Here is a 57671-nt window from a genome sequence, read left to right as displayed (position 1 = left end):
GCGGAAGCGAAAAAACTACAAGACGAAAACCAGGAAATCAAACGAGGACTAATCGCCTTGTTCGGCCCCTCTATCTATTTCGGAAACGGAAAACTTAATCGAAAAAAACTAGCCGGCTTTATCTTTTCTGAAAAATCATCGCTAAACAAAGTGAACCAACTGGTTCATCCCGTGGTCCATGCCCATTATAAGCACTGGCTCACCGTAAACAGTCACGTTCCGTACATTATTTACGAAGCAGCCATTTTGTTTGAAAGTGGCTTTTACAAAGATATGGATGAAGTTATTTTGGTAACTGCACCCGAGGAGATGCGCATTGCCCGGGTGGTTAACCGCGATAAACTAACGCCCGAAGAAGTAAAAAGCAGGGTGCGTAATCAATGGCCGGAAGATGAAAAGAGGAAGCTGGCCGACTATATTATTGAAAATGATAACTCCAGCCTGGTGATACCTCAGGTTATTGAATTAGATAAAATTTTTAGAAACAATGGGAAAATTCGCTAAATGGATTGGCGGTGGCCTGGGATGGAGTGTCCTCGGCCCTATCGGGGGATTAATCGGTTTTATTATTGGTTCGGTAATCGACAGTGCCGAGGTGAATGTTAATCAGTACCAACACCCGTACAACGGGACACAAAGCCAAAGACCCACAACCCAGGGCGACTACATAGTTAGCCTGCTCATTTTGGTGGCCGCTGTTTTGAAAGCCGACGGGAAAGTACTTCGCTCAGAACTGGATTACGTGAAAAGCTTCTTTAAGCAAAACTTTGGCGTTGATACAGCTGCCGAAGCAGTAAAATCACTGAAAGGCTTACTTGAACAAGATATACCTGTAGCCGAAGTTTGTCACCAAATCAAACGCTACATGGACTATCCCTCCCGCCTGCAACTGATTCATTTTCTGTTTGGTATAGCAGCTGTCGACCGGGATATTGATCCACGGGAAAAAGTACTGGTCAAAAACATCGCGTACTTTTTAGGCATATCCGATGCCGACTACGGTTCCATCGAATCGATGTTTGTTCCCAGTACCGATTGGGCTTACCAGGTCCTGGAGATACCTTCAACAGCCACCGAGCAGGAAATAAAGAAAGCCTACCGCAAAATGGCCGTAAAGTATCACCCCGATAAAGTTAGCTACCTCGGAGAAGATGTACAGAAAGCCGCAAAAGAGAAATTTCAAAAAGTTAATGAAGCCTATGAGGCTATCCGGCAGGAAAGAAAAATAATTTAGGATTAGTTAGGCTACCGGTCATTACCTTATGGAAATAAAATATTGCAAGAATAGAAAACAGCCGCTGAAATTCAGCGGCTGTTTTCTATTCTTGCAACCGCCTGCTAGCTTGACGCCAAATCTTCGAACTCTACGTCAGAATACTCTTTGAGCACATCCTTTTCCTCTTCTTTCCGAGGTTCGTAAGGCTGACGTTCGTGAATGTAATCGATAATTTCAGCAAGTCCGTCCGAAAATTTATCAAAATCCTCTTTATACAGGAAGATTTTGTGTTTCTCGAAATGGTACTTGCCATCTTGATCAAATTTCTTCTTGCTCTCGGTAATAGTAAGATAATACTCATCCTTCCGAGTCATTTTAACATCAAAGAAATACGTTCTTTTTCCAGCTCTTACAGCTTTCGAATAAACCTCTTCACGGAACCGCTTCTCGCCATTATTTTGATTATCAGCTCCATCCTTTTTATCAATACCTACCATATTCGAAAATTTTAATTTTCTGTGTATTGTTCGAATCTTTTCAAAATTATAAAAAAGAATTAAAAAAGATTAAAATACAACCTCTTATGTGTCGGACATAATAGGTTGTAAAACAGAAAATCGAATATTTATAACGAATATGGATAACAAAGGCTAATTATTCTTTGCCTGCTGGTAATATTTTAATGCTTCAGGCAGGTCTTGTTTAATCTGTGCAATTCGATGCGAATCGACCGGGTGTGTACTCAGAAATTCGGGCATTCCACTTCCTCCACCATTAGCCGCCATTCGTTGCCAGAAATCGACAGCTCCATGCGGATCATAACCCGCCATTGCCATAAACATTAGTCCCATTTTATCCGCTTCCAGTTCATGGCTTCTCGAATAAGGAAGGATAGCTCCCACCTGAGCGCCTAAGCCGTATGCCGTCATATAAATTTGTTTGGTTTGCTCCGGCTTCTGGTCAACGGCTGCCGATAATCCCACTCCCCCCAATTGGACTAACATTTCCTGACTCATCCGCTCGTTACCATGACGGGCAATGGCGTGGGCAATTTCATGTCCCATGACAACAGCCAGTCCATTTTCGTTTTTGGTAATAGGTAAAATCCCGGTGTAGACTACGACTTTTCCACCAGGCATACACCAGGCATTCGCAACTGAATCTTTCACCAGGTTAAATTCCCAGTTAAAATCTTTTACCCGGTCACTCAAACCATTATCATTCAGATACTGGTCAACGGCAGCAGCTATTCGCTTTCCAACGCGCTTCACCATATCAGTTTGTGCTTGATTACCTGACAATTGATTACTTTTCAGGAAGTCGCCGTATTGAGTTAAACTCATGGATAACATTTCCGATTCAGGAATCAGGTTCAATTGTTGCCTTCCGGTTAACGGGACAGTTGCGCAGGCTGTAAACAACAGAAGGGAGAAAATCCAGGATAACTTAACGTGACGCCGGCTAATCTTCATTGGTATCATTTTCATACTTTGGTTTATATTAAGCAGTGAATACTTTTCAAAAAAGAAACATTTTCAATTCCATTTCGGTTCAAGTATAACGTTCTGAAACTCCGAAAAGAATAAAAAAAAAGCTGCCTCAAGAAACCGTTCATCAATTGTTTATTTCGATGTCAGAAACATCTTACGAATAAATTTCTTTTTTCGCCGCCAACAAAGTATTTTTCAATAGTGAGACACGGGTCATCGGACCAACACCACCGGGAACAGGTGTGATGTAAGAAGATTTTTCAGCTGCTTCGTCAAACGCAACATCACCTTTGAGTTTAAAACCTGATTTGGTCTTATCAGATTTTACCCGGGTGGTACCAACGTCAATAACCACAGCACCCTCTTTCACCATGTCGCCTTTAATAAATTCGGGAACCCCCAGCGCCGCAATTAGGATATCAGCGCTGGCGCACAATTCCTTCAGATTTTTCGTCCGGCTATGCGCAACAGTAACTGTGGCATTTAGCGCTTTTTGCGACATCAGTATACTCAACGGGCGACCGACAATATTGCTTCTTCCAACGACCACACAATTCTTTCCTGACGTTTCAATATTGTACCGCTTCAGCAAATCAACAATACCATCAGGCGTAGCCGAAACAAAGCAAGGCAGGCCAATCACCATGCGTCCAACGTTAATCGGATGGAATCCATCAACATCCTTTTTCGGATTGATGGCTTCAATAATTTTTTGTTCGGAAATGTGTTTGGGTAACGGCAACTGAACGATAAATCCGTCCACGTCATCATCGTTATTTAACTCATCCACTTTTGCCAACAGCTCCTCCTCTGTCACGTCGTCTTCAAAACGAACCAGGCTCGATTTAAATCCAACCTCGGCACAATCTTTCATTTTAAAGGCTACGTACGATTCGCTTCCACCGTCGTGACCAACCAACACTGCCGCCAGGTGAGGGGCTTTTTTCCCACTGCTTGTCAGCGCCTTTACTTCTTCAGCAATTTCGGCTTTCAGTTCAGCCGATGTCTTTTTTCCGTCCAGTAAAATCATTGAAGATATTTTATTGATTGATTGAGCTTATCTTCTTCCGCGTTGTGCCTTCGAAGCCATTTTGCGCGCATTTCCTCCCTGCGAAACCATCTTCATCATTTTCCGGGTTTCCCCGAATTGTTTAATCAAGCGGTTTACTTCCTGAATATCGGTTCCTGAACCACTGGCAATACGCTTACGACGTGAACCGTCAATCAGGGCCGGAGTATCGCGTTCGTCTGGTGTCATGGAGTAAATAATCGCTTCGATGTGCTTGAATGCGTCATCCTCTAAATCAATATTATTCAAAGCTTTCCGCATTCCGGGAATCATTGCGGCCAGATCTTTCAGGTTACCCATCTTCTTGATTTGCTGAATCTGTGTCAGAAAATCGTTGAAGTTAAACTGGTTCTTCGCCAGTTTCTTCTGTAAACTACGGGCTTCCTCTTCGTCGAATTGCTCCTGGGCGCGCTCCACCAGCGAAACAATGTCTCCCATACCCAGGATCCTGTCGGACATACGGCTTGGGTGAAAAACGTCGATGGCATCCATTTTTTCACCGGTACCCACAAACTTAATGGGCTTGTTCACTACCGCCCGAATAGAAAGCGCTGCACCACCGCGGGTATCACCGTCGAGTTTCGTCAGAATAACGCCATCGAAATTAAGCCGGTCGTTAAACTCTTTGGCCGTATTTACAGCGTCCTGTCCGGTCATTGAATCAACCACGAAAAGTGTTTCGTCTGGCTCAACAGCCTTTTTAATAGCTTCGATTTCCTGCATCATTTGCTCATCGATAGCCAGACGACCGGCGGTATCGATAATCACCACGTCATTGCCTTCAGCTTTCGCTTTCTTAATTGCATTCCGGGCAATCTTAACCGGGTCTTTATTGTCTTCTTCGGTGTAAACCGAAACGCCAATCGATTCGCCGACAACCTTCAGTTGTTCAATTGCAGCAGGACGATAAACGTCACAGGCAACCAACAGCGGATTTTTATTTTGCTTTGATTTTAAACGGTTGGCCAGTTTTCCTGAAAAAGTAGTTTTACCAGAACCCTGCAAACCAGACATCAGGATAACCGAGGTAGATTTCTTCAATGAGATATCAACCGTTTCGCCTCCCATCAGTTCAGCCAGTTCATCGTGAACAATCTTCACCATCATCTGCCCCGGCTTCACCGATTCAAGCACTTTTTGCCCGATGGCCTTATCTTTCACTCGATTAGTGAAGTCCTTGGCAATTTTAAAGTTCACATCGGCGTCGAGTAATGCGCGACGAACATCTTTTAATGTTTCGGCAACATTTATTTCGGTAATCTGCCCCTGACCTTTGAGCAGTTTAAACGATTTCTCTAACCTGTCGGTAAGATTTTCAAACATTTGTATTCCCGTTATTTTTGAGTGTGTACAAAGATAATGAATTGGCAGAATTAGGAAAATATAAAATCAGTCAAATGAATACATCGATAGTCCGAAAAACACCTCTATCATCGGTACAGCCAAACTAACCGGAAAAACCGAACCAGGCTGATCCATCAGAGTAATTGAAATACTGTAATGATAAAAAAAAGATCAAAACAACTTGTCTATGGTTTCGATTACATCTTCAGCTTTAAAAGGCTTACTTAAGTAACCATCCATGCCGATACTCAAACATAAATCGACATCCTCCTGCAAAGCATTGGCTGTCATGGCCACAATTTTTATCGGCTTACCTTTTTCCTCTTCTTCCTTTTTGCGAATCATTTTTGTTACCTCATAGCCGTTAAGCAGAGGCATTTGTATATCCATCATAATGAGATCGTACTTGTTATCGCGGTACATCTGCCATGCCTCTTCGCCATCTTTTGCCAAATCGATGGAACCGGAAACACATTTAAGCGTTAACATGGCAACTTTCTGATTAATCACATTATCTTCCGCGACCAGCACTCTCAGATTTCTTTTCTTTCGGTTAACCCCTGCATTTTTTTTATGTCCGGAGTGTAAATATGATTCAGGTAACTCTTTTCCGGTCACCTTAGCCATAATATTCAACAGCTGCCCGAGTTTAACCGGCTTATTTAAATAGTACTCAAAACCAGCGCTACGCACCTGCCCTCGGGAAAGGATATCAGAAATGGAAGATAACAGTATCATTTTGGTGGAAGCAATCGCCGGATCCTTTTTCACGCGACTGGCAAAATCGAGTCCATCCATTTCGGCCATCTGGAAATCAACCAGGGCTATATCATAAGGTTTCCCTTCAGAAGCAGCTTTTCTCAATTTCTTCAACGCCTGCATCCCACTGGAAGCTTCATCCGATGAACAATCCCAGGTTTCAAGATATTTTGAAAAGATTAACCGGTTGGTACGATTATCATCAACTATCAAAACCTTCACATTTTCCAGCTCAATAACTTTTTTCGGCCGATCAGGTTCTCGTTCAGCAGATGCCTTTTCGAAACGGGCAGTAAACCAGAACAAAGACCCCTGGTTGGCTTTGCTTTCCAGGCCAATCTCTCCGCCCATCTGCTCAGACAATCGCTTCGAAATAGCTAATCCCAGGCCAGTTCCGCCATACTTACGGGTTGTTGATGAATCGACCTGCGTAAAGGATTCAAACACCTTTTCCTGTGCCTCTTTAGAAATTCCTATTCCGGTATCTTTTACCTTAAAAAGCACTTCAACCTTTGAGTCAATCCCTTTCAGTTCAGCTGAAATGAATACTTCACCGCTATTGGTAAATTTGATTGCGTTATTGGCGAGATTAATAAGTACCTGCCTTAACCGAACAGGATCGCCCATTACCGTACCGGGAATGGCTGCGTCAATATAGGTTACCAGGCCAAGGCCTTTAACATTGGATTTAACAATCAATATATCAGCTACATCCTCCACTATTTCACGAATATTGATGGGAGTCGATTCCATCTCCATCCGTCCGGACTCAATCTTGGAGAAATCAAGAATGTCGTTAATAATAGACAACAGGTTATTTCCCGATTTGGTGATCACATCAAGATACTCCTTTTGCTCTTCATTCAGTTTTGTCTTCCCCAAAATATCAGCCATCCCAATAACGCCATTCATCGGTGTCCTGATTTCGTGCGACATATTTGCCAGGAACAGGCTTTTTGCCCGGTTGGCCTCCTCTGCTTTCTCTTTAGCCATTTCCAGATGTTTCCGGGCCTCAACCTCCATCGTATTATCCCTCGAAATTCCTACCAAACCGATGATTTTCCCATCGTTGTCCTGAATAGGCATTTTGGTAGCCGACATCCAACGGAAGGTTCCATCTCTGTTACTTAGTTTTTCCATTTTATTAACAACCGGTTTGCCCGATTTAAACAACTCGGCCTCATCATTATATGCACCGGTGGCTTCTTCTTTCGAAAAGAAATCAAAATCGGTTTTTCCGATAGCCTCTTCAGAAGACTTCAACCCTAACTTTTCGTATTGGGCACGATTAATCCTGATAAAACGCGACTGAGCATCTTTAAAATAAATCGAATCGGGGAAGCTGTCCATTAAAATTTGCAGGAACTGCATTTCTTGTTCCAACCGTTCCTCGATTTTCTTCCTCTGAGAATAATCGCGCGAAATGCCAACCAAACCAATAATCTGCCCATTCTTCCCCCGAATGGGGATTTTAGTTGTAGTAAAATGCCTCAGTTCACCACATGCATCTACAAATTCCTGAAGTTTATCAACGATTGTTTCGCCCGTATGCATCACATTCATATCGTCCTGATAAGATTGTTGTGCAAATTCCCGATCATGAAAATCAAAATCGGTTTTTCCAATAGCATCTTCCGGTTTTTCCAGCCTCATCAACCGCGCATGCGCTTCGTTAATTCGGGTATACCTGGCTTTTCTATCTTTATAATAAATAATATCCGGACTGTTTTTCAGAAAAGTATCAACCAAATCCTTCTCTTTTTCCAATTCTGCTTCAGCCAACTTCTGGTCAGTAATTTTTTCATACATTCCCAAAATGCCAATGTTTTCCCCTTTCTCATTTCGCATGGGAATTTTACTTTTCCGCAACCATTCGGTTTTCCCGTTTCGGTTTGGGACGGCTTCCACGTAGTTTATTTTGGATTGACCAGTGGCAAGCACTTCCCTGTCTATGGCAATATTACCGGCTGCTTCGTCAGACGAAAACAGGTCAAAATCGGTCAGGCCTGTCACTTGCTCAAGGTTATTTAACCCGCGATCGGCAGCAAACATTTGGTTACAGCCCAAATATTTTAAACGGGTATCTTTCCAAAAAATGGCCGTAGGGATATGCTGAATGACCCAATCAAGATGTTCGCCTGTATGAAGCTCCCTCTTGCAATCACCCATCATCTCTTTGAGAAGAATTCTCAGACTGTTCGGATTAACTTCATCAGAAACGATGGTGACAAACTCGGGAATTTCTGAAAGATCACTGTCCCCGGAATTTTCGATCAATACAACCTTAAACTTGCCCGAAAACACCATATCATGCATGGAGGGCCCTTCCAGCAATTCCGGAAAATCGGCTGTGCCGGTGATGAGAAGATCCGGCTTAATCCGCTGAATATCCTGAAAAAAAGTTGTCACATCATTCAAGAAAACAGCACTGAATCCGGAGCAATCAGAAACAGCATCCAGAATTTTCCCGGAAACGGCAGTATCGATATGATAAATAACAATTCTATCCATAAGCGCAACATGCAAAGTTTGGCAAACAACAACTATAGAATATTCGACATCCCCTTCGTCCAATCTAAAAAGTGAACATTCGCAAATTGTTGCTTAAGTAACGAAAAGATACTGCAATTATTTCACGACAACTCCCCACTTTAAAAACTAATCAGATACGACCGTTTTTCCATATTTATATTTAGCATAAACTAAGTAGGACGTTGCTAGTATGTTAACCAGATAATTAAGCCAAAGCGGCCACTGAAAAGAACCACGTGCCATGTCGCCCTGGGCGATATAGATGAACGTAAACAATACGCCAAAAGCCCACATTAGGAGAAATGGCCAGTTGAAACTGGAAACATCATGTGTGCGCCATGTTTGGATGACCTGGGGAATGACCCCAATACTAAGAATAATGTTTCCAAACCAACCGATAAATTCAAATGGATTCATATGCAAAAATTTTTGGTGCTTAAAGGTAAAAAATTTTCCATCCTCCAGTAATTCCGAAGTTTAAAGCTGCCATTCATCAGCAAAAAGAAACCCCGAATATCCGAAGATAATCGGGGGTTGATGCTATGATTTGCCAATGCCTACATTCGTTCCGGCACCTCAATTCCCAACAGGGAAAAACCATTTTTAATGGTCTGCCCAACAGTTTTGGCCAACACTAACCGGAAGGATCGCACCGTTTCGCCCGGTTCATTCACAATGCTGTAATCATGGTAAAACTGGTTGAACTCCTTCACCAGATCATACACATAGTTTGCAATAAGCGCAGGACTATGGTTATTTCCGGCTTCTTTCACCACAAATGGAAAACGGTTAATCGTCTTAATCAGCTCAATTTCTTTCTCATTGCATGCAATGGATGGTGCCTTTTCAGGGACAGATAGCCGTGAATCAGCCGCTTTTCGAAGCACACTCTGAATACGCGCATAAGTGTATTGAATAAAAGGGCCCGTATTTCCATTGAAGTCGATGGATTCTTCCGGATTGAACAGCATATTTTTGTGTGGATCGACTTTCAGGATAAAATACTTCAGGGCACCAAGGGCCACAATGCGGTAAATATTCTCCTTCTCTTCTTCACAATAACCATCCAGTTTGCCCAACTCTTCGGATACCTTCCGGGCCACGTCAATCATCCCTTCCACCAGGTCATCAGCATCAACAACGGTACCTTCCCGTGATTTCATCTTACCATGGGGAAGTTCGACCATTCCGTAAGAAAAGTGATACAAATCCTTGCCCCATTCATACCCCAGTTTATCGAGTAAAATAGCCAGCACCTGGAAATGGTAATTCTGCTCATTTCCCACCACATAAATCATGTGATTGATATCGTAATCCTCATAACGCATTTTAGCGGTACCAATATCCTGGGTCATGTAAACCGAAGTACCGTCGGAGCGAAGCAGAATTTTTTCGTCAAGTCCTTCACCGGATAAATCGGCCCATACCGAACCGTCTTCGCGGCGATAGAAATATCCCTCGTCCAATCCGCGTATTACTTCGTCACGCCCAATGAGGTAGGTATCCGACTCATAATATATCTTATCAAAGTCAACTCCCAGCATTTTATAGGTTTCATCAAAGCCCTGGTAAACCCAGCCATTCATCCTTTCCCACAATTGCCGTACTTCCGTATCATTGGCTTCCCATTTACGCAACATGTCGCGGGCAGCCAGAATGGACGGCGCATTGTCTTTAGCTTCGTCCTCCGGCATGCCACCGGCAACCAGTTCGGAAATTTCCTTTTTATACAACTGGTCAAACTTTACATAGTACTCACCGACCAGGTGATCACCTTTTTTGCCAGACGAAGCCGGGGTCTCTCCATTACCAAGCGTCTTCCAGGCATACATCGACTTACAGATATGAATTCCCCGATCGTTGACAATGTTGGTCTTCACCACCTTGTTTCCGTTGGCTTTCATAATTTCACTGATAGAAAAGCCAAGTAAATTATTACGGATGTGCCCCAGGTGCAAAGGTTTATTGGTGTTCGGCGAAGAATACTCGATCATCACCAGTTCCGATTCGGCGGTAACCGGGGAAAAACCATACTGCTTGTCTCCTGCCGCTTCGTTTAGCTGATTCATCCAGTAGCTGCCATCGATAACCAGGTTTAAAAAGCCTTTTACGACATTGAATCCGGCAATTTCGCTTACTTGCCCGGTCAGAAAAATTCCCAATTCCTCACCGGTCTGTTCGGGTGATTTTTTCGAGAATCGCAAAAAAGGAAAAACAACAACAGTTTTGTCTCCTTCAAAATCTTTTCGCGTATTCTGAACCTGGACCTGGTCCGGGCCGGCTTTATGATTGTAAAGCTTTTCAATCGCGTCAATAACCTTATCTCTGATGATGATTTCAATATCCATATCCGGGTAATTTGTCAATTCCGTTTTTCGAACCGCAAAGATAGAAAACCACCATGAGATTTCCTTCCGGGAAATGTAACTGATTGCTGCGACCGTCCATAATATGGCCCAAAGTTAAAGTTGGAGGAAAACTACCATCATGAAATTTGTTGTCGCATCAACTGACCGGGGCATCTGTAACCTGTTTTTCATTAATGAAGAGGAAGACGCCACAGCAATAATAAAGGAAGAATGGCCTTCCGCCAGGCTAGTTGAAAAGGAACACCAGCTGCACCGGAATGTGAATTCTTCCTTCAACCAAGGAAAACCGAATAGTCCCATTGCTCTCCGACTAAAAGGAACCCCGTTTCAATTGAAAGTATGGCAGGCTTTGCTCCAAATTCCCGAAGGCACTTTGACCAGTTATGGTGCAACCGCCACACATCTCGATGCTCCGTCAGCTCAAAGAGCAGTTGGAACGGCCATTGGAAAAAATCCGGTGGGATACCTCATTCCCTGCCACCGGGTAATCAAGAGGTTGGGTAAAACAGGAGGTTATCGCTGGGATCCGGTTCGCAAACAAGCGATAATTGGACGGGAAGCAGCACAAACCAATCAGGATTCCGAAACTCAAACAACACTTTTCTGAGATAACGATCGTTTTTTTATTCTTATTTAGATTAAAACCACATAAAATTAAATTCTTTATAATAATAATAATATTTACAACGAACAGCTATAAACACACAAATACAACCAATCACACTGCTTTTTTCTTCTTTTCTGAATTATCATTGTTAATTATGATACTCCGGATGCTGAGACTATGTGACCTTAATACTTGATTCTTATTCTTATTCAATATAAATTGAGGCATTTTTCGAAATCCAAACATTATTAAAATAAAATTACATGGTACCAAAAATTCATTCCTTAGGAGGTTACATTCACGAATGTCAAAAAGGAATAGCCAATCCCGAAGCATTTTGGAATCAGGTTGCCGAGTCGTTTTTCTGGAGAAAACGCTGGGATAAAACCGTTGAATGGGATTTCAAGAAACCTGAAATCAAATGGTTCATCAATGGAAAGCTCAACATTACCGAGAACATCTTTGAGAAAAACCTGTACACGCACGCCAACTTGCCTGCTATTATCTGGGAACCTAACAATCCGGACGAAGACAACCGCGTACTGACCTACAAGGAATTATTGGCAGAAGTAAACATGTTTGCGAACGCCCTGAAACGGCTTGGCATACGTAAAGGCGATCGCGTAGCGTTGTATATGCCAATGGTTCCGGAACTGGCAGTCGGAATGCTGGCATGTGCCCGTATTGGCGCCATACATTCGATAGTCTTTGCCGGCTTCTCGGCTCAATCGCTGGCCAACCGGATAAATGACGCCAAAGCCACCGTATTGTTGACAGCTGATGGCGGATACCGGGGTTCCAAAATCACACCGTTGAAGGATATTGCAGATGATGCATTGAAGAGCTGTCCTACGATAAAAAATTCAGTAGTATTAAAACGAACCGGTTCATCCGTTAACATGAAAGAAGGCCGTGATATCTGGTGGCATGATGCCATTCATGGTGAGCCTGCACACTGCGAGCCCGAAGAAATGGATTCCGAAGATGAACTATTCATATTATACACTTCCGGTTCTACCGGTAAACCAAAAGGAATTGTTCACACCACCGGTGGATACATGACCTATACAGCCTATACCTTTAAAAATGTATTCCAATACGATGTCGGCGACGTCTATTTCTGTACCGCTGACATCGGCTGGATTACCGGGCATTCCTACATTGTTTACGGGCCATTATTAAATGGTGCACAAACACTCATGTTCGAAGGAGTTCCCTCCTGGCCCGATGCCGGTCGTTTCTGGGACATTGTAGCTAAATATAAGGTGAATCAATTCTATACTGCACCAACGGCTATTCGTGCTTTATTGGCCAAAGGCTCTGAGTTCATTGATGGTAAAAAGATTGACTCGCTGAAGGTTTTGGGAACAGTTGGTGAGCCCATCAACGAAGAAGCCTGGCACTGGTACCACGATCATATTGGGAAAAACCGTTGTCCCATTGTCGATACCTGGTGGCAAACTGAAACCGGTGGTATCATGATTAGTCCAATTGCCGGCGTTACTCCAACGAAACCTTCTTTTGCCACCATGCCACTGCCGGGAGTGCAACCGGTTGTTGTCGATAATAGTGGAAAAGAACTGGTAGGAAACAGCGTGGAAGGGAATCTCTGTATCAAATATCCCTGGCCAGGAATGCTTCGTACCATTTGGGGCGATCACAAACGTATGAAAGATACCTATTTCTCGCGTTTCGAAAATATGTACTTCACCGGCGACGGTGTGAAACGTGACGAGGATGGATACTATCGTATCCTTGGTCGTGTAGACGATGTAATCAACGTTTCGGGACACCGGCTGGGAACAGCAGAGATTGAAAATGCCATCAACGAGCACCCGCTGGTCAACGAATCAGCAGTGGTAGGTTATCCCCATGCCATCAAAGGACAAGGAGTCTATGCTTTTGTCGTTTGTGGTGAATTATCGACAGGAGGCGAAGATGGTATCCGTAATTCGATTATGAAAGGTGTCAATAAGATCATCGGTCCAATCGCCAAACCCGACATTATCCAGTTAGTTCCGGGCTTACCCAAAACCCGGTCCGGCAAAATTATGCGAAGAATATTACGGAAAATTGCGGAAGGTGATGCTACCAACCTTGGTGATATCACCACGCTACTCGACGAGGAAGTGGTTGATCAAATTATCGACGGCGCATTAGTTGATGTAAAACGATAATCTGGTACAAATAATAAAAAAAAAGCCGGAGTTGAAAACAGATCCGGCTTTTTTTTAGTCTTATGCATCCTGATACAAATCATTCCCGCTGCAGCGGAACAAATTGAACTGTCGCCAGATTTTTTCGTTTAACCCGGCCATTTCGTTTGGTCAGCAATACCAATTGTTGAAAGCTTCCGGGCTGCCCAACCGGCATGATCAACCGGCCATTTTCGGCCAACTGATCAATTAACGGGCGGGGAATATGATCGCCGGCAGCCGTGACCAGAATGATATCGAAAGGCGCATGTTCGGGCCAACCACGGTAACCATCACCTCGTTTCGTTACCACATTATCGTAATGAAGACCGGAAAGTACTTTAGCGGCATGCAGGGCTAAGCCGGGGATCAATTCGATGGTGTAAACCGAATCGACAATTTCGGCGAGAACAGCAGCCTGATAACCGGATCCTGTTCCAATTTCCAACGCCTTTTCCCCCTTCGAAGGTTTTGTTTTTTCGGTCATTAAGGCCACAATATAAGGTTGCGAAATGGTCTGTCCATAGCCTATCGAAAGCCGGGAATCTCTATACGCCTGATCACGGTACGCGTCCGGAACAAAATCCTGACGGGGAACTTTGCGCATAGCCTTAATCGTTGGGCCATCATCGATGCCCCGGGCAATGATTTGCTTTTTTACCATTTCCATGCGCTTGGCCTCAAAATCTTCCTGTGCACACGCCAACAACGGGAATAAAAATATAAGTAGTAGTACGGTTATTAGCTTCATTAGATTTCATTTTGCGTTAATGTACGGAATTCATCTCAAAAAAATACAGACAAACAGTTGGGAATTGTCATTCTTCATTAACTTAACAAACCATAATTTTAAATCGACAAACGTGAAAACAATTGGACTATTCGGTGGAACCGGCTGGGTTTCCACCCTGGAATATTATCGTTACCTGAATCAAGGGACAAATGAGCGACTCGGTGGACTGAGTTCTGCACGCATTTTTCTGCACTCAGTCAATTTTGCCGAATTAAATGAACTAAAAAAACAAGGCCCACGGGAAGTGTATGCATACATCAAAACAAACCTGCTGAGACTTATTGATGCAGGAGCTGACTTTGTGATACTCGGCGCCAACACGCTGCACCTGCATGCTGATAAACTCATGACTGAGCTTCCGGTTCCCCTGCTCCACATCGCGGATGCTACAGCGGAAGCCATTAACGCAAAAGGTTTCCAGAAAGTCGGACTTTTAGGCACCATGCTAACGATGGAAAAGGATTTTTACAAAAAGCGCCTGTCCAAACATGGTATTGAAGTGCTGGTCCCGGAGAAAGAAGATCGTGAATTTATCGACCATGTCATCTGGCACGAACTCGAAAAAGAGATATTCAGCGCCACATCGAAAAGTCGTTTCCTGGAAATCATGAACCAACTGGCCGACAAAGGCGCTGAAGGAATGATTCTCGGATGCACCGAAATTCCATTACTCATCCATCCGGAAGATACCCGCCTGGAGCTATTTGACACACTGAAAATACATGCAGAAGCCACCGTGGAATTTGCCTTGAAAGATTAGCTTGTCCATCCAATTTTTCGGTGAATTCTTCGTGGTATTTACCTGAAAATAGAAAAGCGGAATGCACATTGACATTGAACCGAAATACACGGAGCAAATCAAACCCGCAGCTGTCCCACAGCAAACAGCTTTCTGGGCCAGGGTGAAAGAAAACCTGGGATACGAAACGCGCGCCTTCGACATCAAAGTCCCAAAATCAGACATAAAAATTAATGAACCCGCCGCAAACCACACAAACCCGGTAACCGACGATCTGCTGGTGGTTATGCAGCAGGTGGGAGCCGATTATCAGGTTGCCTACATTCCATATGGTCCGCTTCTCAATCCGGATGAGGATTTTCGCGGATTATACCTCGAAGAACTATCCGAAAGCATTCGTCCGTTTCTTCCGTCGAATACCATCCTAATCCGTTACGACTTGATTTGGGAATCGCCGTGGGCGAAAGACGAAAACCGGTTCAATGACCGGGATGACTGGTTGGGGCCTCCGGAACCACACTACCAGGAAATGCGCATCAACTTCAATACCCAAAACTGGAACCTGCGCAAGGCTCCTTCCGATTTGCTCCCCTCCCATACCATCTTTTTGGATTTGAGCCACAATCACGATATGTTGCTTCAGCGAATGAAACCCAAAACACGGTACAACATCCGCTTGTCGAAACGCAAAGGGGTCGAAGTAAAGGAGGTCAGCTTCGGTGATTTACCTGTATGGTACGAACTTTATAAACAAACCGCCATCCGTAACGGCATCGTACTCGACGATATCAATTATTTCCGCACCGTGCTGGAAACAGAGGCTTCCAATACCGCTTCGCCTGCCGATGTGCACATGCTTCTGGCCGAATCAGGGGGAATACCGTTAGCCGGAATGTTTCTGGTGGTAACCGGTAAACGAGCGACTTATCTGTACGGAGCATCCTCGTCACAGAACCGGGACAAGATGGCTACCTACGCGTTACAATGGGAAGCCATTAAAATTGCCCGTCAAAAAGGTTGCACCGAATACGACATGTTTGGTGTATCGCCCACTCCCGGACCATCGCATCCCATGTACGGACTTTACCGCTTTAAAACCGGATTTGGCGGGGAATTGTATCACCGGATGGGATGTTGGGATTACCCGTTAAACGAAGGGCAATACAAGTTATTTATGATGGCCGAGCGGAATAGCCAGGGATATCATCTTCGTTAATTTACAGATGGATATAACATCCCACACCAACTTTTAACATATTAAATAAAAAATATGGGGTTTGCGTTGGCTAGACCGGAAAACAAACCCACAATTTTTTCCTATTTTTAGCCCGAAACGTAAATTAACGGCTTGCCTTTACCGGCAAAAAACAGGTGATTATAAACTGAATAACGAACGAATAAGTAACAAGTCGCAAAAATGAGAAAATGGCGTGTTGAAGATTCTGCCGAACTGTACAACATTAATGGCTGGGGAATAAATTTTTTTTCGATTAACGAGAAGGGACATGTTGTCGTAACGCCCAAAAAAAACAGCGTTCAGGTTGACTTGAAGGAGTTAGTTGATGAACTTCAGCTTCGCGATGTTTCCGCTCCCATGCTGATACGTTTTCCTGATATATTAGATAGCCGGATTGAAAAAATGGAAAGTTGCTTTAAAATAGCAGCTGAGGAATACGGATATAAAGCACAGAATTTTACCGTCTACCCCATCAAGGTAAATCAAATGCGGCCTGTTGTTCAGGAGATTGTCAGTCATGGTAAGAAATTCAATATCGGTCTGGAAGCCGGCTCCAAACCAGAATTACACGCCGTTATTGGTGTGAACACCGATAATGATTCTCTTATTATTTGCAACGGATACAAAGACGAAGATTACATCGAGCTGGCGTTGTTGGCGCAGAAAATGGGGCGCCGGATTTTCCTGGTGGTAGAAAAACTGAACGAACTGAAACTGATTACGCGCATTGCCAGGCGTTTGAAGATTCGGCCCAACATTGGAATCCGTATCAAACTGGCCAGCTCCGGCAGTGGAAAATGGGAAGATTCAGGCGGGGATGTCAGCAAATTTGGTCTTACTTCCAGCGAATTGCTCGTTGCCATGGATTTCCTGGAGGAGAACAAGATGCAGGATTGCCTGAAGCTGGTACACTTCCATATTGGCAGTCAGGTTAATAAAATTCGCCGCATTAAAATTGCCTTGCGCGAAGCCGCACAGTTTTACGTACACCTCCACCTCAATGGCTTCCCGGTTCAATTTGTCGACATTGGCGGCGGTCTGGGTATCGATTACGACGGGACCCGCTCGGCTAACAGCGAAAGCAGCGTGAACTACAGCATCCAGGAGTATGTAAACGATGCTACTTCTTCGATGGTGGATGCCAGCAACCAACACGATATCCCACATCCCAATATCATCACCGAATCGGGACGGTCACTGGCTGCTCATCACTCGGTACTCATTTTCGAGGTACTCGAATCGGCAACTTTGCCCAGTTGGGACGAAGAAGAAGAATTGACTGAAGATGCACATGATCTGGTAAAGGAATTGTATGAAGCCTGGGATTTGCTGAACCAGCCACGAATGCTGGAAACGTGGCACGATGCGCAACAAATCCGGGAAGAAGCGCTCGACCGTTTTAGCCTCGGATTAGTTGATCTGAAAACCCGTGCCCAAATCGAGCGCTTATTCTGGTCCATTGCCCGCGAAGTACATCAAATGGCCGGTAAACTGAAACATGTTCCGGAGGAGTTGCTAAACCTGCCGAAGCTATTGTCAGATAAATATTTCTGCAACTTCTCGTTGTTCCAATCACTGCCCGATTCCTGGGCCATCGACCAGATTTTCCCAATCATTCCGATTCATCGACTGGATGAAAAACCCGCCCGATCGGCAACGTTGCAGGACATTACCTGTGATTCGGACGGGAAAATCGACAATTTCATTTCGACCCGGAACTTTTCTTACTATCTGCCTGTTCATTCACTCAAAGCGAAAGAGTCATACTATATCGGGGTTTTCCTCGTTGGCGCTTACCAGGAAATACTGGGCGATTTACATAACCTTTTCGGTGATACCAATGCGGTCCACGTTTCAGTTGACGAAAAGGGATACAGTATCGACCAGATTATCGACGGAGAAACGGTAGCCGAGGTTCTCGACTATGTGCAGTACAATCCGAAGAAACTGGTCCGTACCGTTGAAACCTGGGTGACGTCATCGGTTAAAGCCGGGAAAATTTCGGCCGAGGAAGGAAAAGAATTCCTGTCAAACTACCGCTCAGGATTGTACGGATACACTTACCTCGAGTAATGTTTTCCGGCGAAAGCCTAAATAAAAGCGGCTCTTCGAAAAAACGGACAAAGTGAAACGAACATGAATTCTGAAATGTCTGATGCACAAACAGGCATGCTAAAAATTCATCGTGAGTTCCATCCGGCCATTAAGAATAAACTTTTCGCGGATGAAAATTTATATCAAAAATATGGTTTGCGATCGTTGTAAGCTGGCCATTAAAAACCAGCTCAACGATCTGAAACTGGATCCCATTTCAGTAGAATTAGGCGAAGTCGATTTTGGTCAGAAGGAACTCTCTACCGAGCAAATGAAGCAGATAAAAACCCACATTGAACCACTGGGTTTCGAACTGCTGGACGACAAGAACAGCAAATTAGTAGAGAAAATCAAAACACTCATCATTGAATTGGTCCACCAAAACAATGAACCGATTCAGATCCGGTTATCCGAATATATCCGTGCACATCTCAATTACGATTACCATTACCTCAGTAATCTCTTTTCTTCCATCGAAGGAACAACCATTGAGCATTACTACATTGAACAAAAAATCGAAAAAGTGAAAGAGCTACTGGTATACAATGAACTCACACTAAGTGAGATAGCCTACAGAATGGGATATAGCAGCGTGGCACATCTAAGCGGACAATTCAAAAAAATCACCGACTTAACGCCCACCCATTTCAAAAAACTGAAAGACGTAAGGCAGCGCACCCCACTCGATAAACTGTAAATTGTATAACTCTTTTCGAAAATCCTGTAACATCTGAAGCCCCTGTGACCATTAGCTTTGTAGCATAATAAAACTTTATGCTATGTCAGCTTCAAATTACATAACGCAAACCTTTCCCGTTACCGGGATGAGCTGTGCGTCCTGTTCACTGAGCGTCGAGACCATTTTGAATGCAACGGATGGTGTGATAGATGCCAAGGTAAATTTTGCGAATGCCAGTGTCCTGGTAAAATGGGATCAGCAGGTCATACAACCTACCGGGATGAAGACAGCGATTCAGGCTGTGGGTTACGACCTAATCGTGGAAGACAGCGACACTGCGGGAGAGACTGTCGAAAAAATCCAGCGAAAAGAATATGAACAACTAAAGAAACACACATTGGGAGCGGTGTTATTCTCCATCCCGATTGTGGTGATCGCCATGTTTCTAACCAATTTGCCTTATGCAAAATGGATTGAATTAGCGCTTACTCTTCCGGTTGTATTCATCTTCGGAAAACGATTTTACGTAAACGCCTGGAAACAGATGAAACACCGGGTGGCCAACATGGACACACTGGTCGCTGTAAGTACGGGCATCGCTTTTCTGTTCAGCCTGTTCAATACGTTGTATCCGGAATTCTGGACCAGCAAAGGATTCGAAGCACATGTTTATTACGAAGCCGCTGCTGCCATCATTGCCTTTATTTTACTGGGAAAACTATTGGAAGACCGGGCTAAATCGAATACTTCTTCGGCTATTAAAAAGTTGATTGGATTGCAACCGAAAACAGTGGTCAGGATTGCGGATGACGGAACAGAAACAACCGTTTCGATTAAAGACGTAGCCATTGGTGACATTTTGCTGGTAAAACCCGGCGATAAAATTCCGGTAGACGGAAAAGTGACCAAGGGTAATTCGTTCGTCGACGAAAGTATGATTAGTGGTGAACCGATTCCCGTCGAGAAGACTGAAAGCAAGGAAGTATTTGCCGGAACCATTAACCAAAAAGGTAGTTTCTGGTTTCGTGCCGAAAAAGTCGGTGGCGAAACCCTGCTTGCACACATCATTAAAATGGTACAAGAAGCACAGGGAAGTAAAGCCCCGGTGCAAAAGCTGGTCGATAAAATTGCCGGTATTTTCGTTCCGGTTGTCATGGGAATTTCCCTCCTCACGTTTATCGTCTGGATGATTTTCGGAGGAGATCAGGCTTTTACCCATGCGCTGCTGGCAGCCATCACCGTATTGGTTATTGCTTGTCCATGTGCGTTGGGACTGGCCACACCTACCGCCATCATGGTTGGAATCGGTAAAGGCGCCGAAAACAACATCCTGATTAAGGACGCTGAAAGCCTGGAAACGGCGCATAAAGTAGATGCCGTGATTCTGGATAAAACCGGAACCATCACTGAAGGAAAACCGATCGTTACCAACATCATTTGGAGTGAAGATGGGAACCAGGAACAACTGACTTCTCGGCTACTCGGAATGGAAAAACAATCGGAGCATCCGCTGGCAAGTTCAGTTGTAGAGTACTTTGTTGAAAAAGAAATCAAGGGTACGCAACCCGAGCAATTCGAAAGTATTACCGGGCAAGGTGTAAAGGGCGCTTTCGCGAAAGAAACCTATTTTGTAGGAAATAACCGTTTGTTGGAAGAAAATAAAATTGACCTTCCGAAAGATATTCAGGCGAAAGCCGAAAAAATGCAACAGGAAGCCCAAACGGTTATCTTCTTCACAGACGCAAAAAAAGTACTGGCAGTTATTGCCATTGCCGATCAGATTAAAGAAACATCAAAAGAAGCGATCAAACATTTACAGGACGCTGGAATTGAGGTTTACATGTTGACCGGCGACAACGAGCAGACGGCTGAATCGGTATCGCGGCAAGTGGGACTGAAACATTTCAAAGCAGGTATATTGCCCGGTGACAAAGCGGCTTTTGTGAAAGAGTTGCAGGGAAAGGGTAAAACGGTAGCTATGGTAGGCGACGGAATCAATGACTCGCAGGCGCTGGCACAGGCTGATATCAGCATTGCCATGGGAAAAGGCTCGGACATTGCGATCGACGTGGCTAAGATGACATTAACAACATCCGACCTAAACAGCATTCCCAAAGCATTGAAACTGTCGAAACAAACCGTAGCTACGGTTAAGCAGAACCTGTTCTGGGCATTTATCTACAACATAATTGGTATCCCGGTTGCTGCCGGTGTACTGTATGCATTCAACGGGTTCCTGCTGAACCCGATGATTGCCGCAGCTGCCATGGCGTTCAGTTCCGTTTCGGTAGTGTCCAACAGTCTCCGATTAAAATGGAAATCACTTACATAACACAATTATTGTATCAGTAACATAAAACTCAAGTAATTATGAATTTCACTGTAAAATACAAAACAAACATCAATTGCAACGGCTGCATCGCAGCAGTAACCCCTTCCCTGAATGGCTCCGATGCTATCGAAAAATGGGAAGTGGACATTAATAACCCGGAAAAAATTCTGACCGTGGAATTGAAAGAGAACAATCCGGAAATAGTAAAGGAGTTGGTACAAAAAGCCGGATACAGCATCGAAGAGCTCTAAAAACCGATCATGTCTGGGACAAAACCAAGGCAGAAAATTCGTAGATAACGGGTTCTCTGCCTTTTCTTTTGCATTAATTATCAGCGCTTAAACACGTCTTGTAATTCTTAAAATTCACTTAAGATTTTATATCTTCGACAGGCAATTTTAAATAAGTCTTAATTTAGACTAATCTCAATTAATAATTAGGGAAGTATGGGACTCAGAACAACTCTTTTTATCGTAACACTTTTGCTGTCCATAGGGCGCTTATCGGCACAGACCGATACCACGCATGTACAGAGCGACACGACCAAGGTTCAAAATGATCTGCTCAATTCGATCATGACGCCTCAGCAGGAACACGTACAACTTCTGCCGAAAAAGTATCCGTTTACCCAGAAAATTTTGTGGGGCCACAAAGGTTTGATGAGAAACTTCAATGCATTCAAGCTTTCGCCGGAAGAGCGGGACAGGGAGTTGAAGATCCGCCGAACCATGTTGAAAATGCACCAGGTGCTGGGATTTGTTTCATTGGCGGGAATGGCAGCCCAGGGTGTCGTTGGATACAAACTGTACAATGGCGATTACAGCGTAAAAGGATTGCATGAAGGCCTGGCCGCCGGTGTCGACATTGCCTATTTCTCAACAGCTGCACTGGCATTATTTGCGCCACCTAAAATGCTTGACGAACGAAAAGGATACAGCAGTATCAAAGTTCACAAAATCCTCGCTATCGTACATTTTACCAGCATGGTAGCTACAAACATTCTTGCCACGCAATTAGAAAGCCATCCCAACCTAAAACCTTACCATCGGGCTGCTGCCCTAACCGCTTTTGGTTCCTTAGCTGCTGCTATGATTGTCATTAAATTTTAATTCATGAAGAAAATTATCTTATCAATGGTGGTGGTTGCCGCAACAGCAACCTTAGGTTTTGCACAGACGACCTCAAAGATGATGTCCGACACCGGAAAATCGTATGTCCGGTATGCCATGTCGCACCCGTTGCACGACTGGGAAGGAACCAGCAAAAGTGTAAAAGGGGTCATTATTGTGGACAACAAAACCAAGGAAATTAAGCAAACGGCTATAGCTATCAAAATTTCGACTTTCGACAGTCACAATGCCAACCGCGATTCTCACATGATGGAGGCAACTGATGCCATTAAATTTCCGAATGTTACTTTCTCCAGCACCTCCTTCCAGAAAGACCAGAAGGGGCAGGAGACGGTTACAGGCGATTTGTCATTTCACGGTATTTCTCACTCCATTACCGTTCCTATTGTTGAGAAAACTGACATCAATGGAGAGATAGAAGTAACCGGAAATTTTGCTGTAAAGATGACTGATTATAAAGTTGATCCGCCAAGCCTCCTGGGAATGCCGGCGAAGGATAATATCAAACTTAATTTCGACTTTTTTTTTAAACAGAGACGCTAGTTCATACCTGATGTTCAAAAAGAGGGCGATGGAAGCAGTTGTATCCATCCGGGCCGTAATTTTCCGCCTCTATCTTAACAGGAATCCTACGGAAAAGAGCATTCACCACATCAGGGAAATAAACGAAGTTCGCCAGTTTGATATTTTGCAGCAATTCGTCAAGCGTTTTTTGTGCCACTTCTTTCGATGGTTTCTCTTCCCCTTTTGAAAAAGCAGAAATCAGGCCCCAATTTTCGGGCTTATTGATGGAGTAAGGGGTATTTTCGGTATCCATCTTTTTCCACGGCCAAAATGACCATCCAATGTTGTTCGCTTCAAAATATTGGGTGGTGGCCCAGTAGATCGCTTTGCCCTGCTCGCCGGTTTCGCCCACCCAAACCGGGGCATTCAGCGCTTTACGTTTATCCAGGAATTGCTGAATACTATTCAGATGATCGGGACGGCTCCAACAGTAATAATGAAACTGGAAAAACATGTTATCATCGAACTTCTCCTTGAATTCCGACCAGTTATTGGCCCAGTTATATCCTTCCATTACTGCCAACGGATTTGGCTATAAGCAGTTGCGTGGGTGAGAAGAAGCAATAACTTATAGCCATTCCATTGTTGGCAGTAGTATTTTAGTCAGCATCTATTATGATTTTCAATGCCTTTTCTTTTGAAGCATTTATAAATACGTCATAAGCTTTTTCTATTTCATTTAACTTGTAATGATGTGTTATTAGTTTGTCAACCGGTAATTTGTTTGTTGCAACTGCTTTCATTAGCATTGGTGTTGTATTAGTGTTTACAAGACCTGTAGTAATGGTTAAGTTTTTAATCCATAAATCTTGAATTTCAAAATCTACTTTTTTGCCGTGAACACCAACGTTGGCAATATTTCCGCCTGGTTTTACAATTTTTTGACAAGTATCCCAAGTTTGTGGCAGGCCTACAGCTTCGATAGCAACATCTACACCTTCTTCGCCCACAATTTCAGCTATGTTTTCTTTTATGTTTTCAGAAGGTTTAAGCGTATGTGTAGCTCCAAGGCTTTTTGCCATTTCTAAGCGATTTTCATCTAAGTCAATCATTACAATGATGGTGGGCGAATAGAATTGTGCAGTTAATAAAACTGACATTCCTACCGGACCAGCTCCTACAATAGCTATAGCATCTCCTGGTTTCACGTTTCCGTATTGTACTCCGATTTCGTGACCTGTTGGCAAGATGTCGCTCAACATTACTGCTACATCGTCATCTATGGTTTTAGGGATTTTGTATAAGCTGTTGTCGGCATAGGGTATTCTCACGTATTCGGCTTGTACACCATCAATCATATGCCCTAAAATCCAACCACCGTCCTTACAATGAGAGTATAGTTGTTTTTTGCAATATTCACAAGAGCCGCAAGAGGTAATACAAGAGATTAAAACTTTATCTCCCACTTTGAATTGGGAAACGCCCTCTCCGACTTCCTCAATAATTCCAATTCCTTCGTGACCAAGTATAATACCGTCTCTCATATAAGGGTTTTTACCTTTATATATTCCTAAATCAGTTCCACAAATAGTGGTTTTTACAACTTTTACAATAGCGTCAGTTGTGTTTTCAATTTTTGGATTTGATTTTTCTTCAAGAGCGATGTTGTGCTCTCCGTGATAAACTAATGCTTTCATAATTTCACCTTTTTTAGTTAATAATTTATTAGTGTTGATATTACTGCCAACGGTTCTGCGGTATGCGCAGTACGGGGTTTCGAAGCCACTTCCTTGTCAAGATGCAGAAAGGCTGAAACGAGCCACAGACGCTGAATTACACTGTAACCCCCGTATTGCGTATGACCGCATGTTACCGCCAGGTGTTTATTCATTATCAATTAGTTATCTACTTTTCATAATCTAAAATCCTTTCAATCGAAGCACTGCCGTTTCCGAAAAAAAATTAGGTTTTAGGGTCGGCAAAAAAGCGTTGGAAGACAGACAAGCTCTATTGCAATTTTTGGTTACGTGTCGGCTTGTGCGAATTGCAATTGTGCTTGGCTGTGTGGACTGGCTATTCATCCGTCAACTCTTTTGCTATCATTTCAGCTTGTTTAAGTACTGTTTCAGTTGCCAGTTTTTGCATGTCCGGCGGATACCCGTATTGTCTCAAAGTCCGAAAGTCCCATTGCTTCCGCTTCCGTATCCATATTTTTATGCTCCATTCCTTTCAGTTCCAACAGGAATTCTTCTGATAAAATTGAAATATAAGGTTTTTTTATTCCTGCTGCATCGAAAACATCAATAACTTGCTCAGAAATTAAAGCCTTGTCGATTACCTGGCGTATCGTTGTTTCAATTTCTTCATCGGTGTTTGAAGTACCTGTTCCATCTGCCTGTGCGTTGCACGCAGACAGGTCAAATTTTCAAAAACAACAAAATGCCGGATTAAATCCAAAAGTGTTTCTTTATTTAACATCCCGGTAATCAATGTCTCTAACTGACTAACCAAATTAGAAGCTTCTTCCTTGCCATCAGCAGATTTCCAAGATATGAAACGGCTCATTCCGGCAGAAATAGTCCCTGCTTTAGCCTCTAAGCCATCTGATATGATTGTAAATGCATTATGTGTAAATAAGGTGGGTATAGTTGACTTATAGGTTTGTATTTGATTAAAAGCAGTTTTAATCGTAGCTTTTTCGTCATCTGCATTTTTCAACTCTAATACAACCAATGGAATTCCATTCACAAACAAAACAACATCAGGACGTTTATTGATGCCATCTTCAACCACTTCAACCACGGTGAACTGATTAGCCACAATAAATTCGTTGTTCTCAGGCGTATTGAAGTCAATCAACCAAACCAAATCACCTCTTTCATTTCCATCTTTCTGATAAGTCACTTTAATGCCCTCGGTGAGCATCCGATGAAATTGTTCATTATTCGTGATAAGCTCCGGTGAATGAATACGGTTCAATTCTTTTACAGCTTCATCCTGTATTTCAGGTGGAATTGTGGGATTTATTCTTCTAATCGACTCACGTAACCTATCTAAAAGTAAAACCTCTTCATAGCTTGTTCTTTCAGGTGTTTCTCCGCCTGCCTGTCCTGCATACGCAGGCAGGCCATGTGCTATGTTTGGGGCATAAATGTATTGGTAGCCCAGATGCTCCAATAATTTAATGGTGAATTCTTCGATTGTATTTTCGGTCAACCTATTGTGCATTATTTTTACCCTTTTTATCGCGATTAAATTTATCATCATTCCATTTCAGAGGATTGTTGATGATATATTTCAATATATTTTGATATGATTTATCGTTGCGGATGATGTGGTCGTGATAATTGGATTGAAAAAAATGATTGTTTCTGTTGTATTTGGGAATATCCAAATGGCATTCGTCAATATAATCGTCAATTTTTGAATTAATTATCGATTTGAACCCACCAATGAATGATGAAATTGATTTTGGTTTGCGTATAAATGATTGTTTTTCGGATTGTTCCGGGGATTGTATGGGGGATTGTAGAGACGCACGGCCGTGCGTCTCTACGTGCGTTCCGTTCGAATCATGTGAACCATGTGAACCATGCGAACCGTGCGTTCCGTTTTTTTCAATCCCATTTTTATCCAAAACAACAATGGCGTGCAAATGATTTGGCATGATGATATATTCATCCAAAAACAATTCATTGCGAATTTTAAATGATTTATTCCATTCGTGGTCAACGATTTTTCCAAATGCTGATAATTTCATTTTTTTATCAACAATTTCACCCAAAATACATTCACGGTTTTGTGTTACCAATGTGATAAAATAAATCCCATTTCCTGAATAATCCCAACCAGGCATTCGGTGCGATTGTATTCTATATTTATTTTTAAATTTATCCATGTTGTTTTTTAAGACAATGCATGCATCTTTTTTACATCACCCGCACCTCCCCACTCATTAACTTCGGCAACAAAGCATCCCGCAGTTGGGTGAAGGTGCGGATTTGATTCATCTTTAGAATTATTTTGTCGTCTATAGGTTTTGCTTCATTTTGAAATTTACTAATAATCAAATTACTGGGAATAGAAATATCAGATTTTCAAAATCTGACTTACTTATTGGGCCAAAAACAGTTCCTGTTTCATTAAATTGCTTTATATCATCCATCAATGATTTCATCTTGCAATAAGTATAAAATGAATTATCATGTTTATATCTAAATGCTAAAACGCCCCGACCAATACAACATTTTTCATTAGCCATATTCTGTTCTCCAACAGGTGCTCTTACACTAATTAAAGTATCATATTTCTCAGCATATCTTTTGGGTTCAGTTGTAAAAACTCTGTTTGCAGGTAAACGGAAACCAAAATCTGCATTCCCTTGATACATTGGAATTCCTTCTCCATTATAACTTTTCCCGGGTGGCGAAGCTCCCATTGTAAAGTCAAATTCATCACCTAACTTTCCAACCTCCCCCTCCTCACTCGCTTCTGCCACACCTGCCTGCGCCGAGGCTCCGGCAGGCAGGAACCACTGCCGAAACAGCGCCTCCGCCATTTGCTCCAAAGTTTTGTTCTGGCGGTGGAGCAGGTCTATTTTGTCGTCTAAGCTGGAAAGGACGGAGGCGATGGCACGTTGCTCTGGGAGTGAAGGAATACAAAACAAATGTTCTTTTACAACATCGGTCTGAACCCTTTGTCTGCCAGAACTTCCTGTCATTGAAAGTATGGCTGTTTCCCTGAAATCGGGTGATAAAGCTAAATAGTACAAGAAATTTTTATCACTCAAGATCTTTAAGCATTTGTTCAAACTCTTCATCCGTTTCGTCGCCCGGCCATTTGCCCATTATTTGTGCTAATTGATTTCCGTCTTTCTCCCTTATCTGCCTTTCCAGTTGTTTCTCAACTGTTTCAGATTTGGGCTTTTTTGAAAGATACACATCTCCTTCACCAGCTTCAAAAACCCGCTCAATTTCAATAACTGAATGGCCACGGGGTTTAAAATGTGCTGTGCCTGTAATGGAAACTTCCTTTCCCCAAAACGGGGCAATATCTTCGAAAGATAATGAGTCTGATAAAACCCCATCTACAATACCTTCCTCTGTTTTTATCTGCACTTTCAGTTTTGAGTATTTCAAAGATTCAACTGTTCCGTTAAGGATTACAGGTTCAGGCTCCGGGATTTCGTCTTCAGCACTTTGATTCTTTTAAAATCATTTTTTGTCAATTTCAATTCCGGGACACTATTCTGGTTAGAAATAACAAAGGTTTCATTTTCATTTAAAAATGCATTTTTTAGTTGTTTTAGCTCCCTCAGTAACGGTTTGTCCAATAAATCCTGTTCGTCATTTTCATTCATTGCATCCTGAAAAGATTTAATAAACAAAGTCATTGGCGTGTGTTGCGGAAGTTCTTGCTGTGCTTCCCATCGAAATAAATCTGTTTGGTAGGGTTCAAGCGTTTTTTCAAATTTTTCAGACTCCAGGCACAAAACCGTACTACCTTCTTTTATGCTGGTTAAAGAAACCTTTAAGGCATCTTTCAGAGATATTTTTTTTCTTCCTTTGGTAAGGCTAACTCCCGTGAGGCTTATTTGCAAAGCACCTTCAGAAACTTTTCTAATGCTATCGGCAATTAATGCCAGGCGATGAAGGTCTATTGTCCCTTTCTCTTCCTTTGCATTATCTATTTTTATTTCATAGTTCATTTTGCTGAATTCATTTCTGTTTTATAATTGTCATTCAAATTACAATAGTTTTTATACTTATTTGTTTTAAACTAGTCGAATTCGACTGGTTTAGAATTGTTATAATAAAACTATTTTTCATTTAAATTAATTTTAGCAAGGTTTTGAGTGATACACTCATTTAGCTGGCGTTCTTCTTTCTACTGCCCCTCAAATTCATTTTTCAGTTGTGTAAATCGTTCTTTAAAATCAAAGTCATCCTCTTCTTCTGCCAAACCAACATACCGCCCGGGTGTAAGAACATAATCCAAATCTTTTACCCGTTCAACAGGTGTAGAATTACAAAAACCCTTTATGTCTTCAAATAATTTCCGCCAGCCGGCGGATTACGCCAGTGTTATGATAGAGTCTGGTCTAAAAAGCCTTAGAACTGCTGATTGTTACCATTTTTACCCCTAACCCTAAAGGGGAATTGCCAAAAATCAGCAGTTTGAAAAAGTCCCCTTTAGGGGATTTAGGGGTCACAAGGCTTTTTAGACCAGACTCATGATATGTTTCGGCAATCTTCTGAATATCCTCTTCGGAAAGAACTTTTGTTCTGCGATTGATTAAATGGCCCATGTTTCGGGCATCAATGAATAGAATCTCACCACTGCGGTTTCTAAACTTACCATTCGTCCTGTTCCGGCTCATAAACCAAAGCGATGCAGGGATTTGGGTGTTTAAAAACAATTTAGGCGGTAAGTTTACAATACAATCTAGATAAAACAGGTAAAATAGCAAAACCGACGGCAGAAAAACAATGGAAAGGATGCAGGAAAACCATTCAATCCCCATAGAGTATAGCTTTGAACAGCAACGGTTAAGCCCAACACGAATTAAAACACAATTGAGCGTGCATTTTGAGCGCTGTTACCCTGAAAAGAGAATTAAACTACTTAAAGTATAGCCCAAGTGTAAACTCCTTATCAAGAAAATCTGATATTTCCGTTCCTAAAGTAGTTGTAGCTACAATGACTAACCAATAAAAAACAGGAATGTGTTTTTTGTGATTAGTTGAACTGAAAGTACAACTAAAAAGAAAATAAGCGTAATTATAATTCCCGTTAAATAGCCAAGATTTAAGGTCATTGACAAATAATCGCCCCATGTTTCTCCAAGAGTTGTAGCCACAATTTTCATTAACCAAAAGATTAATGTTATCTCTGCTACTTTGTTTAGGTTCTTAATAGTATTTATATTTCTAAATATTATTTTCTAATACATCAACTAAACTTAAATCCATATCAGCCAGTATTTTAATCATACTAATATCTTTATTTTGGGTACTAAGTTGCAACGCTTTAAAAAGATAATTAAAAGAATCTTTTAAGTTTCTGTCTGCAACGTTTGGGCTTAAAGCAGTCCACTTTTTTTGGACATTAGAAATGGTTAGTTCAATATTCGCCCAATCAATTTTTTCTTGATTCAAGAGAGCAAGAATTTTAAACCCCATATAATCTAAGTGTTCAATGTTAATTTGATTTTCTATTTTATAGCCATCTAAAAAATTACTCACATTAAATTCAAAAATCTGTGTTGAAGCCAAGGCGACTTCATTGTATTTCTTTTGGGCAATGAGTTCTTTAAGTTGCTCAAATTTTGAGTTCAGTATTTTGTAATTTTCAGGAGAAAGATTTCTTTCAAATGTTGTATTATCAAATGCTTTTTCAATTTTACTCAATGATTTTTTAACTCCGTCCTCGTTGCTTTCCAGTGCAAATTCCGTCATATCTTCAAATGGCGATAAAAGAACATCTAAATTCTCAAATACTTTCTTATCAGAAACTGCTTTCGTCTCCTCTTTGATAACTTCTGATTTTGAATGATTAGAATCCTGTTTTTTATGTTGACAAGAAACATTAAAAATCGTTGTTAATCCAATTAATAAAAATATTTTGTTTTTCATTTTTCCCTCCTATTTTGTGTTTAATAAATACAAATATATTACTCAAATCTAAATAAATATTGAACCTTCTGACGGCCCTGAAGGATACCAACGTTACCGGTTGGAATTTTTCAATTCGGTCAGAAGTTCACGTAAGTTTACGGTTGCATAGGTCGATGCATAATCGGACATGGCATAAGGTATAATCAAATCGTTATTCTGAATGATGGAGCCACAGGAATAAACCACATTAGGCACATAGCCTTCTCTTTCTTCAGCATTAGGCATTATCAGGGGTGATTTCAACCGGCCTATTTCGATTGTCGGGTTATCAAGGTCGAACAACGAAGCAGCTATCGCATATTCACGCATCGGCCCAACACCATGGGTTATTACCAACCACCCCTCATCGGTTTCAATGGGTGAACCACAATTTCCTATCTGAATGAATTCCCATGGGAATCGGGGTTTTTGTAGCAACTGAGCTTCACGCCAAATGGAGATATTATCAGAAAAAGCGATATAATTATTAAAGCCATCCAGGCGGCAAAGCATGGCATATTTTCCATTCAACTTTCTGGGAAACAACGCCATTCCTTTATTTCGTGCAATTTCGCCATGAAGCGGATTGACCTTGAAGTGATAAAAGTCCTTGGTTTCAATCATTTTAGGGAGGATCGTTGTACCATCGTAGGCCGTATAGGTAGCAAAATAAGTGGCTTCATTTTTATCATCTTTAAATTTCACAAAACGGGCATCTTCAATCCCGTTTCGTTCGTTTGCCGATAAGGGAAAAATCACCCGCTCGGAAATATTGGTATCAAGCGAAAAATCAAGTTCGTAATGGGATGACGCTAACCAGATGATTTGGTTGAAAAGAATCTCTTTCTCAGAAGCGGGGCGAAGCAACTTTTTGGCTTCTTCAACACAATAATAAAGCTCACCATAAGTAAATTTATCCTTGAGTTTATCCAGGACTAAACCAGATGGAATGATGCCATGAAAATCCTTCATTTCATCGAGTTTTCTTTTAAATGATTCTTTATCGTAGACATGCCGACGGATACGTTCTGCCTTTTCCAGCATTTTGCCCACTGGTTCAATCATCAGGTTGTTGCTGGCATCCAATACTCCTGTTCGGAAAACAATCGATGAAATATGGCCTTCGCCAGTTGCCCTGAAACTTAAAATTACTCGTTTCTCATCAGGACCGGTTTCCGATTGATCGGGATGTTCAACCACCGAGGGATTAAAAAATGCAGCCGATTCAATCGAATACTCCATCGTGAAATACGAACCTATGAGTATTTTCTTTGAAGTAGTAATCAATCCGGGATCAATACTTAACTCTTCAAATAAATGAATGATTCGATTAAAATGTTTTTCGAAGATTTTTGAAATATTCCGATGGCGCAGTGAATAATCTCTTAGCACCGGATTTAATGCCAAAGTTGCCTCATTTTCCGACATATTCACGATAGAACGAATTGTGTTTTTAGCCCTTTCAGCGTCCGTATATAAAAAGCGGGCGATAACCCTGCTGGCATCCGGCCGAAAATATATATCCTTTCTGGTTATGGCAACTTGCATCAGATTTTGATTTTTAGTATCCTATAAAGGTAATCTCAAAAACGGAATAAATTCCTGAAATCCAAGTTAGTTTATATTCACGGCCTTTCCTGTTGATTTCAAAATTGTTTAAAATATGAAAACGTCCGGAACTCCGGCACAATCATTCATCCCATTACATTTTTTGGAATCAAGAATTTATGAACCAATTTCATCCGGGCAAAGTTTCACCATTATACACCTCGCTCATAAAGCGAACTAATTACTTGCGATACAAGTTGCTCTTGTTTCAATAGTCCTGGATACCGGCGAATAATCGACTTATCCATTCCATTTGTTAGCGCGATTGCCTTCCCCAGTGCTTGTAATTCCGGAACCGCACATTGGAGTGATCCAATACTTTCAGCATCTGTACTTTCAGCGCATCGGTAATGACCAGTTCCACCAAAGCGTAACCCCAAATCAAAGCAGCCAGTTTCCAGCCCATTGCGGGCATCAAAAAGCCATTCACCGTAATTAGCGTAGCGATAACTTGTGTACTGACAATAGCAAGCAGCAGGGCCCTGGATGGTTTCACCGACCAGAAGTGCCCTTTGGTCCGGGCCATGAAGACCGTCAATTGTCCGGCTACCGATAACTTCAGGTAAATGAACGGTTGCAACACTTCATTGCTCAAATGCAACATCTCTTTCCCGATGAACAACATCCCAAACGTAAAAACTACACCAATCAAACCAAGGAATGTAGCAATACCTAACGTGGTGCGCATATCCCATTTGTCCGGGGTACGGGAGTACTTCACATTATCTACCGCAATGGTCATAATCGGCGCATCATTCAGTAATGCCAGCAAAACAATCATCAATGCCGAAACCGGGTAAAAGTTGAAAGCAATAATGGACAACGTAATAAACAACAGCACCCGGATGGTTTCAGCAATCCGGTAAATGGAATAATTATTCATGCGCTGGAAAATCTTCCGGCTCTCTTTAATCGCATCAATAATCACCGACAATCCAGGTTTGGTCAGCACAATCGATGCAGCTGATTTTGCAGCGTCGGTCGCCCCGGCAACAGCAATTCCCACATCTGCTTTTTTCAATGCCGGTGCATCATTAACACCGTCACCCGTCATACCGACAATGTGATCGTTGTGCTGCAGGATTTCGACAATATGATATTTGTGTTCCGGGAAAACCTGCGCAAAACCATTCGATTCTTCAATCTCTTTTAGGGCCATGCGATCGGACTTTTGCATGATGGCATCTGCCTCTTTGATATTCGTTTTCAAGCCAACCATTCTCGCGGTTTCTTTTGCGATAGCCGTATGGTCTCCGGTGATCATCTTCACCTCCACTCCCATCTCCTGGGCTATTTTAATCGTTTCTGCCGAATCCTCACGGGGTGGATCGTACAATGGGATCATCCCCACATACGTCCAGTTTCCTTTTTTATCGGTCCGCGCAACCCCCAAAGCACGGTAACCTTTTTCGGCGAAAGCCTCCACCTGATTGTTCACCTGCCCTTCCATCTCTTCGGAATTTTTTACCAAAGAAAGGATCGCCTGTGGGGCACCTTTGGCCACCTGAAAAGTAACAGCGCCTTCCTTCACCGTAGATTCGGTATGCTTAATAACGGGATCAAATGGTTTAAAATCAATTACTTCAAGAGCATTTAAGCTATTTTTGTTGGTTTCATCGGCCAGTGTATGCTCGATAATGGCGCTATCAATGGGGTCATGATCTTCCACAGTGGAAGCTAAGGTTGCAAAAACGAGTACGTCATTTCCCGTGTATTTTTCAAAGGGAACCACCTCTGCCAATGTCAGCTCATTTTTGGTAATGGTACCGGTTTTATCGGAGCAGAGAATATCCATCCCCGCCATCTCCTCGATGGATGCCAATCGACTAACGATAGCCTCCTTTCGCGCTAGCACAGAAGCCCCAACCGCCATCGTAACCGAGAGAACTGCCGGCATAGCTGCCGGAATAGCAGCCACCATTAACACCAGGGCAAACTGGATAAAATGCAGCATACTTTCTCCCCGGAAAAGGGAAACGATGAAAATGAGCGAAACCAAAGCAAAGGCAAATACAATAAGATAATTACCGATTTTAACAACTGCCCGCTGGAAGTGGCTGGTGGTTTTGGCCTCCTGAACCAGTTTGGCGGTTTTGCCAAAAAAGGTATTCATACCAGTGGCCGTTACAATTCCACTCATCTCACCTTGCTTGACTACAGAACCGGAGTAGGCCATGTCCGAGGACTTTTTCTCCACCGGCAACGATTCTCCCGTCAGGGATGATTCATCCAATTGGAGGTAGTCTCCCTTGGTTAATTTCACATCAGCCGGCACCACATCGCCTAGCCGCAACCGAATTGCATCACCAGGAACCAGCTGATCGGCCGCCAACTCCTGCCATTTTCCATCACGAATCACCCTTGATTTTAACGCCAGTTTCTTCTTCAGCAGCTCTATAGCGTTATCAGCCTTATGTTCCTGCCAAAATCCAACTACCGCGTTCAACACCAATAAAGTAGTGATAATCCAGAAGTCCTCCCAGTGATGTATCACGGCTGAAAGAATTGCCGCTATTTCAATCATCCAGGGAATCGGGCCCCAGAAACTTTTCATAAACTTGACAACAGGGTTGGGTTTGTGTTCATTCAGGCCGTTAAGTCCATATTGGCCCAATCGTTTAGTCGCTTCATCAGAGGACAATCCTTTTTCTGACGTACCCAGTTTTTCATGAAGTTGATCGATAGTCAGGTCATTGAGATCGGGTTCGACGGTATTGTTTTTGTTCATAAGACATTCATAATTAAATAAAAATAGAACAACCCAATTAAATAATAAGTTTTTGAATCTCTGTATAAAAAAACATTAAAAGTACCGAACTATTGTTAAATAAAAGTCAGGTAGTCGGAGGAAAACAATCTATTCATGGAGCAAATCGTGCCACGAAGCATTATCTTTAACCCGATAAAATCCGTAGCATCATGGTACTCCACCGTAATTTTATACCAGAACTTACCTTCACGGCTACACGCAGTAGCGGAGCTGGCGGGCAGAATGTGAACAAGGTCAATACGAAAGTGGAATTGCGATTCCACGTTGAATCGTCGAAATTGTTATCCCAGGAAGAGAAAAACGTATTGATGCGCAAATTAGCGAACCGGATGAACAAGGAAGGCGAACTGATACTAACCGAACAGAACGAACGTTCGCAACTGAAAAACAAGGAAAAAGTAATTGACCGTTTCTATCGGCTCATCAATTGGGCGCTAATTCCACAAAAAAGAAGAAAAGCTACGCGCCCAACATTAGCTTCACGCCACCGGAGACTGGAAAATAAAAAACAACATTCAGAGAAAAAATCGAGGCGACAAAACCCTCGTTTAGACTAAAATTACCGACTTAAATCCGGGGATCGGGGAATAAAACGCCTACAGATAAAGGGACAAAGACACGTTATCAACAATTGTTCATATCTTCTGTTCGTTTTTCGTGAATTTTGTTTTGCCAAAAACACTTGCCTGATAAATAAAACATTGTAATTTGCACCTATCAGGTGAGCGATAAAAGGTCGCACCGGAAACAAGGAGAAGAAAAAAGTCACTTAATTGGGGCCCGATTCCGATCGTACAGGTTGCAAAACCTGCTTGTTGAAGGAGCTGAAGCCTGGAAAGCGAACGGAATAACATCCAATCGAACTACCAGTCGGTTGCAGACAAACGGAAACGTTCATTCTAAAACTGAATCAGAAGGCCCTGCAGCAGCAACTCCGGTTAATGCTGCAGAAAGAAGATGAAAAGAAAGGATTCATTTCCCAAGACGTCTTCATCGCCTGTTGGACTGTTCTTCGGGACAGGAAAACAGAGATAGCCCAGAAGAAGCTTCGTCCGGGAAGGTGTCCTCCCGGGATACCGAAGGGACAGCTTGAAGATGGTGTTGTAACAGACATTGTCCAGGAGCCACAGGTTGCACGAAAGTCTTCGGACGATCCTGTAACCAGCCTAAATAACCGTAACCTGACACTGTGAAGTGAATACTTCAACAGCGAAATGGGAACTATTCTTCACTGAATGGTTCCCATTTGTGTTTTTATACGGTTCGTTTGAAGTTGAATTGATCCGAAGATATTCTCTCCTCTTTCAATTAGTCCGGAATAATTCCGGTAGCAAAATATCAATCAATAAACATCAATTTGGTATCTCTTTTGCTTTTTTAGATCTTTCAGAAAATCTTCAGCTTTTTCCGGTTCAAGACCGCCTTCTGCTGCGACGATGGTTTTGAGCGTTTCATGAACATCGCGGGCCATATGTGTTTTATCACCGCAAACATAAAGATAAGCGCCCTTCTGAAGCCAGTTATATAGTTCTTTGCCCATCTCCAGCATTCGATGCTGAACGTATACTTTTTGTTCCTGATCGCGCGAAAAAGCCAGTGATAGTTCTGTCAAAACACCTTGCTGTCTGAACTTCTCCCAATCTTCGCGATAAAGAAAATCTGATTTCTTGTGCTGATCGCCAAAAAACAACCAGGATTCCCCATTAACATGATCGCCATTTCGTTGCTGAATAAAGCTGCGATAAGGCGCTACACCGGTTCCCGCTCCTACCATAATCATCGGGGCATCCAGTTCTTCCGGCATCTTAAATCCAAGATTGTGATCGATAAATACCGGGATCCAGCTTCCTTCTTCAATTCGATCGGTAAGAAAGGTAGAACACGTTCCTTTGCGGTCACGATCGCGATTTCGGTATCGAACAGCGACGACCGTGATATGAACTTCGTCGGGATATACTTTCTGACTGGAGGCAATGGAATAAAGACGAGGAGATAATTCAGGCAGCACACTTACCAGCTGGCTGGCCGTTATTTTTGCCGGGAAATCCATCAACATATCCAGTGCATCGTGTCCATATAAATATTCATCCAGTTTTTCCTCATCGACCAGCAAATTTCCCAGTGCTTCAATATTGGTCAGTTCGTAATAACTGGCTAATATGTGGCTGGTAAGAATATTTATTTCCAACCGGTTACGTAGTGCCGTTTCAAGCGGAAGCGACCAATCGTTCAACGCTACTTCAGTTTGACCATTGATGCCGGTATAATCTAAAATGCCTTCGACCAATTCAACCGGATTGTTACCAAAGACTCCAACGTTATCACCGGGTTCATAGGTAAATCCTGAATCAGCAATGTCCAGTTCAACATGGTAAACGTCTTTCAACGAGTCCTCGCCGGTTAAACGCACTTTCCGTTTAACGCGTGCGAAATAGGGATCTTTCCTCGAATAGCTGGTATCTTTTGAGCCATTGCTCTCGGCCGCCCCGGCCATGGGCTCATTGCCTGCACCTCCATTTACTTCCCGAACAACCTGCAATACAGTCGTGATCCAATTGGATGCATCTTCTTCATAATCCACATCACACTTGACAATGGGCAAGATATTATTGGCACCGCGCTCCTTCATCACCTCATCGAAGTCAACACCAGCCTTACAAAAGCTCTTATAAATCTTGTCTCCAAGCGCCAACACGGCATAATTCACATCAGTCAGCGAAGGACACTCATCGCTCCTTAAATAAGCCAGCATGTCAACCGAATTGACTGGCGGATCGCCTTCTCCATGCGTGGGAAGAATCATCAGAACATTTTTTGCATTGGCTACTTCCGGATAGTTGTATTCTTCCATCAGGAAGATTTCTGCTTCAAAACCAGAGGCTTCTGCTAGGTCAAAAATACGGTAAGCAATATCCTCGCTATGACCAGTATGTGTTCCATATAAAATGGTCAATGGAATATTCCCGTCTCCGGAATTCCCACTTTCCTGCTCGGCGTGTACGAAATATTTTCCGGGAATAAAGCTTTCCCCTTTTAAGTGGTTGTTTATCCAGTCCAGCTGTTTCTTTTGCTGCGCAACACTTTCACTATTCACAGCCCGAAACCCATTTTTCATTTCCGAACCAAATGTATTACTCATAGTATCTATAACTTGTCAATTAAGGCGTTGCACGCAACATCCTTTTCAATTCAGCGCAAACTTCCTAAAACCGAAATGCTGTTTAATTAAGCTTCTCTAATACCTGGGAACTCAAATTTAAACAGTTAAACAAGTGCTCGGAAGTGCTTATTAATAATGCTTCAAAATTAGTGTAATATTTGTTAGAAGCATGTTTATTTAGAAAGAATTTAATCAACTAATAACAAAGAACTCAAATCCCGGACTATTTGCCAACATGAAATTGATTCAATGAATCATACTTCAACATGACTACATCGCTCATACACAAATTGTCGTATAAAAAAAATCCGGCGTTAACCGGATTTTTAATTATTCTATTGAATATGTGATGATTAATTATCTAATTTCATCTTATCACGGTAATATACATTCCACGCAATGTAGTTGACCAAATGTGTAGCAAACTTCATCTCATGCATTGACGAGAACAACTGGCTCATTGTATCTCTTGTCGGACCAAGCAAATCAGACAATAATACCGTTGTACTGTCATCGAAGGTAATCTGGTAGTCGCGATACTTGTTGCAGAACGTGGTGTATTCTGCATCACTATCATTTTCACTACTATTATCAACTACAGCTACAGTTGCGTTTTGCTGGAGTTCCCCACCTTTATAAATTTCGAGAGAATCGGAACCAGCTATACGGGTATGTACAATCTTCACGTCACCGATAGTCAGAGAGTGCACTTTGGTATAGGTACCGGTACCGTCATCTTTACTCCATTGGACCATCTCGTCGTAAAGCGTTTGACCGCCGTCAGAAAGATTGTAGTCGTAGAGCCTGGTCGTATCTGTTCTTTCTGCCTGCATACCAACCGCGTAACCGCTGGCAAAAGTAAACGTCGAGGCATAACTGTATGGCATGTCAGAACGGCCCATCGTCCACTCGATATCCAGCCTACCAACTGCCGTGTCAGAAGCGGCAATATCACTTTCCAGGCTGTAGGATAAATCACCGGGGAAAGCATACTTATAACTGTATTTTGATGTAGTGATGACAAAATTATTCACCAGTGTATCCGTATCCCGTTGCGATTTGTAGAAACAATACTCCGGGTGATGCACAGCCAACGATTCAGGTAGCTTGATAATAAACAAAGAGGTGTCGGCAATCATTTTAAAGTGATTATACATGTAAGAACCATAACCCCAATGCATTTGCATCTCGTTAAGTACAGAATCCTGGTATTCATAAACTCCGCTTACATCAGCAAGGGTAATACTGTCAGAAAACATTTCATCGCCAGTTGCAGATACATCTGCCGACTTCAGATTGCTGTTTCCAGAGGTAATTACCTTATAACCATCAGAACTACTAATGTCATTCATCGCCGTGCTTACCTGATCTGTACTATTCGTGATGGCTTCTTTCAATGTTTGATTACTAACATTGGTAACTCCTCCGCCAGAGTTCTGTGAACAACTCCACATTCCAACAGTTGCAATTGCAATAATTGCGGATAAAAACATCCTATTTTTCATAACCATAAAATTTTGTTTACAAGTGATTATTCTTTAAAACAAAGGGAAATTTGTTATTAGAAAACAAACAGATGCAATATTAAAAAACTGACTAACGAACAATTGGGATGGTGGTGGGTTTTCCAAATGACCTAAGCCTGCTAGTCAATAAGCTCCGTCAATAATTCTTAAGGCTTTGAGTAGCGCTTTTCAGAAAGCAAAAATGCAAATTCCTCATAAATTACAACGAAGAAAGTGTAAATTTTCTTATTAAATAGCATTTAATTTAACATTTTTTAACCAACCCATACAAGCATCTACAAGTAACCATAGATATTTATTATGCAGAATACTCATAACGAATACATTAAATTACATTTACATAATAATTTTTGACGGAAGTTGAAAAAAGCAATTGTATATTCAAAAATATTTCGTTATTTTAATGGCGATTATTGAAGTTTGTCAGAATTGAATATCCGGCTCAAGACATAATCAAGTAAAATATTACAAATGAAGACATTGGATCATGCTCCGAAATTCGATCCAATTTTTGCCTTTTTATTCCTTAATCCAATACGGATTGCCGGCAGCCTGTTTATCAGGCTGCCTTTTTTACCGGGTAAAAGGTTAAGCTGATTAGCTGAAAGGATGAATGAATATGGTAATCACCACAATTAGTGCTGCCACGACGCATAAAGAACGTTGCCAATGACGGCGTTTGTTTGTTGGTATTTTGTCAAAATAATGACGAATAACCGGTGACAGGAAGCGTATGGTAAAGTATGTGCCAACAAAACCGAGTAAATTTCCGGCCAACACATCACCAGGAAAGTGCGCACCAAGATAAATCCTGGTATAGGATACAACAACCGTCAACAAACCCAACAAAACAGGCATTATTTTTCTTTTTCTGATATGCCAGGCGATAACGGTAAATGCAGCAGCCGTTGTTGTGCTGTGGCCGGAGGGAAAACTATATTTATGCAAAACATAATTACCAACATAGTGCACCATATCCTTTCCGGCAAAAACCGTTAACGGTCGGTCCCAGTCAAAAAATATCCAATGCTTCAGAAACTGAGCTATTAAGCCAGTGATAACTATGCTCATTATGGCTACCATTACCATATTCATGTCCTTGCGCATAAATAATAGCAACATCAGAGCTGACAGGAAGAATGAATCGCCCAGCCATGTTAAGATCAACATTGGGTAATCAAGCCATTTAAAGTGGATGCTGTTCATGACCAGAAAGCTGTCATGATAACCATAAGCGAGTAATAAAAACGCCAATACAATCCAGAAGGCCAGCAATGGAAGGAGGAAGTATTTATTATCCCAAATGAACCGTTTCATACAATGCGAATACTTTATTATCTGTGTTGATTTTTTAATATAATCTCTTTAAAAAAAATATTTGCGATCTATCTGACCCGAAAATTGAAAGCCATAAGACCAATCTGAAAAACTGATATTTCGTTATTGAAGTAGATATTGTAATAGCCCTGTCCATAGTAATATTCTGCGAATAAGGATATATCATTCTGCAATTGGGGATGATAAGCAACACGAAACGAAAAATCGAATTGTCTTGACAAATCATATTTCTGTTCCGGCGAGCGGTTATCAATCGTCCATGTAAAATGCATGTGATATCTCAATTGACTTTTATTGAAATAACCGTCGGGTTCGTTTTCTCGATATTCGTTACTGGAAATCAGGCTTCTTACCGCTCCCGGATAATCCTTCAGTTCCGAGTCGAAATTGAGTCTGAAGAGGCCATAATCATTCCCTAATCCTATCGAATTCAGTAAATGTGTTTCAAAACCGAATTTAAAATATTCCGGAATAAGCTGGTTTCCTTTTGACTGATCGTCAATGAGAATCCATCCGACCTTGATAAAATTGGTGGCGAAATTTCCGTCTTCTTTATTGTACGTACCATCCGAATTATACGTCGGTCCGCATTGTCCGTTGGAATGATGCCCCAATGTTAAATAGGAAAGCAACTCTCCTTTGTAAATACCCCGATCACTAAAATTCAGGTACACCGTAAGACCAGGCATGTAACCCGGCGTAGTAATCGGATAGGAACGTTGATCTCTCATCCGGATAATTCCTTTAAAGGAAATGTCCATTGCCCACTCGCCATCATACGACAGATTCACCAGATAACAGGGTGCCATCACCGCTTCAAACAAAAGCGGGTTCAGGTTCCCAATCCCCTGCTTAAATGTTATGTAACTGGGTGAATGAACCATTTCAATATATTCCGACATTAGTATTTGTGACTTCGAAGTTTCCTGGGCCAATATCGTTGTAGTAGTAACAACAGTATAATTCCGGAAAAACCATACACAGTCAACGAGCGTTTAAACAGATTTTTCATCACACGATTCTCTTCATCCAATTACGTCTGAACCTTTATACTTATTAATTCATTCCAACTATGATTCTACCATTCCTTCTTCGAAATGAGCATTAATACATTTTCCAGAATATTGGAACCTTCTTCCACCAGGTTTATTTTCTGATCAAACAACTGCCACTTTACCATCATCATTTTCATCGCTCCCATTATGATTATAGTGAGTTGTGAAGAAGGAAGGTCATTTCTGATTTCATTTTTCCCCTGCCCTTCCTGTATGACACCTTCCAACTGTCCTGCCATAAAAAGAGTAATGTCTTTAATTTTCTTTTTTAAATATTCTTCACCGTTATATATCTCTTCGGAAGATATGACGCAGATTAGCGCAGGATTTTTTTGTAACCGACCAAACTGAAACTCAAAAAACAATCGTAGTTTATCACAGCTTGGCAAATAACTTTGCGCAATCTCAGTTATTTTTAATTCAGTAGTTTTTGAAAAGAAGTCGATGATGTTCACCAGGATCTCTTTCTTATTTTTGTAATGCCGATAAATGGCCGGTTCCGATACACCAATGGTATTCGACAGGTTTTTAATAGTCAACCCCTGTAAGCCTTTTTCAGCAATTAGCTTGATTCCCGTGTGAATAATCTCCAGCTGCCTTTCGGTATACATGGTGCGTTAGTTAATACTCACTAACAAAAGTACAATGCTTTTGAAAATCGAGCATACTCCTTTGGATATTTTTATATGAAATTTACGTTAACACACCTTACAGTGAAAAAAAAAGAGGCCATCGGGCCTCCTTTACTCATCTATCATTTTGAACGTTAATCATCATCATCATCTTTTCCTGCCAGTTTCGCAGGGTAAGGAATTTTTCCCTTTGCACTGAACCAAAGTATCCTGTTCAGCATGTCATCGTCTCCCCCATCGATATGGTCGTATTGCGGCTCAAGGCTAATGTTGGCATAATGCAGCGCTTTTCCTGTTAAGGATGAAAGCGCCCCATTCATTTCGTCTAGCGGAATCTCGTTCTTAACACCGTTATACGGCGTATAATCGGGTGTTTGCACAAAACAAGCATCCATCGTTGGCGCAATAGCATCCTGAATATTCATTGGAGGGAGCGCCAGAATCTGTTCAATGGTTCGTACCATGGCCGGTTGATTGTAGGCAGCATGTACCGCTTTATCCTTACGGGAATACGGACTAATTACAGTTCCCACCGTACGATAGGCTGAAACATGATCCCATCCTGTCTGGCTGTCATCTTCAGTAACAAAAATAACTGTATTGGCCCAAAAACGACTATGGCTAAGGACGTCCACAATCTGACCGAGCGCAACATCATTATCGGCAACCATTGCTCTTGGCGTTGGGTAACCGGGACGGGTTCCTGCAGTATGATCGGCGGGAAGTGCCATGACCATTAGCTGAGGAAGTGAGTCTCCTTCCATATTTTCATATTTCTTCAAATCCTTAACGAATGCAGCTGCGCGCATGACATCAGGTATGGCATGGTGGTCATACCCCGGGTAGGTTTGACTCAAGATTGGTTTTACCGGTCCTACCGTTGTTTTATTGGTAAAATGGAATGGTTCACCATTGACAAACATTTGATAAATGTCTTTCCATCCCAGTGATTTATCAAATTCAGGAACCGCTGCTTCTCCATAAATTTTCACCGAAACGCCATGTTTCATTGCATTGTCCCAGATAAATCCGGTAGGAGCATAAACCAATGCGTCGTACTGTACGTGCGGATAACTTCGGAACCAGGCACGCACATTCTTTTCTACATAATCAGTTACAATCGAAGCATCAGTCCATTGATGTCCTTCGGCTGAACATTTGCCTGAAGCCATGTAATTGTCCATCAAGACAAAATTGTTAACCAGCCGGTGCATGTTCGGAGTTATCTTTCGTCCGTAAATGCACAATGTGGAGTCACCATTGCCTTTCGGAACGTCACCTAATACCTGGTCATACGTCCGGTTTTCTTTAATGATATACAGCACATGTTTAAATACCGATGGTTCGCCTATCCTGTCGGGAACAGGCTTTGGTTCAACACCTACACGTGCAGGTAACTCAGCCAGCTTAACCCTGGCTAAATCGTTGACGGCAATTACTGTATTAGTATGTTTTTCCAGTTCCTTTTTATCCGGCATGGGAATTACCGAAACCGATGCCAACATATGGTGAGAGTTGTATGCCAGTGTTTTTTCCGGCCCCTGATGTAATCCTACGTGTGCACCAGTCGCCTCGATATTGGTAACATACATTTTCTTATTACCAGCAATGGTAACCGAGGATGGATATGCACCGGTAGGGATGAATCCAATGACTTCACTTTTTTGTTTCAGGCCACGTGCTGAGGCATGTTTCCCGAGACGTACAACCGCCACAGCATTATCAATACCATTGGCAACATACAGGAATTTCCCGTTCTCCGACACGGTTAATCCGTCGGGTGAACCGCCCCAGTACTTATTCAAGCCGGGCTGCAATCGGACGATAATGGTTTCGGTAATTTTATCCGAAACCGGATCAATAACCGACACATTATCGCTGTTGGAGTTGGTTACATATACATATTTTCCTCGCGGAGATGAGACGATCTCGTTGGGATGAAGCCCGGTAATAATTTCACTGAGTAACTGACCATTATTCGGGTCAAATACCGAAATGCTTCCTTCACGCGTAGCCCCGGTAGTTAGTGAAACCTTTGCTTCACCCCACGGAACACCTGCCACAACATCATCGTCATCAAGCGGTAATCGCCCTCCCCAGTTGGTAACGAAGAGTTTTCCTTTTGCTTCCGCAATCCCATAGGGAGCTACTCCGGTATCTCTTCTCCATACCACGTTGCCCGTGACTAAATCCTGTTTTACCAGCTCGTTGTTACCATTGAGCACGACATACAGGTAATCTCTGTTGTTTTCTTTCCGAATAAGCAATTCATTAGGCAGAGATGTTTTTGACGGTGGCAACGGGTCATATGAGAAATAATCTGTAATTCCTGCTTTTCCATTGTCCCAGCTTGCACGAATAACAAATGATTTTCCACCGCTCGTTGCGGCGCTCCACAATACTTCCAGCCCGGAATTTGTTTTGTGCCAAATAATTCCTGAATAGGTACTCATGGCCCCGGCCAGTTCCGACCTCGATTTTATCGGCAGGGTAAAAACAATGGAATCGGCCTTCGTATCGACAAAAACCACGCTGTACCGTTCTTCAACCGCCAGCCATTTACCATCAGGCGATAAGGCTGCATCCAGCGCATGATTTTCCAGGCTTTTATCACCAAAATAAATCTGTTTACCGGCGGGTTTGAGTATTCTGTTCCAGGGAAGTACATCGTTACCCGATTCATCCATTCTTTTCCCTTGCGCCACATTCTGGCTTCTCGCCGGAACAACTAGCAGGCACAAAAGGACTAGCGTTAATTGTATTAGTTTCATGACAGGAATTTTGATTAATTAGGAAACTGAAATGTTACCACTTTGTTCAGAAGTTCTTGATTTTATTTACTATTATCATTGGATATACGGCAAAGCAAAAAGAAAAAATCCCTACCGGAAAGATCCAGGCAGGGATTTTATTATAAAAAAAGTTAAATTTATTACGATACTATTTCTGATCGGACTGCAACATTTTAATTGAGCCCATATTGGTAACCTGGTATTGCGATAAATCAAATTTCATATCACGGTTCTTGTTCACTTCCGTTACGGTTAAAACCGAACGTTCACCGGTTTCTTTGTCAAGCGATTCACTTTCCATAAAAAATCCCCAGGGCATACCGTTAGAGTACATAGCTGACTTAAAAACAGCGGACATTAAATCTCTTGTTTGCAATTTTACATCCCGGGTAATCCAAATATCAGCTCTCTCTTTTTCATCATCATAAACATACTCCTCACATTTGTAGCCGGCAATGTTTTTTGTACGGCCGGTTTTCTTCAAATTCGGATTTAGCGTCGACATATCGGTGGCATTGTCAGGCATCTCCTCACCTGCAGCAAATAATGAATCAGCATTCATCGTCAAATCCAGTCCATATACAAGTCCCGTGCGCTTTCCGTCCTGATCGTGAAGAATAATGGTAGCTTTATTCTTAAAATCGAATATGTAAATCCCATTCCCTTTCGAGCCCTCGTTCGTACTTCCTCCTTCAAACTCATAAGCGAAATTATGTCTTCCCGGATTCATGAATGTGACCAATATTCCGTCACTTACAAGCGTACCATCTTTTTTATAGGACTTTACAACCATCTTTGTGGAATAGTTAAAATCATATTCCTTTTCGATAGGGACAGGTTCTCCAGACATTCCCATGCCTTTCATCATCCGCTGCTGCTGCCTGGCCTCAGGAGATACTTCGCCTTCACTATTACTTACACTGTCTTTTGCAAGCGAATCTTCCACTTTATCCAATCCTTTATCAATTTGCTGATCCATTTTATCTTCAGCGCGCTGCCCCGCTTTTTCCTCAGTCTTTTTCAAAGCTTTATCAGCCATCTTTTTTAAAAAGCCCTGGGCTTGTACCGGTTGCGTAAAACATAACGCACCGGCAAAAATCAAAAGTAAAATTCCTGTTTTTTTCATCACTAAAACTCGATTTAAATTGGTTTATTTTTCTGGTTAAATGCTATTCAATTTAGCACTTGTTTGTCTGAAAACCAATTATCAAGATCAAGACCAATATCTATAGTATAGATTATCTTTAGAGGTTTCGACTAATTTTATTACACCACTATACGTATTACCATACTGAAATCTGCTTAATTAACATGCTTACTGGTCTTTAGTTGTGAATCACATTTTTATTTATTAAAGCATACCGTCTGATGAATTGAAAAAGTTACATTTGCTGGTGTAAAATATGATTATATGAATACGTGGTTCGAGTGTAAAGCAAAGTATGTAAAGATTGATGAAAACGGACGGGAGAAAAAGGTAAATGAAGCTTACCTTTTAGATGCCGTGTCGTTTAGCGAAGCAGAAAGCCGCATTTATAAAGAGCTGGAGACGATGGTGAGTGGTGAATTCACCGTTACCAAAATTGCCAAAACCAATGTTGCCGAAATTATTCCCTCGGAAGATGGTGATCGTTGGTTTAAAGCAAAGGTATCGTTCATTACCATTGATGAGGAAAAAGGTAAAGAGAAAAGAACGGCACAATACGTTTTGGTTTTAGCAAAAACCGTGAGAGATGCCTATGAAAAGGTAGTGGAAAACATGCAGGGAATGATGGCCGATTTTGAAATCAATGCCGTGAACGAAAGCCTGATTATGGACGTATTTCCCTATTTTGGCCAGGATAATGACATTCCGGATCATCTTCGTCCGTTGAATGATGATGAATTGCTGGCTGACAACACGACCAATGAAGATGATTCCGATGATTTGGAGCCGCTTGATGAAGATTCAGAATCGGAAGAAGAATAAAGATTCAAAAGCAAGACATATATGAGACTGTTCGTTCCGGACAGTCTTTTTTTTTAATAAACGGATAGCTGATAAAAGGTCGCGGGCGTTCAAAAGTATACTTAAGAAAACGGCTAATCTAATGCGGTATCCCGAGATACTTAAAGTTTGCAAACGTCATTTCACTTTTAAGCTTTATAACCTTCTTAAACATAGCATTAACCATTGCAAACGATTCTCTTTGTCATAAAGTTGTTTTGTTAATAAATTATCTGCCAGAGTAATCCTACACCGTTAAATCTGAAATCTTTATATTTAGTGAGCTAAACTAACAACATTACAAAATGAAACGAACATGAACTTTTTTAATCAAAAGTTCGCCAAAGGCAATGATTAAAAAAAGTTCATGTGAGAGTGAAGCGGTTCCATACGTTCTCAAATTTAGAATTAAATTATGGACCATAATTATAAATTTTAAACGTATGAAAAAGTCCAGTCAACTTACCAGAAGAAGATTTATCAGGACAACAGCCGGCTCTGCGGCTGCGTTTACAATATCCCAAGCTATGCTGTTCCCGGCTTAGGGCATATAGCCCCAAGTGACAAACTAAATATTGCAGGTATTGGCATTGGCGGAAAAAGGGAAAGTGAATTTACAAAACATAGTCGGGCAAAATATTGTGGCGCTATCTGATGTGGGATTGGGATTATGCGACACCGGTTTTTCAGCGGTATCCCCAAGCCAAACGATACAAGGATTTCCGGAAAATGCTGGAAAAGCAAAAGGATATAGATGCGGTGGTTGTTGCCACGCCCGATCACACGCACGCGATTGCAGCAGTTGCAGCCATGAAAGCCGGGAAGCATGTATACGTCCAAAAACCGTTGACACATTCGGTTAGCGAAGCTCGTTTGTTAACTGAAACAGCAAGACAAACAGGTATTGTAACCCAAATGGGAAACGAAGGCCACTCCGACGATACCGTATACGAGGTTGCTGAGATTATACAAAGCGGAATACTGGGAGATATTAAAGAGGCTCATGCCTGGACGAAATGGTATTGATGGGGAATCTGGCCATTCGGCTGCAAGGGCTCAACAGGCCACTTCAATGGGATGGTGAAAATATGAAGTTTACCAACATTTCGCCTGACGATAAATTCAAAATCATTACATCTCATCAATACAAAAAGATTGATGGTCATCCACAATTCCATACCGACTGGACGGAAGATTTGTCTGCTGCCGAAATGGCAAATGAGTGGATAAATCACACCTACCGTGAGGGATGGAAAATTTGAACAAAAAAATACTTCTACCAAACACATTAACAGGTAGTTTGGTGTTGAATCAACTCATTTTATCAATAAAAAGCACATAAGAGAGCGATTAAAGACAATATTGAAGGATAGGTACACGTTTTACCTATGCTTCTACAAATAATTCTACCATTTTTTGGGGGGTGCTGCTTCTTCGGAAGTTGCACCCTTTTTTGTTTTTCCCGATATTTTATTAACAATGCCAGTATGAGAAGGTTGAAACAGCCAGTTTAACACGGGTTTTTCTATGAAATGAAGGTATGCCGGCTTTCATGGATGGTAACAGGAACGCTCCCGATGCCAGACCGGCAGCAAACAAAAAGGTTCGTCGGTTCGTTTTCATGGTTTAGTTAATCATTCCGAAACAGAAACTTAAGGTGATTTAATACCTTCGTTATTAAAGAACAACAGATCGTTCACCTGCTCTATGAGCAAATAGGTCTCCAGCTTATTCATGTACCGGTTCCCTACAATCCCAACCCTTTTACAACGGTGCAGACGAATCAACGGGTTAGTCATTTTGGCGGAAGCCGGGCCGAATACGGTATTTTGACGGATAACCAACCCGCTGGTAGCTACCGCATCCAAAATGCTCTTCCCTTCGTTATAAAATGTATTCCCTTCGATGGTTATATCTTTATGAAAATAAGTTGTATCGGCCGGTGTATCCGAAATGATCGGGCCAATCATAATTAGAGCCTCATTCGCATTACCAGTACCACAACGTCGGAATATATTGTTTTTGATAAATACCTGGTCCAGCATAACCGGCTGGAATGCCGAAGCAAATTCACCCCCCAAATTAATGCCATGTTTACCGGATCGAATAAGGTTTCCTTCCACCATTATTTTTCCTGATGTTTGCAAGCTGATTCCGTTACCAATAATATTACTGAACCGATTGCCTCTCAAAATAACTTCCGGCTGCCGCGAGATATTAATCAGGAAATTCCCTTCCCGAACGGTTGCAGGAAGAGCCCTGTCAAACCACAATTCCTGGTACTGCTCATTCAAATCGCGAATGCGTGTTACAACTCTTTCACAACAAAGGCTGGATTTCTTCGTATCAATAAAACGGATGGTATCTCCTACTTGCGCGAACTGACTTCCCCACTGTTTTTCATTCACTTGCCGAACACCTAGTACATTGTTACTAATTCGTTTAATGATCTTCAGGGTCGGTCCGGAAACTGATACGGCGTCTCCCATCATACCCGAAAACTTACAATTGGAAATCACTATCTTCTTTTGACATCCGATAAAATGAACACCATTGGCCAACACCGATAATTTGCGCCCAGCCACACTGTCAGGTAGCACATTCAATCTATCCAACATTACATTCCCCGATTGCTCAGCAACGATTACTTTGCCGGGAGCATGCGCTACGGAAAGATTGGACAACTTGACTCCATCGGAACCAGATAAATGAAATGCTGGTGAAATCTTGCCCTGCAATCTCTCGCTATTTGATTCCCAAACTAGTTTCCATCCTTTACGCGGTAACTTATCGCCAGGAACTTCAATCCAAAAATTACCATGGCTCAATGGTTTAGCCGATATAACACCGGAACTCTCTATTCCTGAGGGTGAAAATGAACAACTACCGGATGTCCCCGGGCGCAGCCAGCCCACTATCTTAACCGGTAGGTTTTCTCCTTCGTTTCTAATCGAAAGAGCTCCATTTGCCAACTCCAGACTATCGCCCCGGTTTGTCTCAATAGTAAAGAAGCTGCCATCTTTATTTACTTCCGTGACGGTTCCTTCACCCCACACCGATGAAACAAACCGGATATTGATATTTCGGATGCTGATATTTTTACATCCCTGGACTTCAAATGGCAACATCATACCATGCATAAAAAAGGTGGACTCAGAACCATCAATAATCAAATCTTCAAAATTAATCAACGGGAAAGCAATTCTTCTTAACCCGTTAGAAGCCCCGGTCAGCGTTAAATATTCCTCCAGGGCATAATCAGGGTAGAAATGATATGTCCCTTTTGGGACAATTAATCGCGGCGCACCTGATTCAAAACAGGCATCCAGCGCTTTTAAAATTGCTGGTGTTGCATCTTTCTGCTCAAGCAATCCGAACTGCGCTGCGTTAATACCATCGCGGACTTGTTGGCCGTAAACCTGAATGGTCGCTATAAAGAGGATGAAAAAGAGTATATTTTTTTTCATAAACGGGTTGATGGACAAGCTGAATCCTAACTCAATATAGAAAATTTGAACGACACGGAGGCTTTGATGTTTGGTTTATTCTGAAAAGTAATAAGTTAATAACTTAAATTTTAAGAAACGAAACTTTCAGACTTCCGAACGGCTATTTGCTTCATTACTTTCCTTAGTAGCGACAAGCAATGAAAAGGAAAAAGAAGTTCCGTGACCAGGACGGCTCGACCCAATCAATTTTCCATCATTTTTCTCAACAAATTCGGCAATCAGACTGATTCCCAAACCCGTTCCCGGTTCATTATCTGTACCTTTTGTTGTATAAGAAATACGTTGGCGGAGCATTAAATCAAGCTTGTTTTGCTCGATGCCAACGCCATTATCGCTAACCGTTATCACATACCCGTCTTTAATAGCCCGGCTGCTAATCACCACACGCCCTCCACTGGCGGTGAATTTAATGGAGTTGCTGACTAAATTCCGCAGAACCGAACTGATTTGGTTGTAATCACAATGTACGCCAGCCTCATCATCAATATCCAACCGAATTTGTATCCCTTTCGAACCGGCAACTTGTTGCATTAAGCTGATCGCCTCTTCTCTCATTCGGCGCAACGAATAATTACCCGGAAATGGAAAGGATCCGATTTTGAATATGATTCAAATGACTAACTTCACGTTCTTTCTTCCGCATGTTTTTAATTGATATTAACAAACCTGTATTTCGTTTTCACCTTGTCCTTCTGTAAAACACGTTTTCCCGTGTTAGAAAGAAAGGTACCTATTCCCCTTCCTGTGTATCTAAAACACATTGCGGGTCTGGGGGCATTTTGCTAATTTGCGAACCAATTAACAGTATTAACAATTAACCTAATTAACATGAAAAGCAAAACTCTAATCCTGCTTATGGCAACAGTATTTTTGTTGTCATGCTCAGCAAACAAACAACCCAAACAGCGAGTGAATCCATTTTTTGAGCCATTCGATACACCTTTTCAGGTCCCACCCTTTGAGCAGGTGACCGATGCCGATTACCTGCCTGCTTTCAAAAAGGGCATGGAGGAGCAGAATGCCGAAATTGACCTGATTATCAATAATTCAGAAGCTCCCTCCTTTGCCAATACCATCGAAGCTCTTGAATACAGCGGACAGTTACTAAACAAGGTAAGTAATGTGTTCTTCAATATGCAGGGAGCCAACACCAACGATTCTATTCAGGCTATTGCCAAAGAAGTAGCTCCGCTATTGTCGCAACACAGCGATGCCATTAATCTGAACGCAAAGCTCTTTGCCCGCATCAAAAGCGTATTTGACCAGAAAGATGAGCTCGACTTGTCGACCGGGCAAAAAAGGCTTCTCGAAGAAACGTATAAAGGTTTTGTCAGGGGCGGTGCCAACCTGGAACCAGAACAGAAGGAGCAACTGAAGAAAATTAATGAGGAGCTATCGCTTCTTTCCCTTCAGTTCGGTGAAAACCTGCTGGCGGAAACCAACAATTTCAAGCTGGTCATCGATAACCAGGATGACCTGACCGGATTACCGGAACCTACCATTTCCGCTGCAGCGGAAGAAGCCAGTGCAGCTGGGATGGATGGAAAGTGGGTTTTTACGTTGCAAAAGCCCAGCTGGATTCCTTTCCTTACGTACTCCGAACGTCGTGACCTGCGTGAAAAGTTGTACAAAGCCATGTACAACCGTGGAAATAACGACAACGGGTACGACAATAAAGCCATCATCAATAAAATGGTTAATCTGCGTTTGCAGAAAGCGAACCTGATGGGTTACGATAACTGGTCGGCCTTTTTGCTGGACAACCGTATGGCAAAAAAGCCGGAGAATGTTTATGCCTTGCTCGAAAAGGTTTGGACCCCTGCCCTGAAACGCGCCGAAGAAGAACGTGCCGATATGCAAGCGATGATTGATGTCGAAGGTGGCAACTTCAAGCTGCAAAGCTGGGATTGGTGGTATTATTCCGAAAAAGTCCGTAAGGCTAAATACAATCTGGATGAAGAACAACTGCGTCCCTATTTCGAATTGAACAATGTCCGGGAAGGTGCATTCGCGGTAGCCAATAAACTCTATGGACTGACGTTTACCCAGCTTGATAACATGCCGCTGTATCATCCCGATTGCAAGGTATTTGAAGTGAAGGACCGGGATGGTTCTGAAATTGGGGTACTTTATATGGATTTCTATCCACGTGCCTCCAAACGCGGAGGTGCCTGGATGACCAGCTACCGGAAACAACACTATAACCAGGACGGGAAAGACATCCGCCCGGTGATTTCTATAGTTACCAATTTCTCTAAGCCGACCGGCGGCCAACCCGCATTGCTGACCTACGATGAAGTAGAAACCCTGTTTCATGAATTTGGTCACGCTTTACACGGACTGTTATCACATTCGCATTACAATTCGCTTTCGGGAACTGCTGTCGCCCGCGATTTTGTAGAGCTTCCGTCACAAATTATGGAGCATTGGGCACCACAACCTGAAGTGCTAAAAATGTATGCGCGTCATTACAAAACAGGAGAACTAATTCCGCGGGATTTGGTCGACAAACTGGTGAAAGCCGGTAAATTCAACCAGGGATTTGCTACGGTTGAGTACCTGGCAGCTTCATTCCTCGACATGGATTACCACACCATTACAAAAGCTCAGGATATCGATGTCAACAGTTTTCAAACTGAATCGATGAATAAAATCGGGCTGATTGATGAAATCATTCCCCGCTACAAATCGACTTACTTTGCGCACATCTTCTCGGGAGGTTATTCCAGTGGATACTACAGCTATATCTGGGCCGAAGTGCTCGATGCCGATGCTTTTGAAGCCTACCGTGAAGCGGGTAACATTTTCGATCAAACCGTGGCTACGGCCTTCCGGACACAAATTCTGGAACGTGGCGGAACCGATGAAGCGATGAACCTTTATGTCAACTTCCGTGGGAAAGAACCAGGAATTGAACCATTGCTGAAAAACAGAGGATTACTCGATTAATATATAAACATAACTGAATTGAATTGAAACCCGGTTCTGCCGAACCGGGTTTTCTATTTCTTTTGCACCGCATTCTACAACCAATCGAATAATTATTATGTCATGTGGGTTTCATTTTTTAATTCTCGCCCGCTTTCATTATATTAATCGTTGAAATTTATGATAGTAATACTCCTCCGATGCAATTATCGGAAATGTTATTGATGAGGATAAGTTAAAATCAAAACATTCGGCAATGCCTGAGATTGAAAAAATCAATTTAAAAGAGAAATTCTCCAAGTTAAACGATCACTGGAGTCCGAAAGTAATTGGACAACTCAATCAACAGTTGGTAAAAGTGGTAAAATTTCAGGGCGGCTTTGTGTGGCATAGCCATGAAAACGAAGACGAGTTATTCATGGTCATTGATGGTTCATTTACCATGGAGCTTCGGGACAAAAGCATTGAGGTAAACGAGGGTGAATTAGTTATCGTCCCCAGGGGGACAGAACATCGTCCGGTTACTACGGAGGGGGCCTGTATCCTACTGTTCGAACCGAACACCACCATCAATACCGGAGAGGTACGAAACCAATTGACCGTAAAGGATCCCGAGAATATTTAACGAAGGTTACCATAAAATTCCCTGACATATGAATGAAAAACGCTCACCAATCAACCTCGTAACTACATGAATATATAAAACCAATAATTACGCTAAATCATAACACGAACCATGGAACAACGAATCTCGTATTTAACGCTTGGCGTTAGAAATCTGAAGGAATCAGAAAATTTTTACAGTAATCTGCTGGGATGGAAGAAAACAGAAGAAAGTACCAGTAACATCATCTTTTATAAACTAAATGGCCTCATTCTGGCATTGTACCCCGTTGAAGCGCTGGCCAGCGATGCCGAAACCGTTCCCGGTTCCCGATGTTTCAGTAATTTCACGATCTCATACAATACACGCACCAAGGATGAAGTGGACAAATTGATCAAGAAGCTGGAAAAGAAAAATGTGAAAGTTATTCGGGAACCTGAAACTGTTTTCTGGGATGGCTATCACGGATATATTAGTGATCCAAATGGTTTTATGATTGAAATTGTATACAATCCCAAAGCAGAACTCGACGAAAGCGGGAATATTCTCTAATATTTCTGGATATCCATTCGGTTTATTTGGATTAAAAGCAGGCAGGAAAAATTCCGCGCCTGTTTTTATCTCCCATACACTTATCCTTCACTTTTTTTAACCAAAACGAGTCAACCTTTTGACGAATTTCAGGTTAATATTACTGTATCTTGACTAAAAACCGAAAGATGAGTAGCACCAGGTGGGACAAGCGGTATGCCGCCGATGAATATGTTTACGGGACAAACCCAAACGAATTTTTTCGGGATGAATTGGCAAAGTTATCTCCCGGTAGAATTTTATTGCCTGCAGAAGGCGAAGGTAGAAATTCGGTTTATGCGGCATCACAAGGCTGGAAAGTCACTGCATTCGATTCCAGTACGGAAGGACAAAAAAAGGCATTGCGTCTTGCCGGGCAAAATAGTGTTCACATTCAATATCAAGTTGCCGGATTCAGCCAGGTTCTTCTTCCCGAAGAACATTTCGATTGTGTTGCGATGATATATGCTCACGCTTCGGCATCGGACAGGACACAACGGCATAGAAGAATGCTGAGTTCGCTTAAAGAGGGAGGCACATTTATTCTGGAAGGATTCTCAAAAGAACAAATTCATAATCAAACCGGTGGCCCGAAAGACGTGGCTATGCTTTTTTCGGAAGAAGAATTGAAATTTGATTTCCAGGAATTGAGCGAACGGAAGATTTGGAAAGAGGAAATTGAGTTACAGGAAGGCCCCTTTCACAATGGTAAAGCCAGTATTATACGCTTAATTGGTGTAAAATAATCTGAAATTCAATTTTCAGAAATTATGTTGCGGCCCCAATTTTATATTATACATAACCCTCTGTAAGATAACATAGACTTACAGAGGGTTTCTTATTTTCTTATTGTTCAGGTTCAAAAAATATCTACCGGAACCAGAAGACTATGGCTGCAGTAAGCAACAGTAATATAATTGACAGGTAACGGTAATTCTTATACCAGGGTAATCCGTTCAATTCAATTGTTTCCTCCCGGAATATCTTTCTTGACCAGGTCATATTTTCCACCTTATCAGTTGGCGGTTTCGCGGTAGCCAGACTTACTCCCACATGCACGCCCATACAGATAAGTAAGAGTAAAGGTGCTTTATTCAGGAACTGAATGTTGTTGATGGTATCCGACCAGCCATATATTTCGGACAGGAAGACAAATATGGCAATTGCCAAACCTGTTATCAGGCTGACAAAGGCACCGTTTGCATTACCTCTTTTCCAGAAGAGTCCCAATAGGAATACGGCAACTACAGGCGGAGCAATCAGACCTAACACCATTTGAAGATATTGAAACAACGACCCAAACCGGTCAATTTGGGGAGCCCACAAAGCGGCAATGATCACCAGAATAACCGTAGCAATTTGTCCAACGCGAACCAATTGTTTACTCGTCAGTCCCGGCTTTATTTTATGCACAAAGTCCATAGTAATCAGTGTCGATGCGGAATTCAAGGTCGCACTCACACTCGAAGACATGGCAGCCAGCAAACCGGCAATCACCAGTCCCAGGACCCCTTTCGGCAACAAACTGTAAATCAACACCGGATAGGTTAAATTGGGACATTGTGACAAGTTGGTACACAACATTCTGGCTCCGGTCGCATCATTCACGGTATAATAGTGTAAACTACTGATGTCCATTTTGGAATACAGCACAATGGCTATCACACCGGGAAGTACCATGATAAAGATTACCGGAAGTTTCAGTAAACCGGCAAATAATGCCCCCCAACGACCATGATTCAAATCTTTGGCACTCAATACCCGCTGAACCATGAATTGGTTGTTGGCCCAGAAATAGAATCCCAACAACGGAACACCAAACACCAAACCCGTCCACGGCATTAACGGATCCTTGCTTGATTTCACCAGGCTGAAAATTTCTTTGGTAGTCGTATGCAGTTTTCCGGCATCAATCTGCGCCTGCAGGCCATCCACTAAACCCGACCAACCCCCTACTGCCGAGAAGGCATAATAAGTAAGAAGGGTGGAACCAACGACCAAAATCATGGCCTGGATAACCTCGGTGTGAACCACCGATGATAAACCTCCAGGAATAGTATAAGCAGCAGCTGCCAGCGCCAGAATAATGATGATAACAGTGGAATTGACTTCCGGGAAAATGAGTTTCAGAATCAGGTTACCGGCATAAAGTCCGGATGCCGTATCAATAACGACATTCCCGACGACGGTAATAAACGAAAAATAATACCGCGATCGGCTATCGTACCGGCGTTCGAGAAACTCCGGCATGGTATAAACTCTCGATTTCAGGTAAAATGGCAGAAAGAAAACGGCAAAGAAAACCAGAACAACAGCAGCCATCCATTCGTAATTATAAACTGCCACATTGGTTTTAAATGCATCCGAAGCCAGGCCGATTAATGTACTACTGCCAATATTCGCGGCGAAAAGCGAAATGCCGACAATTGGCCAGGTCATGTTTCTTCC

At 42.2% G+C, this 57671-nt stretch carries 55 protein-coding genes (2 of these 55 only partly in view); 21 read left to right on the top strand and 34 right to left on the bottom strand.

The annotated features are described in order from the left end of the window. Together coaE and GJU82_RS03170 are read left to right on the top strand one after the other, a co-directional pair. Positions 1-504, top strand: partial view of a dephospho-CoA kinase gene (gene coaE, locus GJU82_RS03175; protein WP_153630823.1) — the 3' portion only. The gene continues 96 nt to the left of window position 1, outside the view; only the last 504 of its 600 coding nucleotides appear in the window; its start codon lies off the left edge, out of view; it ends in the stop codon at positions 502-504. After that, a complete protein-coding gene (locus GJU82_RS03170; RefSeq protein ID WP_153630822.1) occupies positions 488-1234 on the top strand; it encodes a TerB family tellurite resistance protein in 747 nt (248 codons plus the stop codon). Before coaE ends, GJU82_RS03170 begins: the two co-directional genes overlap by 17 nt. A 104-nt stretch (positions 1235-1338) precedes the next feature. On the opposite strand, the gene GJU82_RS03165 is transcribed toward GJU82_RS03170, so the two are convergent. The 7 genes from GJU82_RS03165 to argS all read right to left on the bottom strand — a co-directional run bounded on the left by GJU82_RS03165 (position 1339) and on the right by argS (position 10758). Beyond that, complete coding sequence (locus tag GJU82_RS03165; RefSeq protein WP_153630821.1) at positions 1339-1713, bottom strand: DUF3276 family protein; 375 nt, start codon at positions 1711-1713, stop codon at positions 1339-1341. Positions 1714-1866: 153 nt separating this feature from the next. Beyond that, entirely contained in the window at positions 1867-2703 is an 837-nt protein-coding gene (locus GJU82_RS03160; RefSeq protein ID WP_228488548.1) for a M48 family metallopeptidase, read from the bottom strand. Between the two features lie 157 nt (positions 2704-2860). Then, positions 2861-3736 carry a bifunctional methylenetetrahydrofolate dehydrogenase/methenyltetrahydrofolate cyclohydrolase FolD gene (gene folD, locus GJU82_RS03155; protein ID WP_153630820.1) on the bottom strand — a complete coding sequence of 292 codons (876 nt, stop codon included), beginning with the start codon at positions 3734-3736 and terminating at the stop codon, positions 2861-2863. A 27-nt stretch (positions 3737-3763) separates the two neighbouring features. Further along, positions 3764-5098: a signal recognition particle protein gene (gene ffh, locus GJU82_RS03150; RefSeq protein WP_153630819.1), complete on the bottom strand. Its 1335-nt coding sequence runs from the start codon at positions 5096-5098 to the stop codon at positions 3764-3766. 192 nt (positions 5099-5290) lie between these two features. Further along, on the bottom strand, positions 5291-8389 hold the full coding sequence (locus GJU82_RS03145; protein WP_153630818.1) for a PAS domain-containing hybrid sensor histidine kinase/response regulator: 3099 nt from the start codon (positions 8387-8389) through the stop codon (positions 5291-5293). 147 nt (positions 8390-8536) lie between these two features. After that, positions 8537-8827, bottom strand: a complete 291-nt coding sequence (locus GJU82_RS03140; RefSeq protein WP_153630817.1) for a PQ-loop domain-containing transporter — start codon at positions 8825-8827, stop codon at positions 8537-8539. Positions 8828-8967: 140 nt separating this feature from the next. Further along, positions 8968-10758 carry an arginine--tRNA ligase gene (gene argS, locus GJU82_RS03135; RefSeq protein ID WP_153630816.1) on the bottom strand — a complete coding sequence of 597 codons (1791 nt, stop codon included), beginning with the start codon at positions 10756-10758 and terminating at the stop codon, positions 8968-8970. 139 nt (positions 10759-10897) lie between these two features. Here argS and GJU82_RS03130 point away from each other — a divergent pair, with 139 nt between their 5' ends. Both GJU82_RS03130 and acs read left to right on the top strand, forming a co-directional pair. Next, positions 10898-11386 (top strand): methylated-DNA--[protein]-cysteine S-methyltransferase, encoded by a 489-nt coding sequence (locus tag GJU82_RS03130; protein WP_153630815.1) that lies wholly within the window; start codon positions 10898-10900, stop codon positions 11384-11386. A gap of 263 nt (positions 11387-11649) precedes the next feature. Beyond that, positions 11650-13563: an acetate--CoA ligase gene (gene acs / locus GJU82_RS03125; protein ID WP_153630814.1), complete on the top strand. Its 1914-nt coding sequence runs from the start codon at positions 11650-11652 to the stop codon at positions 13561-13563. Positions 13564-13642: 79 nt separating this feature from the next. On the opposite strand, the gene GJU82_RS03120 is transcribed toward acs, so the two are convergent. Next, positions 13643-14332, bottom strand: a complete 690-nt coding sequence (locus GJU82_RS03120; RefSeq protein ID WP_153630813.1) for a protein-L-isoaspartate(D-aspartate) O-methyltransferase — start codon at positions 14330-14332, stop codon at positions 13643-13645. 112 nt (positions 14333-14444) lie between these two features. Here GJU82_RS03120 and GJU82_RS03115 point away from each other — a divergent pair, with 112 nt between their 5' ends. From GJU82_RS03115 to GJU82_RS03080, 8 genes are all read left to right on the top strand, one after another. Further along, entirely contained in the window at positions 14445-15134 is a 690-nt protein-coding gene (locus tag GJU82_RS03115) for an aspartate/glutamate racemase family protein (protein WP_153630812.1), read from the top strand. Positions 15135-15195: 61 nt separating this feature from the next. Continuing rightward, positions 15196-16329, top strand: a complete 1134-nt coding sequence (locus GJU82_RS03110) for a peptidoglycan bridge formation glycyltransferase FemA/FemB family protein (RefSeq protein WP_153630811.1) — start codon at positions 15196-15198, stop codon at positions 16327-16329. A gap of 201 nt (positions 16330-16530) precedes the next feature. After that, positions 16531-18423, top strand: coding sequence for a biosynthetic arginine decarboxylase (gene speA, locus GJU82_RS03105; RefSeq protein WP_153630810.1), 1893 nt, complete (start codon positions 16531-16533; stop codon positions 18421-18423). A gap of 151 nt (positions 18424-18574) precedes the next feature. Then, entirely contained in the window at positions 18575-19141 is a 567-nt protein-coding gene (locus GJU82_RS03100) for an AraC family transcriptional regulator (protein ID WP_153630809.1), read from the top strand. 82 nt (positions 19142-19223) lie between these two features. After that, positions 19224-21455 (top strand): cation-translocating P-type ATPase, encoded by a 2232-nt coding sequence (locus GJU82_RS03095; RefSeq protein ID WP_153630808.1) that lies wholly within the window; start codon positions 19224-19226, stop codon positions 21453-21455. 38 nt (positions 21456-21493) lie between these two features. Next, positions 21494-21706, top strand: a complete 213-nt coding sequence (locus GJU82_RS03090) for a heavy-metal-associated domain-containing protein (protein WP_153630807.1) — start codon at positions 21494-21496, stop codon at positions 21704-21706. A 195-nt stretch (positions 21707-21901) separates the two neighbouring features. Further along, complete coding sequence (locus GJU82_RS03085; RefSeq protein ID WP_153630806.1) at positions 21902-22564, top strand: hypothetical protein; 663 nt, start codon at positions 21902-21904, stop codon at positions 22562-22564. A 3-nt stretch (positions 22565-22567) separates the two neighbouring features. Next, a complete protein-coding gene (locus tag GJU82_RS03080; RefSeq protein ID WP_153630805.1) occupies positions 22568-23128 on the top strand; it encodes a YceI family protein in 561 nt (186 codons plus the stop codon). A 1-nt stretch (position 23129) separates the two neighbouring features. On the opposite strand, the gene GJU82_RS03075 is transcribed toward GJU82_RS03080, so the two are convergent. The 15 genes from GJU82_RS03075 to GJU82_RS03020 form a co-directional block, all read right to left on the bottom strand. Beyond that, complete coding sequence (locus GJU82_RS03075; RefSeq protein ID WP_153630804.1) at positions 23130-23663, bottom strand: hypothetical protein; 534 nt, start codon at positions 23661-23663, stop codon at positions 23130-23132. An 85-nt stretch (positions 23664-23748) separates the two neighbouring features. Then, positions 23749-24786, bottom strand: coding sequence for a zinc-dependent alcohol dehydrogenase family protein (locus GJU82_RS03070; RefSeq protein ID WP_153630803.1), 1038 nt, complete (start codon positions 24784-24786; stop codon positions 23749-23751). A gap of 376 nt (positions 24787-25162) precedes the next feature. Beyond that, the gene (locus GJU82_RS17875; RefSeq protein WP_373921450.1) at positions 25163-25234 is read right to left on the bottom strand and encodes a hypothetical protein; all 72 of its coding nucleotides are present in this window, start codon (positions 25232-25234) and stop codon (positions 25163-25165) included. Continuing rightward, the gene (locus tag GJU82_RS17870; protein WP_373921449.1) at positions 25215-25409 is read right to left on the bottom strand and encodes a type I restriction enzyme endonuclease domain-containing protein; all 195 of its coding nucleotides are present in this window, start codon (positions 25407-25409) and stop codon (positions 25215-25217) included. Before GJU82_RS17870 ends, GJU82_RS17875 begins: the two co-directional genes overlap by 20 nt. Before the next feature lie 14 nt (positions 25410-25423). Beyond that, positions 25424-26305: a type I restriction endonuclease gene (locus GJU82_RS03060; RefSeq protein WP_228488547.1), complete on the bottom strand. Its 882-nt coding sequence runs from the start codon at positions 26303-26305 to the stop codon at positions 25424-25426. A gap of 1 nt (position 26306) precedes the next feature. Next, a complete protein-coding gene (locus GJU82_RS03055; protein ID WP_153630801.1) occupies positions 26307-26849 on the bottom strand; it encodes a transposase in 543 nt (180 codons plus the stop codon). A gap of 306 nt (positions 26850-27155) precedes the next feature. Beyond that, entirely contained in the window at positions 27156-27878 is a 723-nt protein-coding gene (locus GJU82_RS03050) for a restriction endonuclease subunit S (protein ID WP_228488546.1), read from the bottom strand. After that, positions 27871-28206, bottom strand: a complete 336-nt coding sequence (locus tag GJU82_RS17365) for a hypothetical protein (protein WP_228488545.1) — start codon at positions 28204-28206, stop codon at positions 27871-27873. The genes GJU82_RS03050 and GJU82_RS17365 overlap by 8 nt, the downstream gene beginning before the upstream one ends. Positions 28207-28250: 44 nt before the next feature. After that, complete coding sequence (locus GJU82_RS17360; protein WP_228488544.1) at positions 28251-28796, bottom strand: hypothetical protein; 546 nt, start codon at positions 28794-28796, stop codon at positions 28251-28253. Positions 28797-29189: 393 nt separating this feature from the next. After that, a complete protein-coding gene (locus tag GJU82_RS03040) occupies positions 29190-29612 on the bottom strand; it encodes an N-6 DNA methylase (RefSeq protein WP_228488543.1) in 423 nt (140 codons plus the stop codon). 97 nt (positions 29613-29709) lie between these two features. Beyond that, positions 29710-29814, bottom strand: coding sequence for a hypothetical protein (locus GJU82_RS17865; protein ID WP_373921448.1), 105 nt, complete (start codon positions 29812-29814; stop codon positions 29710-29712). Next, the gene (locus GJU82_RS17860) at positions 29793-29957 is read right to left on the bottom strand and encodes a hypothetical protein (protein ID WP_373921426.1); all 165 of its coding nucleotides are present in this window, start codon (positions 29955-29957) and stop codon (positions 29793-29795) included. The genes GJU82_RS17865 and GJU82_RS17860 overlap by 22 nt, the downstream gene beginning before the upstream one ends. Positions 29958-30018: 61 nt before the next feature. After that, positions 30019-30723, bottom strand: a complete 705-nt coding sequence (locus GJU82_RS03030; protein ID WP_153630799.1) for a hypothetical protein — start codon at positions 30721-30723, stop codon at positions 30019-30021. 93 nt (positions 30724-30816) lie between these two features. Continuing rightward, positions 30817-32292 carry a glycoside hydrolase family 130 protein gene (locus GJU82_RS03025; protein ID WP_153630798.1) on the bottom strand — a complete coding sequence of 492 codons (1476 nt, stop codon included), beginning with the start codon at positions 32290-32292 and terminating at the stop codon, positions 30817-30819. 316 nt (positions 32293-32608) lie between these two features. Further along, positions 32609-35080 carry a plasma-membrane proton-efflux P-type ATPase gene (locus GJU82_RS03020; protein ID WP_153630797.1) on the bottom strand — a complete coding sequence of 824 codons (2472 nt, stop codon included), beginning with the start codon at positions 35078-35080 and terminating at the stop codon, positions 32609-32611. Positions 35081-35271: 191 nt separating this feature from the next. On the opposite strand from GJU82_RS03020, the gene arfB reads away from it, so the two are divergent. After that, positions 35272-35679, top strand: coding sequence for an alternative ribosome rescue aminoacyl-tRNA hydrolase ArfB (gene arfB / locus GJU82_RS03015; protein ID WP_153630796.1), 408 nt, complete (start codon positions 35272-35274; stop codon positions 35677-35679). 384 nt (positions 35680-36063) lie between these two features. Further along, the gene (locus GJU82_RS03010; protein ID WP_153630795.1) at positions 36064-36315 is read left to right on the top strand and encodes a hypothetical protein; all 252 of its coding nucleotides are present in this window, start codon (positions 36064-36066) and stop codon (positions 36313-36315) included. A 149-nt stretch (positions 36316-36464) separates the two neighbouring features. Here GJU82_RS03010 and GJU82_RS03005 read toward each other — a convergent pair whose 3' ends face one another. From GJU82_RS03005 to GJU82_RS02975, 7 genes are all read right to left on the bottom strand, one after another. Continuing rightward, positions 36465-38261: a sulfite reductase flavoprotein subunit alpha gene (locus tag GJU82_RS03005; RefSeq protein WP_153630794.1), complete on the bottom strand. Its 1797-nt coding sequence runs from the start codon at positions 38259-38261 to the stop codon at positions 36465-36467. A 374-nt stretch (positions 38262-38635) separates the two neighbouring features. Beyond that, positions 38636-39787 carry a hypothetical protein gene (locus GJU82_RS03000; RefSeq protein ID WP_153630793.1) on the bottom strand — a complete coding sequence of 384 codons (1152 nt, stop codon included), beginning with the start codon at positions 39785-39787 and terminating at the stop codon, positions 38636-38638. Positions 39788-40405: 618 nt separating this feature from the next. Next, positions 40406-41125, bottom strand: coding sequence for a phosphatase PAP2 family protein (locus GJU82_RS02995; RefSeq protein ID WP_153630792.1), 720 nt, complete (start codon positions 41123-41125; stop codon positions 40406-40408). Between the two features lie 68 nt (positions 41126-41193). Next, positions 41194-42048, bottom strand: a complete 855-nt coding sequence (locus GJU82_RS02990; RefSeq protein WP_153630791.1) for a hypothetical protein — start codon at positions 42046-42048, stop codon at positions 41194-41196. A gap of 176 nt (positions 42049-42224) precedes the next feature. Continuing rightward, positions 42225-42812, bottom strand: a complete 588-nt coding sequence (locus GJU82_RS02985; protein WP_153630790.1) for a TetR/AcrR family transcriptional regulator — start codon at positions 42810-42812, stop codon at positions 42225-42227. 155 nt (positions 42813-42967) lie between these two features. Beyond that, on the bottom strand, positions 42968-45604 hold the full coding sequence (locus tag GJU82_RS02980; protein WP_228488542.1) for a bifunctional YncE family protein/alkaline phosphatase family protein: 2637 nt from the start codon (positions 45602-45604) through the stop codon (positions 42968-42970). 169 nt (positions 45605-45773) lie between these two features. Then, positions 45774-46751 carry a DUF4412 domain-containing protein gene (locus GJU82_RS02975; protein ID WP_153630789.1) on the bottom strand — a complete coding sequence of 326 codons (978 nt, stop codon included), beginning with the start codon at positions 46749-46751 and terminating at the stop codon, positions 45774-45776. Between the two features lie 285 nt (positions 46752-47036). Here GJU82_RS02975 and GJU82_RS02970 point away from each other — a divergent pair, with 285 nt between their 5' ends. From GJU82_RS02970 to GJU82_RS17350, 3 genes are all read left to right on the top strand, one after another. Beyond that, positions 47037-47594 (top strand): DUF4494 domain-containing protein, encoded by a 558-nt coding sequence (locus GJU82_RS02970; protein WP_153630788.1) that lies wholly within the window; start codon positions 47037-47039, stop codon positions 47592-47594. Between the two features lie 657 nt (positions 47595-48251). After that, entirely contained in the window at positions 48252-48638 is a 387-nt protein-coding gene (locus tag GJU82_RS17355) for a Gfo/Idh/MocA family protein (RefSeq protein ID WP_228488541.1), read from the top strand. Further along, a complete protein-coding gene (locus GJU82_RS17350; RefSeq protein ID WP_228488540.1) occupies positions 48638-48874 on the top strand; it encodes a hypothetical protein in 237 nt (78 codons plus the stop codon). The genes GJU82_RS17355 and GJU82_RS17350 overlap by 1 nt, the downstream gene beginning before the upstream one ends. A gap of 211 nt (positions 48875-49085) precedes the next feature. Here the strand turns inward: GJU82_RS17350 and GJU82_RS02960 are convergent, their stop codons facing one another. The 3 genes from GJU82_RS02960 to GJU82_RS02950 all read right to left on the bottom strand — a co-directional run bounded on the left by GJU82_RS02960 (position 49086) and on the right by GJU82_RS02950 (position 51676). Continuing rightward, entirely contained in the window at positions 49086-49235 is a 150-nt protein-coding gene (locus tag GJU82_RS02960) for a hypothetical protein (RefSeq protein WP_153630787.1), read from the bottom strand. A gap of 29 nt (positions 49236-49264) precedes the next feature. Next, positions 49265-51079 (bottom strand): right-handed parallel beta-helix repeat-containing protein, encoded by a 1815-nt coding sequence (locus GJU82_RS02955; RefSeq protein WP_153630786.1) that lies wholly within the window; start codon positions 51077-51079, stop codon positions 49265-49267. A 126-nt stretch (positions 51080-51205) separates the two neighbouring features. Beyond that, on the bottom strand, positions 51206-51676 hold the full coding sequence (locus GJU82_RS02950) for a HAMP domain-containing sensor histidine kinase (protein ID WP_153630785.1): 471 nt from the start codon (positions 51674-51676) through the stop codon (positions 51206-51208). Between the two features lie 273 nt (positions 51677-51949). Between GJU82_RS02950 and GJU82_RS02945 the strand changes: the two genes are divergently transcribed. From GJU82_RS02945 to GJU82_RS02930, 4 genes are all read left to right on the top strand, one after another. Next, entirely contained in the window at positions 51950-54070 is a 2121-nt protein-coding gene (locus GJU82_RS02945) for a M3 family metallopeptidase (protein WP_194830951.1), read from the top strand. Between the two features lie 235 nt (positions 54071-54305). Beyond that, entirely contained in the window at positions 54306-54674 is a 369-nt protein-coding gene (locus GJU82_RS02940; protein WP_194830950.1) for a cupin domain-containing protein, read from the top strand. Between the two features lie 111 nt (positions 54675-54785). Beyond that, entirely contained in the window at positions 54786-55205 is a 420-nt protein-coding gene (locus GJU82_RS02935) for a VOC family protein (protein ID WP_153630783.1), read from the top strand. 167 nt (positions 55206-55372) lie between these two features. Beyond that, the gene (locus tag GJU82_RS02930) at positions 55373-55969 is read left to right on the top strand and encodes a bifunctional 2-polyprenyl-6-hydroxyphenol methylase/3-demethylubiquinol 3-O-methyltransferase UbiG (protein WP_153630782.1); all 597 of its coding nucleotides are present in this window, start codon (positions 55373-55375) and stop codon (positions 55967-55969) included. Between the two features lie 124 nt (positions 55970-56093). Here the strand turns inward: GJU82_RS02930 and GJU82_RS02925 are convergent, their stop codons facing one another. Beyond that, positions 56094-57671, bottom strand: the 3' portion of a protein-coding gene (locus tag GJU82_RS02925; protein WP_153630781.1) for a sodium:solute symporter. Its footprint extends 120 nt past the window's final position; the window shows 1578 of its 1698 coding nt (coding positions 121-1698); the start codon falls outside the window, past its right edge — the gene reads right to left on this strand; the stop codon is at positions 56094-56096.

Origin of the sequence: Prolixibacter sp. SD074 (genome assembly GCF_009617895.1) — a bacterium.
Taxonomy (GTDB): domain Bacteria; phylum Bacteroidota; class Bacteroidia; order Bacteroidales; family Prolixibacteraceae; genus Prolixibacter.
The sequence above is the reverse complement of the archived record's forward strand: the minus strand, read 5'-3'. Positions and strand labels throughout refer to the sequence as shown.

Coding starts and splice junctions, on each gene's coding strand:
- GJU82_RS03170 (WP_153630822.1), top strand. CDS start 488: ATGGGAAAATTCGCTAAATGGATTGGCGGTGGCCTGGGATGGAGTGTC.
- GJU82_RS03165 (WP_153630821.1), bottom strand. CDS start 1,713: ATGGTAGGTATTGATAAAAAGGATGGAGCTGATAATCAAAATAATGGC.
- GJU82_RS03160 (WP_228488548.1), bottom strand. CDS start 2,703: ATGAAAATGATACCAATGAAGATTAGCCGGCGTCACGTTAAGTTATCC.
- folD (WP_153630820.1), bottom strand. CDS start 3,736: ATGATTTTACTGGACGGAAAAAAGACATCGGCTGAACTGAAAGCCGAA.
- ffh (WP_153630819.1), bottom strand. CDS start 5,098: ATGTTTGAAAATCTTACCGACAGGTTAGAGAAATCGTTTAAACTGCTC.
- GJU82_RS03145 (WP_153630818.1), bottom strand. CDS start 8,389: ATGGATAGAATTGTTATTTATCATATCGATACTGCCGTTTCCGGGAAA.
- GJU82_RS03140 (WP_153630817.1), bottom strand. CDS start 8,827: ATGAATCCATTTGAATTTATCGGTTGGTTTGGAAACATTATTCTTAGT.
- argS (WP_153630816.1), bottom strand. CDS start 10,758: ATGGATATTGAAATCATCATCAGAGATAAGGTTATTGACGCGATTGAA.
- GJU82_RS03130 (WP_153630815.1), top strand. CDS start 10,898: ATGAAATTTGTTGTCGCATCAACTGACCGGGGCATCTGTAACCTGTTT.
- acs (WP_153630814.1), top strand. CDS start 11,650: ATGGTACCAAAAATTCATTCCTTAGGAGGTTACATTCACGAATGTCAA.
- GJU82_RS03120 (WP_153630813.1), bottom strand. CDS start 14,332: ATGAAGCTAATAACCGTACTACTACTTATATTTTTATTCCCGTTGTTG.
- GJU82_RS03110 (WP_153630811.1), top strand. CDS start 15,196: ATGCACATTGACATTGAACCGAAATACACGGAGCAAATCAAACCCGCA.
- speA (WP_153630810.1), top strand. CDS start 16,531: ATGAGAAAATGGCGTGTTGAAGATTCTGCCGAACTGTACAACATTAAT.
- GJU82_RS03100 (WP_153630809.1), top strand. CDS start 18,575: ATGAAAATTTATATCAAAAATATGGTTTGCGATCGTTGTAAGCTGGCC.
- GJU82_RS03095 (WP_153630808.1), top strand. CDS start 19,224: ATGTCAGCTTCAAATTACATAACGCAAACCTTTCCCGTTACCGGGATG.
- GJU82_RS03090 (WP_153630807.1), top strand. CDS start 21,494: ATGAATTTCACTGTAAAATACAAAACAAACATCAATTGCAACGGCTGC.
- GJU82_RS03085 (WP_153630806.1), top strand. CDS start 21,902: ATGGGACTCAGAACAACTCTTTTTATCGTAACACTTTTGCTGTCCATA.
- GJU82_RS03080 (WP_153630805.1), top strand. CDS start 22,568: ATGAAGAAAATTATCTTATCAATGGTGGTGGTTGCCGCAACAGCAACC.
- GJU82_RS03075 (WP_153630804.1), bottom strand. CDS start 23,663: ATGGAAGGATATAACTGGGCCAATAACTGGTCGGAATTCAAGGAGAAG.
- GJU82_RS03070 (WP_153630803.1), bottom strand. CDS start 24,786: ATGAAAGCATTAGTTTATCACGGAGAGCACAACATCGCTCTTGAAGAA.
- GJU82_RS03055 (WP_153630801.1), bottom strand. CDS start 26,849: ATGAAATTATCAGCATTTGGAAAAATCGTTGACCACGAATGGAATAAA.
- GJU82_RS17360 (WP_228488544.1), bottom strand. CDS start 28,796: ATGAACTATGAAATAAAAATAGATAATGCAAAGGAAGAGAAAGGGACA.
- GJU82_RS03040 (WP_228488543.1), bottom strand. CDS start 29,612: ATGGGGATTGAATGGTTTTCCTGCATCCTTTCCATTGTTTTTCTGCCG.
- GJU82_RS17860 (WP_373921426.1), bottom strand. CDS start 29,957: ATGAAAATTGTGGCTACAACTCTTGGAGAAACATGGGGCGATTATTTG.
- GJU82_RS03030 (WP_153630799.1), bottom strand. CDS start 30,723: ATGAAAAACAAAATATTTTTATTAATTGGATTAACAACGATTTTTAAT.
- GJU82_RS03025 (WP_153630798.1), bottom strand. CDS start 32,292: ATGCAAGTTGCCATAACCAGAAAGGATATATATTTTCGGCCGGATGCC.
- GJU82_RS03020 (WP_153630797.1), bottom strand. CDS start 35,080: ATGAACAAAAACAATACCGTCGAACCCGATCTCAATGACCTGACTATC.
- arfB (WP_153630796.1), top strand. CDS start 35,272: ATGGTACTCCACCGTAATTTTATACCAGAACTTACCTTCACGGCTACA.
- GJU82_RS03010 (WP_153630795.1), top strand. CDS start 36,064: ATGCTGCAGAAAGAAGATGAAAAGAAAGGATTCATTTCCCAAGACGTC.
- GJU82_RS03005 (WP_153630794.1), bottom strand. CDS start 38,261: ATGAGTAATACATTTGGTTCGGAAATGAAAAATGGGTTTCGGGCTGTG.
- GJU82_RS03000 (WP_153630793.1), bottom strand. CDS start 39,787: ATGAAAAATAGGATGTTTTTATCCGCAATTATTGCAATTGCAACTGTT.
- GJU82_RS02995 (WP_153630792.1), bottom strand. CDS start 41,125: ATGAAACGGTTCATTTGGGATAATAAATACTTCCTCCTTCCATTGCTG.
- GJU82_RS02990 (WP_153630791.1), bottom strand. CDS start 42,048: ATGTCGGAATATATTGAAATGGTTCATTCACCCAGTTACATAACATTT.
- GJU82_RS02985 (WP_153630790.1), bottom strand. CDS start 42,812: ATGTATACCGAAAGGCAGCTGGAGATTATTCACACGGGAATCAAGCTA.
- GJU82_RS02980 (WP_228488542.1), bottom strand. CDS start 45,604: ATGAAACTAATACAATTAACGCTAGTCCTTTTGTGCCTGCTAGTTGTT.
- GJU82_RS02975 (WP_153630789.1), bottom strand. CDS start 46,751: ATGAAAAAAACAGGAATTTTACTTTTGATTTTTGCCGGTGCGTTATGT.
- GJU82_RS02970 (WP_153630788.1), top strand. CDS start 47,037: ATGAATACGTGGTTCGAGTGTAAAGCAAAGTATGTAAAGATTGATGAA.
- GJU82_RS17350 (WP_228488540.1), top strand. CDS start 48,638: ATGGGGAATCTGGCCATTCGGCTGCAAGGGCTCAACAGGCCACTTCAA.
- GJU82_RS02960 (WP_153630787.1), bottom strand. CDS start 49,235: ATGAAAACGAACCGACGAACCTTTTTGTTTGCTGCCGGTCTGGCATCG.
- GJU82_RS02955 (WP_153630786.1), bottom strand. CDS start 51,079: ATGAAAAAAAATATACTCTTTTTCATCCTCTTTATAGCGACCATTCAG.
- GJU82_RS02950 (WP_153630785.1), bottom strand. CDS start 51,676: ATGAGAGAAGAGGCGATCAGCTTAATGCAACAAGTTGCCGGTTCGAAA.
- GJU82_RS02945 (WP_194830951.1), top strand. CDS start 51,950: ATGAAAAGCAAAACTCTAATCCTGCTTATGGCAACAGTATTTTTGTTG.
- GJU82_RS02940 (WP_194830950.1), top strand. CDS start 54,306: ATGCCTGAGATTGAAAAAATCAATTTAAAAGAGAAATTCTCCAAGTTA.
- GJU82_RS02935 (WP_153630783.1), top strand. CDS start 54,786: ATGGAACAACGAATCTCGTATTTAACGCTTGGCGTTAGAAATCTGAAG.
- GJU82_RS02930 (WP_153630782.1), top strand. CDS start 55,373: ATGAGTAGCACCAGGTGGGACAAGCGGTATGCCGCCGATGAATATGTT.